Here is a 55,678-nt window from a genome sequence, read left to right as displayed (position 1 = left end):
GCCGGCGCCCGTCCCCCGGTCACCGGCCGCACGGGCCCGTTCCGCGGCCGGCGCCCGTCCCGGGCGGCCGGCCGTTCTCGCCCGCCGGCCCTCCCCGGCGGGAGTCGAGGGGGAGCCGACGGCGGTCGTGGGGTCAGGTCCGCTTGCGGAACCGGGCGACCGCCAGCGGGGCGAAGATCGCGGTGACGGCGGCCGACCAGACCAGCACGATCATCACCGGGTGGGCCACCGGGCCCTCGCCGTTGAGCAGGGAGCGGGAGGCGTCGGCCAGCGCCGACAGCGGGTTGACCTCGGTGAAGGACTTCAGCCAGCCCGGCATGGTGTCGGGCCTGGCGAAGATCGAGCTGCCGAACTGCATCGGCATCAGGACCAGCATGGCCACGCCCTGGACGGCCTGGGCGCTGCGCAGGGCCATGCCCAGCAGCATCGAGATCCAGACGATCGACATGCCGAACACCAGGGCCAGGCCGATGGTGGCCAGCACCTCCAGCGGTCCGGTCCGCACCTCGAAGCCGATGCACATCGCGAAGCCGATCAGGATCGCGAAGGAGAGCAGTCCGCGCAGGGTCTCGGCGACGATCTTGGACAGCAGGACCGAGGCCCGGCCGATCGGCAGGGTGCGGAAGCGGTCCATCACGCCGGTCTGGAAGTCGCTGTTGAGGCCGGTGCCGACGGCCATCGCGAGGGTGAGGCCGGTCTGTCCGAGCAGGCCGGGGATCAGGTACTGCTTGTAGTCGTCCTGGTTGCCGGCCATCGCGCCGCCGAAGACGTAGACGAACAGCACGGTGAAGATGATCGGCATCAGCACGGCGTCGAACATCGACTCCGGGTCGGCCTTGATCCGCATCAGGTTGCGCCGGGTCAGCGCGCCGACGTGGCGCAGGGTGCCGGACAGGCCGATCCGGGAGTCCTCCGCCGGCGGCCGGGCGTCCCGGGCCCGGGAGGGGGTGAGCGTGGCGGTGGTCATGCGACGGGCTCCTTGGCGAGGCTGGGGGCGGGCACCGCGGCGGAGGCGGGCTTGCCGGTGATGGCGAGGAAGACCTCGTCCAGGCTGGGCACCTTGGTGTCGATGCCGGCGACGGCGAAGCCGCGGGTGCCGAGCACCCCGATCACCGCGGTCAGCTGCTCCTCGCCGGTGATCGGCACCGCGAGCAGGCCGGTGTCGGCGGAGAAGGTGGCGTTGAGGATGCCGCTCTCGTGCAGGCAGCGGGCCATCTCCGGCAGCTCGGCCGGGTCGGTCGGGCGGACCTGGAGGGTCTGGCCGCCGACCTTGGCCTTGAGCTCGGAGACGGCGCCGTTGGCGATCACCCGGCCGCGGTCGATGACGGTCAGCTCGTTCGCGAGCTGCTCCGCCTCCTCCATGTACTGGGTGGTCAGCAGCACGGTGCTGCCCTCGGCGACCATGCGCTGCACCTCGTCCCAGACCTCGTTGCGGGTGCGCGGGTCCAGGCCGGTGGTGGGCTCGTCCAGGTAGAGCACCCGGGGGCGGCCCATCATGCTGGCGGCCAGGTCGAGGCGGCGGCGCATGCCGCCGGAGTAGGTCTTGGCGGTCCGCTTGGCGGCCTCGGTGAGCGAGAAGCGCTCCAGCAGTTCGGCGGCCCGGGCCCTGGCCTCCTTGCGGGGGAGGTCGAGCAGCCGGCCGATGAGGTAGAGGTTCTCGTACCCGGAGAGCAGCTCGTCCACGGAGGCGTACTGGCCGGTGAGGCCGATCGTGCGGCGCAGCTGCTTGGGCTGGCGCAGCACGTCGTAGCCGCCGACGAACGCGGTGCCGGCGTCCGGCTTGATCAGGGTGGAGAGGACGCGCACCAGGGTGGTCTTGCCGGCGCCGTTGGGGCCGAGCAGGGCGAGGACGGTGCCCTCCTCGACGGTGAGGTCGACCCCGTCGAGGGCCTTGGTCTCGCCGTAGTGCTTGACGATGCCGTGCACCTCCACGGCGTTCCGAGAGGTGCTTCCCCGGTCGTTCGGGGCTGTCGCGATTCGTGTCATGCCCCCAGGGTGTCCGTCCGCGCTGTCAGCTCCCTGTCGGCCGGCGCCGTGTGCTGTCAGGCCGCTGTCACCGGCCGCCGGAGGCGCTCCCCGGGCGCCGGACGCGGCCCCGGGTACGGCAGCGGCCGGGGGTACGACAGCGGCCCCCGGGGACGGCAGCGGCCCCGCTCCGAACCGGAACGGGGCCGCGAGGAGCGGGCGTCAGCGGAAGCTGTGCTCCGCCGCCGGGAAGGCGCCGGAGCGCACGTCCTCGGCGTACGCCCGGGCGGCGTCGCCGAGGACGGTCCGCAGGTCGGCGTACTGCTTGACGAACTTGGGCACCCGGCCGGCCGTCATGCCGGCCATGTCGGTCCAGACCAGCACCTGGGCGTCGGTGTCCGGTCCGCCGCCGATGCCGACGGTCGGGATCGCCAGCTGCTCGGTGGCCTGGGCGGCCAGCTCGGCCGGGACGGCCTCCAGCACCACGGCGAAGGCGCCCGCCTGCTGGACGGCCTTGGCGTCGCGCAGCAGCTGGTGCGCCGCCTCGTCGCCGCGGCCCTGGACGGGGTAGCCGCCGAGGGCGTGCACGGACTGCGGGGTGAGGCCGATGTGGGCCATCACCGGGACGCCGGCCTCGACCAGCAGCTCGATCGAGCGGGCGCTGCGCTCCCCGCCCTCCAGCTTGACCGCGCCGACCCCGGCCTCCTTCATCAGCCGGGCCGCGTTGTGCATGGCCTGCGCGGGGGACTCCTGGTACGAGCCGAACGGCAGGTCGGCGACGATCATGGCCCGTTCGGTGCCGCGGACGACGGCGGCGGAGAGCATCACCATCTGATCCATGGTCACCGGGACGGTGGTCTCGTAGCCGAGGTGGCAGTTGCCCGCCGAGTCGCCGACCAGCAGTACCGGGATGCCGGCCTCGTCGAACACGCCCGCGGTGAGGGCGTCGTAGGCGGTGAGCATCGACCACTTCTCGCCGCGCTGCTTGGCGGCGGCGAGGTCGCGGACGGTGACACGGCGGTTGGTGACCCCGCCGTAGAGGGTGGCGGTCGACGCCTGGTTCTGGGCAGGCGAAGGCGTAGAAGCGTTCATCGAGCGGACTCCTGAAGGGTTGTCGTCTCGTGGCGCCGTACGGCGTCCCCGGATCACCTCCATGCTTGCACGCCCCGGCGCCCGCGCAAAGAGGGGTGCGGGCGTCCCGGTGCGATCCAGGACACACCGGGCGCGCGGGTCACCCCCCGCCGGGGTGCGCGGGCGGCCGCCGAATTTGCCTGCTCTTTACGAAACGGATTCGTCTCGTATCGTATCGCCCGTTACTCTGGTGCGGGGGGTTACGAGACGTATGTGGCTCGGAATGCCCGCCAGTGTCACACCACCACGGACGGGAAACACCCATGACCACCGCAGCCGCGCCACCCCGCGTGCCGGAAGCCATCCACCGTCGGCGCTGGGCGATCCTCGGCACCCTGCTGCTCGCCCTGCTCGTCGTCGTGCTCGACAACTCGATCCTCAACGTCGCGATGAAGACCATCGCGACGCCCGCGCCGGTCGGACTCGGGGCCACCCAGAGCGACCTGGAATGGTCGATCAACTCCTACACCCTGGTCTTCGCCGGGCTGCTGTTCACCTCCGGCCTGCTCGGCGACCGGTTCGGCCGCAAGCGCGCGCTGCTGGCCGGCATGGTGGTCTTCGGCATCGCCTCGCTGCTGTCCGCGCTGGCCGCCTCGCCCGGTGAACTCATCGGCTACCGCGCCCTGATGGGTGTCGGCGGCGCGCTCGCGATGCCCGCCACGCTGGCGATCATCATGAACGTCTTCGAGCGCTCCGAGCAGCCCAAGGCGATCGGGATCTGGGCCGGCGCGGTCGGCCTGGCCATCGCCATCGGCCCGATCACCGGCGGCCTGCTGATCGAGCACTTCTGGTGGGGCTCGGTCTTCCTGATCAACGTCCCGATCGTGGTCGTCGCGGTGATCGCGATGGTGATCCTGGTCCCCGAGTCCAAGGACCCCAGCCCGGGCCGGATGGACCCGATCGGCGTGCTGCTGTCGATCGTCGGCCTGGTCGCGCTGATCTACGGCATCATCAAGGGCGGCGAGCTGGCCGACTTCACCGCGGTCGAGGCCTGGGCGCCGACCCTGGTCGGCGTGGTCGCGCTGGTCGCCTTCGTCTGGTTCGAGCGCCGCACCGCGTTCCCCGCGCTGGACGTCACCTGGTTCCGCAACAAGGTGTTCAGCGCGTCCGTGGTGGTCGTCGGCGTGATCTTCTTCGCGCTGATGGGCGTCTCGTTCTTCGGCGTCTTCTACATCCAGAGCGTGCGCGGCTACAGCGCCCTCCAGGCCGGTGTGCTGATGCTGCCGCTGGCCGCCGCTCAGCTGGTGTTCGCCCCGCGGGCCCGGCTGGTGGTCGACCGCTTCGGCGTCGCCGCCACCGCGACCTGCGGCATGCTGCTGGTCGCGGTCGGCTTCGTCGGCTACGTCGTGCTGACCGCCACCACCCCGATCTGGGTGCTGGTCGTGCTCGGCCTGGTGATGGGCGCCGGCATGGCACACGTCATGCCGCCGGTCACCGTCGCGATCATGGCCTCGCTGCCCCGGGAGAAGGCCGGCGCCGGCTCGGCCGTCAACAACACCTTCCGCCAGGTCGGCGGCTCGCTCGGGGTCGCCGTGCTCGGCGCGGTGCTCTCCACCGTCTACCGCGACGGGATGGCCGACACCCTGACCCACCTGCCCGAGGGCCTGCGCGACAAGGCCGGCGAGTCGCTGGAGGCCACCCTGGCCATCGCCGACCGCATCCCCGGCGGCCAGGCGCTGATCGCCCCGGCGAACGACGCCTTCGTCCACGCCATGCACGTGGTGGCCTCGCTCTCGGCGGGCGTCTCGGTGATCGGCGCCGTCGTCGCCTGGTTCCTGCTGCCGCGCCGCTCGGCCGCCCCCGCCGGCCCGGTCGGCCCGGCCCCCGAACAGCGCGGCCAGGAGCGCGAGGCCGCGGCCGCGGAGGCCTGACCAGCGGCCGGGCCCACCGTGACTGAGCGACAATGGCCCTGCCACCCGGGTGCGCCCCGGGCGGCAGGGCCTCGGTCCGGGGCGGGCCCCCGCCGCGGACCCACCGAGGGACACCCCACGGCGCCAGCGCCGCCGGGGAGAGCGAGGGAGAGACAGCGGGGATGAAGACGGACACGCCGACCGCCGACACCGGGCAGCACTGCGCGGAGGTACGCCGTGGCCGGCCCCGGAGCGAGGCCGCCGAGCAGGCCATCTTCACGGCCGTCGAGGACCTGATGGCCGGCGGTACCGCGCTGTCCGAGCTCACCATCGAGGGCATCGCCGCCGCCGGCGGCGTCGGCAAGGCCACCATCTACCGGCGCTGGTCCAACAAGGAGGCCCTGCTGGTCGACGTGGTCAGCCGGCTGGAGGAGCCGCTGCCGGAGCCCACCGGCGCCGGCGCCCGGGCCGACCTGATCGCCCTGGTCGACCACGTCCGCCGGCGCGGCCTGGCCAAGCGCACCCGCTGGGTGCTCAAGGCCGCCCTCGGCCAGATGCAGACCCTGCCCGAGCTGTACTCCGCGTACCGGGAGCGGGTGATCAAGCCGCGCCGGGAGGTCGGGCTCCGCCTGATCCGCCAGGCCGTCGCCGAGGGCGTGATCCGCGACGACCTCGACCTGGAACTGCTCAACGACCTCCTGATGGGGCCGATCCTCTACCGCAGCATCCTGTGGGACGACTCCGACCTGGAGGACCCGGACCTGGCCCGCAAGCTGGTCGACTCCGTGCTCGAAGGCCTCGCACCCCGCTGACCCCGCCCGACCCGCGCCCGAACGTGGCCTCGCTCACCAAACCGGGCCACGCCGGAACCCGCTCAGCGGGACCGACGTCTGTCCCGGCATAGGCTGAGCCGGACAATCGATCAAACCGGCACCGGTCCGGTGAGTGCCCGCCCGACGACGGGCCGGACACCGGAGCGGCGACGGCACGAGCGACGGGAGCCACTTCATGGCGCAGGCGGACAGGACCGAGCGGATCGCGGCCCCCGGGGGCGACGCCGACGGCCCGGCCCCCGCGGTGCGTCGCGGCGGCTTCCTCGGCCTGCGCCACTGGGGCCGGGACGCCCGCGGCAGCGGCACCTGGCGGCGCGGCCTGGTGGTCGCCGCGCTGGCCGTGCTCACCGCCGCGCTGCTCGCCTTCCACGCCGAGGTGCCCAACAGCGTCGGCAACCTCGGCAGCCTGCTGGAGACCTTCCTGCCCTGGCTGGGCCTGGCCGTCCCGGTGCTGCTGGTACCCGCGCTGCTGCGCCGCTCCGCCACCGCGCTGCTGGCCCTGCTGCTGCCCGTCGTGCTCTGGGTCAACCTGTTCGGCGGGCTGCTGTCCGACAAGAGCGGCGGCAAGGGCGACTGGACGGTGGTCAGCCACAACGTCGCCGCCGCCAACACCGACGTGCCGGGCACCGTCCGCACCCTGGTGGACTCCGGCGCCCAGATCGTCGCCCTGCAGGAGCTGGCCGGCCGGCAGCTGCGCTCGTACGAGACCGGGCTCGCCGGCGCCTACCCGTACCACACCGTGGAGGGCACGGTCGGGCTCTGGTCGAAGTACCCGATCGAGGACATCTCCCCGGTGGACCTGAAGATGGGCTGGACCAGGGCCTTCCGGGCCGAGGTCACCACCCCGCAGGGCCCGGTCGCCGTGTACGTGGCGCACCTGCCATCGGTGCGGCTGAAGGCCGAGGGCGGCTTCACCGTCAACCAGCGGGACCTCAGCGCGCAGGCGCTCGGCAACGCGATCCAGGCCGAGCCGCTGAAGAAGGTCCTGCTGCTCGGCGACCTCAACGGCACCATGAACGACCGCAGCCTGGCGCCGGTCACCTCGCAGATGCGCTCGGCCCAGGGCGCCGCCGGCGACGGCTTCGGCTTCAGCTGGCCGGCGGCCTTCCCGATGGCCCGGATCGACCAGATCATGAGCAAGGGCGGGCTCACGCCGGTGGACTCCCGCACCCTGTCCCGGGACGGCAGCGACCACCTCGCGGTGGCCGCCACCTACCGGTACTCGGCGTAGCGGTCAGCCGCGCCGCCAGCGGTTGGTGATCGGCAGGCGGCGGTCCCGGCCGAAGTTCTTGGCCGAGACCTTCGGGCCCGGCGGGTACTGGCGCCGCTTGTACTCGGCGCTGTCGACCAGCCGGACCACCCGGTCCACCACGGCCGGGTCGAAGCCGTCCGCCACGATCGAGTCCCGGCCCTCGTCGCCCTCGATGTAGCGGGCCAGCACGCCGTCCAGCAGGTCGTAGTCGGGCAGCGAGTCGGTGTCCACCTGGTCCGGCCGCAGCTCGGCGGACGGCGGCTTGGTGATGGTGTGCTCCGGGATCGGCGGCACCTCGCCGCGCCGCACGGCCTCCTCGTTGCGCCAGCGGGCCAGCCGGAACACCAGTGACTTGTAGACGTCCTTGATGGGTCCGTAGGCGCCCACCGAGTCGCCGTACAGCGTCGAGTAGCCGACCGCCAGCTCGCTCTTGTTGCCGGGCGCGAGCACGATGTGCCCCTCCTGGTTGGAGATCGCCATCAGCAGGGTGCCGCGCAGCCGGGACTGGAGGTTCTCCTCGGCGAGGCCGGTCAGCTCGGTCGCCGCCAGGTAGGCGTCGAACATCGGGGCGATGGAGACGGTCCGCAGGGGCAGTCCGGTGCGGCGGGCCAGCTCGGCCGCGTCGTCCCGGGAGTGCTGGGAGGAGTAGCGGCTGGGCATCGAGACGCCGTGCACGTTCCGCGCGCCCACCGCGTCCACCGCGATCGCGGCCACCACCGCCGAGTCGATGCCGCCGGAGAGGCCGATCAGCACGGACGAGAAGCCGTTCTTGGTCACGTACGCCCGGGTGCCGGAGACCAGCGCGGCCCAGATCTCGGCCTCGTCGGACCGCCGCGGCGCCACCCCTGCGGTGAGCCTCCCGGCGGGCGCGTCCTGCGGTTCGCCGCCCAGCTCGGTGCGGACCAGGTGCAGCCCGTCGCTCAGCAGCAGTCCGTCGGTGTCGTCCCCCGCGGCGGCCGGCAGGTCGAGGTCCAACACCAGCAGGTGCTCCTCGAACTGCGGGGAGCGGGCCAGGACTTCGCCGCCCGCGCCGACCACGATCGAGTCGCCGTCGAAGACCAGCTCGTCCTGGCCGCCGACCATGTTGACGTACGCCAGGGTGCAGCCCGCCTCGGCCGCCCGGCGGCGCACCAGCTCCAGCCGCTGGTCGTCCTTGTTCCGCTCGTACGGGGAGCCGTTGATCACCAGCAGCAGCCCGGCGCCGGCCTCGCGGGCGGCGGTGACCCGGCCGCCGTCCTGCCAGATGTCCTCGCAGACGGCCAGCGCGACGTCCACCCCGTGCAGCCGCAGCACCGGCAGCTGGTCGCCGGGGACGAACCAGCGGAACTCGTCGAACACGCCGTAGTTGGGCAGGTGGTGCTTGGCGAACCGGGTCACCACCTCGCCCCGGTGCAGCACCGCGGCGCAGTTCTGCGGAGAGCCGGCCGGACGGTTGAAGCGCGGCGAGGCGTGCTCGGAGCGCCCGAGGTAGCCGACCACCACCGGGACCTCGCCCAGCCCCTCCGCGGCCAGGCGGCCGGCCAGCTCGACCAGCGCGGCGCGGGAGGCCTCGATGAAGGAGTGGCGCAGGGCGAGGTCCTCCACCGGGTACCCGGTGAGGGCCATCTCGGGGAAGGCGACCAGCTGCGCGCCGGCCTCCGCGGCCCGCTTGGTCCAGCGCACCACCTCGGCGCCGTTGCGGGCGAGGTCACCGACCCAGGGGTCGATCTGGCTCAGGGCGAGACGGAGATTGGGCATGCCCCGAGTGTAATCGTCCAACTGACGCGATGTCCTGGGCGGGGGCCCGCGGCGGGGGTCGGCGCTGCCGGGCCGGGCGGGGATCGGCCATGATGGGGGCAACCGCTTTACGAGGTCTTTCCACGGCCTCCGGGGCGTAACACGAGCGTAAAGAGCAGAGGTGAGACTGTCCCCATGGGCAAGCAGCAGCAGTTCGTGCTTCGGACGCTCGAAGAGCGTGACATCCGGTTCGTCCGGCTGTGGTTCACCGACGTGCTCGGGTTCCTGAAGTCGGTCGCGGTGGCGCCGGCCGAGCTGGAGCAGGCCTTCGAGGAGGGCATCGGGTTCGACGGCTCGGCGATCGAGGGCTTCGCCCGGGTGTACGAGTCCGACATGATCGCCAAGCCGGACCCGACCACCTTCCAGATCCTGCCGTGGCGCTCGGAGACCCCGGGCACCGCCCGGATGTTCTGCGACATCCTGATGCCGGACGGATCGCCGTCCTACGCCGACCCCCGGTTCGTGCTCAAGCGCACCCTGGAGAAGGCCTCCGAGCAGGGATTCACCTTCTACACCCACCCGGAGATCGAGTTCTTCCTGCTGAAGAACCTGCCCGGCGACGGCACCCCGCCGATCCCCGCCGACCACTCCGGCTACTTCGACCACACCCCGCGCGGGGTGGGCCACGACTTCCGCCGACAGGCGATCACCATGCTGGAGTCGATGGGCATCTCGGTCGAGTTCTCGCACCACGAGGGCGCCCCCGGCCAGCAGGAGATCGACCTGCGCTACGCCGACGCGCTGTCCACCGCCGACAACATCATGACCTTCCGGCTGGTCATGAAGGAGGTCGCGCTGGAGCAGGGCGTGCACGCGAGCTTCATGCCCAAGCCGTTCTCCGAGCACCCCGGCAGCGGCATGCACACCCACGTCTCGCTGTTCGAGGGCGACCGCAACGCGTTCCACGAGTCCGGCGCCGAGTACCAGCTGTCCAAGGTCGGCCGGTCCTTCATCGCGGGCCTGCTGAAGCACGCCGCCGAGACCGCCGCCGTCACCAACCAGTGGGTGAACTCCTACAAGCGGATCTGGGGCGGCTCCCAGCGCACCGCCGGGGCCGGCGGCGAGGCGCCGTCCTACATCTGCTGGGGCCACAACAACCGCTCGGCGCTGATCCGGGTGCCGATGTACAAGCCGGGCAAGCAGGGCTCCACCCGGATCGAGGTCCGCTCCCTGGACACCGGCTGCAACCCGTACCTCGCCTACGCCGTCACCCTCGCGGCCGGCCTGAAGGGCATCGAGGAGGGCTACGAGCTCCCGCCCGGCGCCGACGACGACGTGTGGGCGCTGTCCGACTCCGAGCGCCGCGCCCTCGGCATCCAGCCGATGCCGCAGAACCTCGGCGAGGCCATCGACCTGATGCAGCGCAGCGAACTCGTCGCCGAGACCCTCGGCGAGCACGTCTTCGACTTCTTCCTGCGCAACAAGCGCCAGGAGTGGGAGGAGTACCGCTCCGAGGTCACCCCGTTCGAGCTGCGGAAGAACCTCCAGGTGCTGTGAGCGGGTGACGGCCGCTCAAACCCCCGTCGGCCCGCTGTCGCCCAGGAGGGCGGCAGCGGGCCCTCCTATGGAGTGGACCTGCGGCGGAATCGCCGCACCGGTGGCGGAATGTGATGCTTATGTGACGGAGGGTTGTGGTCCGACCGGCCTGCTCGTCCGTCCATCCTGAAAGAGGATCACATGATCTCCTCCGTCAGTCGCGCCTCCGCCACTCGTCTGCTCCTCCGCAGGACCTGCGTCGCGGGCGCCGCCGTCGCCGCCGTCGCCGGCCAGCTGCTGGCCGCCCCGACCATCGCCGACGCCCGTGGTTCGGGCACGCCCTCCGGGCCGGAGGCGGGTGTCCAGCACGCACAGCAAGCCCAGCCCGCACAGCGCGCGAAGCAGCGGGCCACCACGATCGCCGAGAACCAACTGCCCTTCACCACCCGCTTCGAGGGCGACTTCCACGGCTCCATCACCCGGATCAGCAACTCGCTGATGACCTGCGACGAGACCAAGGCGCCGCTCGACCCGGAGCAGCCGCCCTGCCTGGACGCCCGCAAGGGCCTCGGCCCCAGGCCGATCAACAACAAGTACGAGATGAAGTACATCAACATCGACCCGGGCTCGGTCGGCCCGCTCGGTGACGCGATCTACTCCGCCAGCTCCGCCGACCTCGGCCTGATCGACGGCTCCCGGGTCACGTACGCCCGGCTGTACTGGGGCGGCACCCGCGGCATCGACGACGTCGTGCTGCCGGAGAACCAGATCGACGAGGTGTACCTGAAGGTCCCGGGCGAGCCCGAGTACCGCAACATCGCCAACGACCAGCCCTCCATCGGCTACATCACCACCGACGTGGAGAGCAGCTACCAGGCCTCCGCCGACATCACCGACCTGGTCAGGCAGGCCGGCAACGGCACCTACACCGTCGCCAACATGGACTCGGTGGTGAAGCCGCACAGCTGGGGCGGCTGGACGATCGTGGTCGCCTACGAGAACGAGTGCAAGCCGTACCGGCACGTCCACCTGTGGGACGGCTTCCGGGTCGAGCTGCCCGACAGCCCGCCGCGCGAGTTCGACCTCACCGGGCTCCGGACCCCGGCCACCGGCCCGGTGGCGGGCAAGCTCGGCTTCGTGGTCTACGACGGCGACCTCAAGTGGACCGGCGACACCCTCGCCATCAAGTCCACCCAGGGCCCGCAGGCGACCTTCTCCGACCTCAACCACGCCTCCAACGACGCGTTCAACTCCACCATCGAGGAGCTGACCCCGGCCGACCAGTTCGTCCGCACCCCGTACAACCGCAACAACTTCGGCTACGACTCCAACCGCTGGGACATCTCGCCGTTCCTGCGCAACGGGGACAGCGACATCAAGGTGCTGTTCGACACCGACAAGGACGGCTACGACCTCGGCGTCTTCTACGCCTACGTCAACCTGGACGGCTCCACCGAGGGCTGATCCCCCGTCGCACCACGGCGCCGCTGCCGCCCCACCCGCACCGCGCGGGCCGGCAGCGGCGCCGTCGCGTCCCGGCCCCGGGCGGCGCCGCGCAGCAGCCGCTCGCAGGGGCGCTCCACCCAGCGGTACAGCACGCCCGCGGCGGCCAGCGAACCGCCGGCCAGCAGCAGCCAGACACCGAACGTCGCGGCCCCCGGCGCCGGGCGGCCATGGACGGACAGCCAGCAGCGGACGCCGATCTCGTGCACCAGGTACCAGGCGAACGACCACTCGCCTAGCCGGACGGCCGTGCGGCCCGCCAGCAGCCGGGGCGGGCACCCGGCGGCGTCGCACCGGGCGGCGGCCGCCAGCAGGGCCGCGAACAGCGGCGCGGGGAGCAACTGGGAGGCGCTGTACGGGCCGTACCAGAGGGCGTCCGGGACAGCGGCGTGCCAGGGGACCAGCAGCAGGTGCCAGAGCGCCACGGCGGCGGCCGCCGGCAGGAGCCCCGACCGCGCCGACCGCACCCGGGGGAGCGCGCCGTGCCGCACGGCCAGGCCGGTGACCACGCCGAGGACGAACTGCGGGGTCCGGGTCAGCGGTAGGTAGTCCAGCAGCCAGCCGCGCACCGTCGGGTCGGCGGGCAGCAGGGCGCCGGCCGCCCAGAGCACCGGGCCGAGCGCGGTGCACAGGGCCGCGAGCGGCAGCCAGGCGCGCCGGCGCGGGGCCAGCAGGCGCAGCAGCGGCGGGAACAGCAGATAGAACCAGGCCTCGGCGCCCAGCGACCAGGAGGCCGGGTTGCCGCCGTACACGGTGGGCAGCGCCCACGGGTGCACCAGCGCCAGCGACCAGAGCGCGGCCGCCACCGGAAGCACCGCGCCGATCGCCGCGTCCGTGTCCAGGGACAGCACGGTGGTCAGCAGGTGCAGCGGCCAGATCCGGGCGAAGCGGCGGCGGGCGAAGGTCAGGGCCCCGGCCGGGGCGGGCGAGGCCCCGTACGTCCAGGCCAGCACGAAGCCGGAGAGCACGAAGAAGAACGTCACGCCCGAACGGCCGTACCAGGCGAGCGGGCCGAGCACCGGAAGCGTGCCCACCTTGTGGGAGAGGTGGTAGAGCACCACCAGCAGGGCCGCCCAGAAGCGCAGCCCGGTGAGCGAGGGCAGGCGGGCGGGGCCGGTCGTGGGCATCGGCGCTCCGGGGGAGGGGGCGGGGCCGCGGGCAGAGCTGCGGCGCCCGGCTGAACGAGCGCGGCCGGGACGAGGTCACGCCTACGGCGGTCGAGGGGCCGGCCGTGTCCACCCGGCGGGCGCGTCCGGCGGCGGGCACCGGGGGCGCGTAGCCTGCTAGGGCCCGCGGCTCGGACCCGGCAGGGAATCCGGGGGCGGGCCCTGAGGACGCGGGTGCGAGGACGGTCCTCGGACGGACGGAGGGGTCGATGGCGGTCGAGGAGCAGCGGGCCGGGAGCCGGGTCAGCCGGCCGGAGAACCGGCTGGTCCGGCGCGGGTTCACCGACCCGGCGCGGGCGGTGCGGCTGCTGGAGGGCCCCGGGCTGGAGGGCCTGGCCGACGACCCGCTGCTGCTGGACGCGCTCGGCGCCACCGCCGACCCCGACCTCGCGCTGCTCGGCCTGGCCCGGCTGCTGGAGGCCGCCGACGAGGCCGACCGGCACACCCTGCGCGACACCCTCACCACCTCCAAGCCGCTGCGCGACCGGCTGCTCGGCGTGCTCGGCGTCTCCACCGCGCTCGGCGACCACCTGGCCCGGCACCCGCACGACTGGCACGTGCTGGTCACCTTCGAACTGCGCGACATGCACCCCGGCCCGGAGGACTTCCGCCGCGCCCTCGCCGAAGGCGTCCGGGACGACGCCCTCGGCCCCGCCAACGCGCTGCGCGTCGCCTACCGCCGCTGCCTGCTCGCCATCGCCGCCCGCGACCTCACCGGCACCACCGACCTCGCGCAGACCGCCGCCGAACTCGCCGACCTGGCCGGTGCCACCCTCCAGACCGCCCTGGACCTCGCCGCCGAGCAGGACCCGGAGGCCGCCGCGGCCTGCCGGCTCGCCGTGATCGGCATGGGCAAGTGCGGCGGCCGCGAGCTCAACTACGTCTCGGACGTGGACGTGGTCTTCGTCGCCGAGCCGCGCGAGGGCGTGGACGAGCCGGAGGCGATCAGGGCCGCGACCCGGCTGGCCGCCGCCCTCACCCGGCTGTGCGCGGACACCACCGGCGAGGGCACGATCTGGCCGGTGGACGCCAACCTGCGCCCCGAGGGGCGCAACGGCCCGCTGGTGCGCACCCTCGCCAGCCACCTCGCCTACTACCAGCGCTGGGCCAAGACCTGGGAGTTCCAGGCGCTGCTCAAGGCCCGCCCGGTCGCCGGGGACGCGGAACTCGGCGCCGCGTACGTCGAGGCGCTCGCCCCGATGGTCTGGCAGGCCGCCGCCCGGGAGAACTTCGTCGCCGACGTGCAGCAGATGCGCCGCCGGGTGGTCGACTCCATCCCGGCCACCGAGCTGGACCGCCAGCTCAAGCTCGGCCCGGGCGGGCTGCGCGACGTCGAGTTCTCCGTGCAGCTGCTCCAGCTGGTGCACGGCCGCACCGACCCGGCGCTGCGCAGCGGCAACACCCTGGAGGCGCTGGCCGCCCTCTCCCGGGGCGGGTACGTGGGCCGGGCGGACGCCGCCTCGCTGGACGCCGCGTACCGCTTCCTGCGCTCGCTGGAGCACCGCATCCAGCTGTACCGGCTGCGCCGCACCCACCTGATGCCCACCGCCGACGAGGACCTGCGCCGGCTGGCCCGCTCGCTGGCGGCGCTGATCAACGACGACACCCGCGCCGACCCGGTGGCCGCGCTGCAGCGCGAGTGGAAGCGGCACGCGATGGAGGTCCGGCGGCTGCACGAGAAGCTGTTCTACCGGCCGCTGCTGGACGCCGTCGCCGAACTGCCGCAGGGCGCCACCGGGCTGAGCCCGGACGCGGCCCGGGCCCGGCTGGAGGCGCTGGGCTACGCGGACCCGGCGGCCGCGCTGCGGCACCTCAGCGCGCTCGCCTCCGGGGTGAGCCGCAAGGCCGCCATCCAGCGGACCCTGCTGCCGGTGCTGCTCGGCTGGTTCGCCGAGTCCGCCGACCCGGACGCCGGGCTGCTCAACTTCCGCCAGGTCTCCGACGCGCTCGGCCGCACGCCCTGGTACCTGCGGCTGCTGCGGGACGAGAGCGCCGCCGCCGAGCAGCTGGCCCGGGTGCTGTCGGCCGGCCGGCTCGCCCCCGACCTGCTGCTGCGCGCCCCCGAGGCGGTGGCCATGCTGGGCGATCCGCGCGGCCTGGAGCCGCGCGGCCGGGCGGCGCTGCAGTCGGAGGTGCTGGCCGCCGTCGGCCGGGCCGGGTCCACCCACGCCGCGGTGGCCGCCGCCCGCTCGGTGCGCCGCCGGGAGCTGTTCCGCACCGCCGCGGCGGACGTGCTCGGGCGGCTCGGGGAGGACCCCGCCGAGGCGCTGGACACCGCGGGGGAGGCGCTCACCGCGCTCAACGCCGCCACCCTGGGCGGCGCGCTGCGCGCCTGCGTAGCCGGGTGGGAGGCCGAGCACGGGGACCTGCCGACCCGGATCTCGGTGATCGCGATGGGCCGCTTCGGCGGCCACGAACTGGGCTACGGCTCGGACGCGGACGTGCTCTTCGTCCACGAGCCGCTGCTCGGCTCGCTGGAGGAGGAGGCGGCCCGGGCCGCCCAGGCGGTCTGCCACGAGCTGCGCACCCAGCTGGGCGCGCCCTCCACCGAGCCGCCGCTGCTGGTCGACGCCGACCTGCGGCCGGAGGGCCGCAGCGGCCCGCTGGTGCGCACCCTGGCCTCGTACGCGGCCTACTACCGGCGCTGGTCGCACGCCTGGGAGAGCCAGGCGCTGCTGCGGGCCGAGCCGGTGGCCGGGGACGAGGAGCTGGGCGCGCGGTTCCGGCAGCTGATCGACCCGCTGCGCTACCCCGGCGGCGGGGTGCCGGAGCGGGACCTGGTGGAGATCCGCCGGATCAAGGCGCGGATCGAGGCCGAGCGGCTGCCGCGCGGGGCCGACCCGACCACCCACACCAAGATCGGCCGGGGCGGGCTGGCGGACGTCGAGTGGACGGTGCAGCTGCTGCAGCTCCGGCACGGGCACGAGCTGCCGGCCCTGCGCACCACCCGGACCAGGGCGGCACTGGCGGCCGCCGAGCGGGCCGGGCTGGTCGGGTCGGAGGACGCCGAGGTGCTGGACGCGGCCTGGGTGCTGGCCTCCCGGGTGCGGGCGGCGGTGATGCTGGTGCGCGGCCGGCCCGGGGACAGCTTCCCGGGGGAGGCCCGGGAGCTGGCCGGGGTGGCCCGCTACCTCGGGTACGGCTCCGGGCACAGCGGCGAGCTGCTGGACGACTACCGGCGGATCACCCGGCGGGCCCGGGTGGTGGTGGACCGGCTGTTCTACGGCTCCGGCTGACGGGCACGCGAAAGGGGCCCCGTGCGGGGCCCCTTCGACGTTCCGGGCGGCCGGCGTGGCGGGCCGGCGTGGCGGGCCGGCGCGGCGCCGCTAGCGGCGTGCGCTGCTGACCGCGGGCTCGCTCCACTGCTCGGGCACGGTGACCGGCTGCTCGGCCGCCGTCTCCCGGGCGGGCACCCTGGGCAGCTTGTAGACCCACTCGTGGTACAGCCAGCGGGCGGCGAGGAAGCCCACCGCCAGGCAGAGCTCGCCGCCGACGGCGTCCATCCAGAAGTGGTTGGCGGTGGAGACGATGACCACCAGGGTGGCGGCGGGGTACAGCAGGCCGAGCACCCGGACCCACGTCCGGCGGGCCAGGAAGAAGATCGCCAGGCCGCACCACATCGACCAGCCGATGTGCATCGAGGGCATGGCCGCGTACTGGTTGGAGACGTGCGCGGCGGGCCCGGAGGCCATCGAGCCCCAGGTGCCGTGGACCTTCACGGTGTCGATGAAGCCGCCGTCGGTCATCAGCCGGGGCGGGGCCAGCGGGAAGAAGTAGAAGCCGACCAGGGCGATCCCGGTGGTCACGAACAGCACGGTGCGGGCCGCGACGTAGCGCCCGGGGTGGCTGCGGTAGAGCCAGACCAGCACACCGATCGTGATCACGAAGTGCAGTGTCGCGTAGTAGTAGTTCATCCCGGTGATGAGCCACCCGACGCTGTCCACGGCGTGGTTGATCGAGCGCTCGACGGCGATGCCGAGGTGCTGCTCCAGGTCCCAGATCCAGCGCGTGTGCTTCTGGGCTATCGCTTCCTGTTCGGGAACCGCGTTGCGCACGATCGAGTAGATCCAGTAGCTGATCCCGATCAGCGCCAGTTCGAACCAGATCCGCGGTCTGGCCGGTGACCGGCGCTGGGCGCCGATGCGGCGGCGCAGGACGGCGGTACGGGACTGTGCGGCACGGGTGGCTCCATCGGGCAGGCGGCCGGGGAGGGCCTTCGCTGCTTCGGAACCGCCACCACTGGCCGCGTCGGCGCGCCCGGCGTCGCCTCGCTGGATCTCGGTCGGTTCCCCCATGGACGGCAAGTCTGCCAGACCGCTCGTAGCCGTCTGCTCATCCTCTGGAAGTGGATTCTTCACCGGCTGTCCCCCTTGAGGGCTAGGGGCCGGCTCCCACCGGGGTAGGGGGTGCTCTGGGGTTCGGTGCGTACCGGTGGGACGGACATGCGTCCCATTGTCACGCCCGTCGCTCCGAGGGAGTAATCGGGGTGGTCGGAGACGGTCGCCCACCTGGAAATTTCCCGGCACGAAACGGTTTCAGCATCTTGCTGAAACATATTGCAGGCCGCTAGCTTCCTGGGAAAATCGATCGCCCCTTCCCCTAAGGGAGCCCTCAGTGGCCGATGCCCCGCTCCGTCCCCGACGGAGCACCGCCCGACGAACCACCGGCCGCCGCAGACCGCCGGGCCGCACCGCCGTCCTGCTGGCCGCCGCACTGACCGCCGCCACCCTCGGCGGCGCCCCCGCGGCCCTCGCCGCCGCCCCGCCGGCCCCGCCCTCGGACGCCGCGCTGGCGGCCACCGCCGGGCGGCACGACCTCACCCGCGAACAGTTCTACTTCGTCCTGCCCGACCGCTTCGCCAACGGCGACGCCGCCAACGACGGCGGAGGCATCACCGGCGGGCGGCTGGAGAACGGCTTCGACCCCGCCGACAAGGGCTTCTACCACGGCGGCGACCTCGCCGGGCTGATCCAGCGGCTCGACTACATCCAGGACCTCGGCACCACCGCGATCTGGATGGCCCCGATCTTCAAGAACAAGCCCGTGCAGGGCAGCGGGGCCGACGCCTCGGCCGGGTACCACGGCTACTGGATCACCGACTTCACCCAGGTCGACCCGCACTTCGGCACCAACGAGCAGCTCAAGGAGCTGATAGCCAAGGCGCACGCCCGCGGCATCAAGGTCTTCTTCGACGTCATCACCAACCACACCGCCGACGTCGTCGACTACGCCGAGAAGCAGTACGGCTACCGCTCCGCCGGCGCCTACCCGACGCTCGACGCGGACGGGAACCCGGTGGACGAGACCGCCGTCGCCGACGCGGGAGCGCCCTGGCCGCGGACCACCAAGGACTCCTTCCCCTACACCCCGGTCTTCCGCACCCCGGCCGACGCCGGGGCCAAGACCCCGTCCTGGCTCAACGACCCGGCGCTCTACCACAACCGGGGCGACTCGACCTTCGTCGGCGAGTCCGCCACCGAGGGCGACTTCAGCGGCCTGGACGACCTCGACACCCAGAACCCCAAGGTGGTGAAGGGCTTCGAGAAGGTCTACCAGCAGTGGGTCAAGGACGCCGGCGTGGACGGCTTCCGGATCGACACCGTCAAGCACGTCAACATGGCCTTCTGGCAGCAGTGGGCGCCCGCGCTCAAGGACTTCGCCGCCAAGCAGGGCAACAAGAAGTTCTTCATGTTCGGCGAGGTCTACTCCGGGGACCCGGCGGTCACCTCGCCGTACGTCACCAAGGGCAGGCTCCAGGCCACCCTGGACTTCCCGTTCCAGGGCGCGGCCCGCTCCTACGTCTCCCAGGGCGGCTCGGCGCGCGGCCTCGCCGACGTCTACGGCCAGGACTACCGCTACACCGGCGCCGACACCGACGCGTACGAGCTGCCGACCTTCCTCGGCAACCACGACATGGGCCGCTTCGGCTCCTTCCTGCTCGCCGACAACCCGGGCGCCGACGACGCCACGCTGCTGAAGAAGGACCGGCTCGGCAACGAGCTGCAGTTCCTCACCCGCGGCCAGCCCGTCGTCTACTACGGCGACGAGCAGGGCTTCACCGGCGCGGGTGGCGACAAGGACGCCCGGCAGGACCTGTTCGCCTCGAAGACGGCCTCCTACAACGGTGACCGGGTGCTCGGCGGGCCCTCCGGCCCGGCCGACCGCTACGGGCAGGGCGGCGAGCTCTACCAGGGCATCGCCGGGCTGGCCCGGCTGCGCCGGGACAACCCGGCACTGGCCGACGGCGCCCAGGTCGAGCGGTACGCCGCCGACGGCGCGGGCGTGTACGCCTTCTCCCGGATCGACGCCGGGCAGCAGGTCGAGTACCTGGTCGCGGTCAACAACGCCGCCGAGGCGAAGACCGTCACCCTGGACACCTTCTCGGCGGGAACGGGCTTCGACCGGATCTACCCGTCCGCGGGGGACCGGATCACCAGCGGCGCCGACCGCAAGGCGACCGTCACCGTGCCGGCGCTGTCCTCCGTCGTGTTCAAGGCGGGCGCCCGGCTCGCGGCCGTCGGCCCGGCTCCGCAGCTCGCGGTGCAGCCGCCGGCGGACGGTTCGAGCGGACTCGTCACGGTCGGTGCGAAGGTCGACGGCGGTGGCTTCGACCGGGTGAGCTTCGCCGCCCAGATCGGCAACGGGCCCTGGCAGACCCTCGGCACGGCCGACAACGGCGTGTACAAGGTCACCCAGGACCTCGGCGCCGTCGCCCCCGGCACGGTGGTCCGCTACAAGGCCGTCGTGCGGGACTCCGGCGGCCACCTGCGCTCCGCCACCGCGAGCTTCACCACCGGCGCCCCCGCACCGAAGCCGGCGCCCACCGCGGGCTCCCGCCCGTACGCCGTCGTCCACTACAACCGGCCGGACGGCGACTACGACGGCTGGAACCTCTACGCCTGGGGCGACCTCGCCGACGGCGAGGCCACCCCGTGGCCGGCCGGGCACGCCTTCACCGGGCGGGACGCGTACGGCGCCTTCGCCTACGTGCGGCTGAAGCCCGGCGCCTCGGACGTCGGGTTCGTCGTGGAGAAGGACGGCGTCAAGGACGTCGACGCGGACCGGCACCTCGACGTCGGCAGCACCGGGGAGGTGTGGCTCAAGCAGGGCGACCCGGCGGTGCGCACCGCCGACCCCGGCCCGGGCAACACCCAGCCCGCGAACACCGCCGTCATCCACTACAACCGGGCCGACGGCGACTACGACGGCTGGGGACTGCACGACTGGACCGGCGCGGCCACCCCGACCGACTGGGGCAAGCCGCTGGCGCCGGTGCGCCGCGACGCCTTCGGCGCCGTCTTCGAGGTGCCGCTGGCCCCCGGGGCGACCAGCCTCAGCTACATCCTGCACAAGGGCAACGACAAGGACCTGCCCGCCGACCAGTCGCTGGACCTCGCCGTCAACGGCAAGGAGGTCTGGATCCTCGGCGGCCGCGAGGGCTACCTGCTGCCGCAGAACCCGGCCGCCTCCGCGCAGATCGACCTCGCCGGGGCCAAGGCGCAGTGGATCGACGCGAGGACCGTCGTCGTCCCGGCGAACTACGGCGCGGGCGACGAGGCCCTGGCCGGCGGCACCAGCGCCCAGCTGGTGTACGACCCGGCCGGCGGCATCAAGGCCGACAAGGGCGTGCTGACCAAGCCCGGCCAGTGGCTGCGGCTCACCCCGGTCAAGGGCGGGCCGACCGACGCCCAGAAGGCGAAGTACCCGCACCTGGCGGGCTACCGGGCCTTCACCGTGGACGGCCGGGACGCCGCCCGCGTCCCGGCCGCGCTGCGCGGCCAGCTGCTGTTCACCGAACACCTGCCCAACGGCGCCGTCCTGGCCGCCACCGGGGTGCAGATCCCGGGCGTGCTGGACGACCTGTACGCCGGGCGGACCGGCAAGGTGGACTTCGGACCGGCCCACTACAACGGCAAGGTGGCGCTGTCGCTGTGGGCGCCGACCGCGCAGGAGGTCTCCGTCCAGGTCTTCGACAGCGCCACCGGGGGCACCCCGAAGACGCTGCCGCTGAAGCTCGACGACGAGACCGGGGTGTGGGAAGTCGTCCGTGACAAGCGCGAGTTGGACGGCAAGTACTACCTGTACCAGGTGAAGGTCTGGGCGCCCTCGACCCAGCAGCCGGTGGTCAACACCGTCACCGACCCGTACTCGGTGGCGCTGTCCACCGACTCCGGGCGCAGCCTGGTCGCCGACCTCGACGCCAAGGAGCTCAAGCCCGCGGGCTGGGACGACCACGCCCGCCCGCAGGCCGTCCCGCCCGCGCAGCAGCAGATCCAGGAGCTGCACGTCCGGGACTTCTCGGTGGAGGACCCCACCGTCCCGGCCGCCGAGCGCGGCACCTACCTGGCGTTCACCGAGTCGAACTCGGCCGGCATGCGGCACCTGCGGGAGCTCGCCGATGCCGGGGTGACCACGATCCACCTGCTGCCGACCTTCGACATCGCCACCGTCCGGGAGAACCGGGCCGACCGGAAGCTGCCGGCCTGTGACCTCAAGTCCCTTCCCCCGGACGGCCCGAAGCAGCAGGAGTGCGTGGCGGCCGTCGCCGCCGACGACGCGTACAACTGGGGCTACGACCCGCTGCACTACAACGTGCCGGAGGGCTCCTACGCCACCGACCCCGGGGGGACGGCGCGCACCGTGCAGTTCCGGCGGATGGTGCAGGCGATGCACGCGGCCGGGCTGCGGGTGGTGCTCGACGTGGTCTACAACCACACCGCGGCCGCGGGCCAGGCCGAGCACTCGGTGCTGGACAAGGTGGTCCCCGGCTACTACCAGCGGCTCGACGCCGACGGCAAGGTGACGACGGACAGCTGCTGCGCCGACACCGCGCCCGAGCACGCCATGATGAACCGGCTGGTGGTCGACTCGGTGACGCTGTGGGCGCGCGAGTACAAGGTGGACGGCTTCCGCTTCGACCTGATGGGCCTGGACCCGAAGTCCACCATGCTGGACGTGCAGTCCGCGCTGCGGAGGATGACGCCGGACTCGGACGGCGTGGACGGGAAGAACGTCTTCCTGTACGGCGAGGGCTGGAACTTCGGTGCGGTCGCCGACAACGCCCGGTTCGAGCAGGCCACCCAGGCCAACATGGCCGGCACCGGCATCGCCACCTTCGACGACCGGATTCGGGACGCCGCCCGCGGCGGCAACTTCATGCTGAACTCCGCCCCGCAGCAGGGCTTCGCCTCGGGCCTGTACACCGACCCGAACGGCTCGGCCGCGAACGGCACCCCGGAGGAGCAGAAGGCCCGGCTGCTGCACGGGATGGACCAGCTGAAGGTCGGGCTGACCGGCAACCTGGCCGGCTACTCCTTCACCGACAGCTCCGGAAAGTCCGTCACCGGCGCCCAGGTCGACTACAACGGCGCCCCGACCGGGTACGCGGCGAAGCCCGGCGAGGCGGTGGAGTACGTGGACGCCCACGACAACACCGACCTCTTCGACGCCCTCGCGTACAAGCTGCCGACCGGCACCGCGCCCGCCGACCGGGCCCGGATGCAGGCGCTCGCGCTCTCGCTGACCGCGCTCACCCAGGGCGCGGGCTTCGCCCAGGCCGGCAGCGACCTGCTGCGCTCCAAGTCGCTCGACTCCAACTCCTACGACTCGGGGGACTGGTTCAACGCGATCCACTGGGACGCCGGCGACGGCAACGGCTGGGGCCGCGGCCTGCCGATGGCGAAGGACAACCAGGAGCAGTGGACGGCCGCGCGGTCCCTGCTGGCGAACCCGAAGCTGACGGTGGGCGCGGCCGACATCCGGGCGGCCTCGGCGCAGTACCAGGAGTTCCTGCGGATCAAGCGGTCTTCGCCGCTGTTCTCGCTGCCGAGCCTGGCCGCCGTCCAGCAGCGGCTCTCCTACCCGCTCTCCGGCACTGCCGGTGAGACGCCCGGGGTGATCACCCTGCACCTGGACGGCACCGGGCTGCCGGGGGCGGAGAAGGGCATCACGGTGGTCTTCAACGCCACCCCCGCGGCGCAGGCGCAGACCGTGCCGGCCCTGCGGGGCACCGGCCAGGCGCTGCACCCCGTCCAGGCGGGCGGGGCGGACCGGGTGGTGCAGCGGTCCGGCTTCGACGCCGCGACCGGCACCTTCACCGTGCCGGGCCGCACCGTGGCGGTGTTCGTCCAACACTGATTCGTACACTGCGACAACTCCCGGGCTCCGTACCACTGTTCAGGTGGTGCGGAGCCCGGCTCCGGTTCGGGGACGGCAAGGTTCCGTTCCGGACGCACAATGGCCGGAAACCGTTGATGGCACGGCCGGAACTGTGATGTGCCGGGTCTGCCTGGCGCTGGCGGCCGCTCTCCGCGGGGGAAAGCGGCCCTGAGTGCTGGTCATCGACCGTCGGCAGTGATCGAACTTTGTCCGGGGCATGAAAACCGTGTTCACGAGTTCGTCGCGGGGTAACACAACTGACGAACCGTCCTGCATACGGTTTCGGTAATGAATCGGCCAATCCGTGGCATGCATCTGTCATTAACCGCTCGGTAGCTGCCACGATTCCCCCGGCTGTAGACGAGGGGGCCCCACCCCCCGGTGCAGCTGTTCCAGTTCAGGTGCAGCGCGTCCCGACCCTGCAAACGAGTTGTGAGCAACGCATCCGCACTCCCGTCGCACCCGGCGGGGGCCCCCACTGCGCCGCAACCGCGGCCCAGGTTTCTCTCCACCGTGCGCGACCCGGCGCCGGTCGGAAAAGGAGTCCGCATGTCCCGTTACGCTCACGCCCGGAAGGCGGCGGTTGTCATGGCCGCCTCCACCGCGCTGCTGGTCACCGGCATACCGGTGATCGCCCAGGCGGCCACGCCGGACGCGCCGGCCGCCGTCGCGGCCCAGCAGGCGAGCCGCGCCCAGCTGATCTCCGTCGCGAACCAGCAGACCGCCTCCCTCGCCCAGACCCTGGGCCTGAGCGGCACCGAGAAGCTGGTCACCAGGGACGTCATCCAGGACGCGGACGGCACCCGCCACCTGCGGTACGAGCGCACCCTCGACGGACTGCCCGTCCTGGGTGGGGACCTGGTGGTGCACCAGGCGCCCACCGGTGCGACCAAGAGCGTTGACCGGGCCAGCACCGCCTCGCTGAGCGGTGTGAGCACCACGCCGAAGCTGGCCGCGCCGGCCGCGCAGAGCGCCGCGCTCGCCGCCGAGTCGGGCACCGCGGTCGACACCGCGCCGCGCCTGGTGGTCTGGGCCGGGGACAACAGCCCCCGGCTGGCCTGGGAGACCGTCGTCTCCTCCACCAAGTCGGACGGCACCCCGAGCAAGATGCACGTCGTCACCGACGCCACCAGCGGCCAGGTCATCCAGCAGTGGGACGGCATCGAGACCGGCTCCGGCAAGGGCGTCTTCGTCGGCAACGTCACCATCGGCACGACCCAGTCGGGCTCGACGTTCCAGATGAAGGACACCACCCGCGGTGGGATGTACACCACCAACCTGAACCACGGGTCCTCGGGCACCGGCACGCTGTACAGCAAGGCGACCGACACCTGGGGCGACGGCACCGTCAACAACGGCGAGTCCGCCGCGGTCGACGCCCACTTCGGTGTCGCGGCCACCTGGGACTACTACAAGAACACCTTCGGCCGCAACGGCATCCGCAACGACGGTGTCGGCGCCTACAGCCGCGTCCACTACGGCAACAACTACGTGAACGCGTTCTGGGACGACTCCTGCTTCTGCATGACGTACGGCGACGGCAGCAACAACACCGCGCCGCTCACCGAGCTGGACGTCGCGGGCCACGAGATGAGCCACGGCGTCACCGCGGCCACCGCCAACCTGACCTACTCGGGCGAGTCCGGCGGCCTCAACGAGGCCACCTCGGACATCTTCGGCACCATGGTCGAGTTCTCCGCCAACATCCCCACCGACAACCCCGATTACCTGATCGGTGAGTTGATCAACATCAACGGCGACGGCACCCCGCTGCGCTACATGGACAAGCCGTCCAAGGACGGTGCCTCGGCCGACTACTGGTCCTCCACCGTCGGCAACAAGGACGTCCACTACTCCTCCGGCGTCGCCAACCACTTCTTCTACCTGCTGTCCGAGGGCAGCGGCGCGAAGGTCATCAACGGCGTCAGCTACGACTCGCCGACCCAGGGCAACATCACGGTCACGGGCATCGGCCGGGACAAGGCCGCGGCCGTCTGGTACCGCGCGCTGACCACCTACATGACCTCCAGCACCAACTACGCCGCGGCGCGCATCGCGACGGAGAAGGCGGCCACCGACCTGTACGGCGCCGGCAGCGCCGAGCTGACCGCGGTCAGCACCGCCTGGGCGGGCGTCAACGTCGGCACCGCGCCCAGCGGCGGCGTCACCGTCACCAACCCGGGCAACCAGTCCACCGCCGTCGGCGGTGCGGTGAACCTCCAGGTCAGCGCCACCGGCGGCACCGCCCCGCTGACCTACACCGCGACCGGCCTGCCCACCGGCCTGTCGATCTCCTCCTCCGGCGCGATCACCGGTACCGCCTCCACCGCGGGCACCTACAACGTGACCGTCACGGCGAAGGACTCGGCCGGCAAGACCGGCAGCACCAGCTTCACCTGGACCGTCTCCACCGGTGGCGGCAGCTGCACCCCGGCGCAGCTGCTGGGCAACGCGGGCTTCGAGACCGGCACCGCCACCCCGTGGACGGCGTCCAGCGGCGTGGTGGACAACAGCTCTTCGCAGGCGGCCCACGGCGGCTCCTGGAAGGCGTGGATGAACGGCTACGGCTCGACCCACTCGGACTCGCTGTCGCAGACGGTGAGCATCCCGTCGGGCTGCAAGGCGACGCTGAGCTTCTGGCTGCACATCGACACCGCCGAGTCGGGCAGCACCGCGTACGACAAGCTGACCGTGTCGGTCAACGGCACCGCGCTGAAGACCTACTCCAACGTGGACGCCGCGGCCGGCTACCAGCAGCGCACCTTCGACCTGTCGGCCTACGCGGGCCAGACGGTCACCGTGAAGTTCGCCGGGACCGAGGACGCCTCGCTCCAGACCAGCTTCGTGATCGACGACACCTCCGTCCAGACCGGCTGAGCCCGGGCCGGCTCCTGAAGGGCCGGTGAACCAGGACAGGTGAGGGGCCCGGCGGCTACGGCCGCCGGGCCCTTGTCGTGCCGTCCGGGGTTCCGTCCGAGGTCTTGACGGCCCTCGCGGGCGCCTCTAGGTTCGGCGCTGCAAGTTTCGGCAAGTTGCAGAAACTTCCTGCAGGCTTCACCTCCGGCTGCCCCACCCCAGCCACCCCCTCAGGAGACGACGTGGTCACCACCGCCCCCACCCTCCCCCGGCCCTCGGCCGGGAGGACCCCCAGGCGCGCCCGCGCGGCCGGTGCGCTCGCCGCCTCGGCGGCGCTCGCGCTCTCGCTCGGCACCTCCCTGGGCGCCCCCGCCGCCCAGGCCGCCCCGCCGGCCAACAACGGCAAGGACGTCACCGCCACCCTCTTCGAGTGGCGCTTCGACTCCGTCGCCCAGGCCTGCACCTCCACCCTCGGCCCCAAGGGCTACGGCTTCGTCGAGGTCTCCCCGCCGCAGGAGCACATCCAGGGCGCGCAGTGGTGGACCTCCTACCAGCCGGTCAGCTACCGGATCGCCGGACGGCTCGGCGACCGCACGTCCTTCAAGAACATGGTCGCCGCCTGCCACGCGGCCGGCGTCAAGGTGATCGCCGACACGGTGGTCAACCACATGTCGGCGGGCTCCGGCACCGGCACCGGCGGTACCGCGTACACCAAGTACACCTACCCCGGCACGTACCAGGACCAGGACTTCCACACCTGCCGCCAGCCGATCACCAACTACCAGGACCGCGGCAACGTCCAGAACTGCGAGCTGGAGAACCTCTCCGACCTGAACACCGGCAGCGCGTACGTCCAGACCACCATCGCGCACTACCTGGACGACCTCGCCTCGCTCGGCGTCGACGGCTACCGGATCGACGCCGCCAAGCACATCGCCGCCGCCGACCTCGCGGCGATCAAGGCCCGGATGGCCAACCCGGCGGCCTACTGGGTCCAGGAGGTCATCTACGGCGCCGGCGAGCCGGTCCAGCCCACCGAGTACACCGGCACCGGCGACGTGGACGAGTTCCGGGTCGGCACGGACCTCAAGCGGATGTTCACCACCGACAAGCTCGCCAACCTCAGCGGCTGGGGCGCCTCCTGGGGCTACCTGCCGAGCGGTCAGGCGCGCGCCTTCGTCGACAACTGGGACACCGAGCGCAACGGATCCACCCTCAACTACACCTACGGCAACACCTACACGCTCGCCAACGTCTTCCTGCTGGCCTCGCCGTACGGCGCCCCCGACATCCACTCCGGCTACACCTTCGCCAACAAGGACGACGGCCCGCCGAACGGCGGCACCGTCAACGCCTGCTACCAGGACGGCTGGAACTGCACCCACGCCTGGCGGCAGGTCGCCAACATGGTCGGCTTCCGCAACGCGGTGGCGGGCACCGGAGTGACCGACTGGTGGTCCAACGGCGGCAACGCGATCGCCTTCGGACGCGGCAACAAGGGCTACGTCGCGATCAACCACGAGGGCGGCGCGATCACCCGGACCTTCCAGACCGGGCTGCCGGCCGGCACCTACTGCGACGTCCAGCACGGCGACCCGCAGTCCGGCGGCGGCTGCACCGGCCCGACGTACCAGGTGGGCGCCAACGGGCAGTTCACCGCGACGGTCGGTGCCGGCGACGCGGTCGCGCTGTACGTCCAGTCCGGCGCGAGCGTCTCCGGCGCCTCCTTCAACGTCAACGCGACCACCTCGGTCGGGCAGAACGTCTACGTGGTCGGCGACGCCGCGGCGCTCGGCGCCTGGGACCCGGCGAAGGCCCTGCCGCTCTCCTCGGCGGGCTACCCGGTCTGGTCGCTGGCGCTGTCGCTGCCGGCCGGCACGTCCTTCCAGTACAAGTACGTCCGCAAGGACGCGAGCGGCGCGGTCACCTGGGAGTCCGGCGCCAACCGGACGGCGACGGTGCCCTCGGGCGGGACCGTCGCGCTGAACGACACCTGGCGGCCGTGAGCCGCGGGTCCCGGTCCGCCCCGGATCCCCGTCGGCCCGCTCCGGCGGGGATCCCCCGCGAGGGCGGCCGGGAGGCGGGCGGCGCGGCCGTCCGTCACCCCCGCCCGATGTACGGCATGGCCGTCGCCAACACGGTGGCGAACTGCACATTGGCCTCCAACGGCAGCCCGGCCATGTGCCGCACGGTGCGCGCCACGTCGGCCACGTCCATGGTCGGCTCGGGGGCGATCCGGCCGTCCGCCTGACGCACGCCCGCGCCCATCGCCGACGTCATGTCGGTCGCCGCGTTGCCGATGTCGATCTGCCCGCAGGCGATCCGGTACGGGCGGCCGTCCAGCGACAGCGACTTGGTCAGGCCGGTGACGGCGTGCTTGGTCGCGGTGTAGGCGATCGAGTGCGGGCGCGGGACGTGCGCGGAGATCGAACCGTTGTTGATGATCCGGCCGCCCTGCGGGTCCTGCGCCTTCATCTGCCGGAACGCGGCCCGGGCGCAGAGGAAGGCGCCGGTCAGGTTGAGGTCGACGACGGCCCGCCAGTCCTCGACCGACAGCTCCTCCAGCGGGACGGCCGGGCCGAAGACGCCGGCGTTGTTGAACAGCAGGTCCACCCGGCCGTGACGCCCGGCGGCCGCGGCGAACAGCGCGTCCACCGCCTCCGGGTCGGTGACGTCGGCCGGCACCACGTCGGCCGGGGCGGCGCAGAGCCGGGCGGTCTCCCGCAGCGGTCCGGGCCGCCGGCCGGCCAGCACCGTCCGCCAGCCGTCCGCGGCCAGTTCGACCGCCACGGCGCGGCCGACGCCGCTCCCGGCTCCGGTGACGACGGCGATCCGCTGGTTCATGGCACCCTCCTCGATGACTGTTCCCGGTCGGCCCTGGGCGTGCCCTGGAGATCGTCGCGGACCGGCGACCCGCCGTCACTGGTCAAAGCCACCGAAATCGGGACGGCTCGGCGAGAGCCCGGCGGTCACCCCCGCCATCCGACCCCCGCCGACCGGGGGGAGTGGTGAAGGCCTTGACCTGATCGCGAACAAACATTGGATTTCCGGTGGCCACCGCGCAACCGGGCCACCCGGGCCCACGTCATAAGATCGCAGGAAGGCGCACCCCCGCGAGGGGCGGCGCGCCATCGCTCCGGGGGACGCGCCAGCGCTGTGCCCCCGGTCTGTCCGGCCCCACCGGGGGGCCGCCGCCCGGTCAGACGGACCGGGCGCGACATCGGTCGGAGAGTCCTCACCGTGCTTAGGCAGTCGTCCCGTTCCCGCGCCGTCCTGTCCGGCGCCGCCGTGCTCGCCCTGGCCGCCTCGCTCGCGGCCTGCGGGAGTTCCGGCGGTGGGAAGGGGGACAGTGCCAAGAACGCCACCCCGGCCGGCGGCAGCAGCTCGGCGGGCAGCCCGAGCGCCGGCGGCACCAGCCCGGCCGCGACCGGCACCGCCACCGCGGCCTCCTCCGGCAAGGTGCTGATGCCCACCGGGCCCGCCGCCGCCCTCAACAAGGTCCGGGACACCGGCGCCGGCCCGATCATGATGACCAAGGTGACCGGCGCCAAGTCCGGCGTCACCGGCCAGGTCTGGGTCTGGCTGCCGCCCGAGTACAACGACCCCAAGTTCGCCAAGACCGGCTTCCCGGTGCTGACCCTGTTCGCGGGCGGCCAGAGCAACGGCTACAACACCTGGACCGACAACCAGCTGCCGATCCAGGAGGAGAACGAGCGGCTGGTCAAGGAGGGCAAGTCCCACCCGTTCATCATGATCATGCCGGTGCAGAACTTCAACAGCGACGAGAAGAACGCGCTGGACTGCTCCGACATCCCGGGCCAGCCCAAGATGGCCACCTGGATGGCCGAGGACCTCCCGGACTTCGTCCGCGCCAACTTCCGCACCGTGAAGGGCCGCGACGGCTGGGGCGTGATGGGGGCCTCCACCGGCGGCTTCTGCAGTGCCAAGCTCGCCCTCCAGTACCCGCAGGTCTACAAGGCCGCGGTGCCGATCGACGGCTACTTCATCCCGGACTCGGGGCTGTGGAAGGGCCACGACGCGGAGCGGGCCGCCAACAACCCGGACGTGCTGGTCGCCCAGGGCAAGGCCGACGTGAGCATGCTGGTGACCGCGGGCGGCGCCAACCCGTACGAGACCAAGGTGGTCAAGACCTGGGTGGACAAGGCGGTCCCGCCGGTGACCCTCCAGTACCACGAGCAGCCCGGTGGCAAGCACCTGACCTCGGACTTCAAGAAGATGATCCCGGACACCCTGGTGTGGCTCTCCGCCCACCTGGCGGGGCCGGCGGCCGACTGAGGGCCCGCTCTTCGGCTGCCCGCGCTGCCCGCACGGCCCGCACGGCCCGCCTGTGCCGCTCGGACTGCTCGGACTGCCGCACTGCCGCACTGCTCTCACCCGTACCGCCGGTGCCGGGACGCGTTCGCGCTCCCGACGCCGGCGGTCCTGCTTTCCGGCGGCGCCGAGCAGGTTGCGCCGCCCGTCCGCAGGCCCGTGACCTGCGCGTCAATCGGACATTGATTCGCTTCTGATCGACTGCGAGCACCTTGGCTGGGGCGGTCCTCCACCGGCCGCCACCACCCGCCGTGCCCCAAGCCGTGAAGAGAGTGCCATGCCGATCCACCTGGTGCCCCAGCCCGTCCCCACCGTGCCCGCGCAGGGCGAGTCCGGAGCCGCCTCGCTGGGCGCGGACGCGTACGGACGGGCCGCGGCCGACGAGCCGGCCGTCCTGCGGTTCTCCGGGCTCCGCCTGGTGCACGCCGCGCTGCGCCGGGACCTCGCCCGGCTGCCCAACGCGCTGCGGCTGCTCCAGCCCGACGAGGACGACAAGGGCGAGGCCCTGCTGCGGCACTGGAACTTCATCACCGCGATGCTCACCTGCCACCACGAGCAGCAGGACACCCGGCTGTGGCCGATCGTGCGCCGCTTCGCGCCCGAGCTGCGGCTGCTGCTCAACTGGCTGGAGGACGACCACCACAACCTGGACCACTCCTTCACCCGGGTCACCACGCTGGTGCGGATCGCCAGCCGGGACACCGGCAGCGCCTGGCCGGTCGCGTACGCGATGGAGGACCTCGCGGCCCGGCTGGAGACCCACCTGCGGATCGAGGAGCGGCAGTTGCTGCCCCGGATGGAGCGGGTGATCGCCGACGGCTCCCGGCTCGGCGGGCTGGGCGAGCTGCTGGACCTGCTGCGCCTGGCCGACGGCCCCGGCACGGCGGACGCGCTGGCCTGGCTCCTGGAGGGCGTGGAGCCCGAACTGGTCGAGCGGCTGCTGGCCGAGTGCGACGACGACGTGGCCCGCAACTGGCCGCACTGGCACGCGACCTACCAGCGTTGCACCTCGCCGCTGTGGGGCCCGCCGGACGCTCCGGCCGCCGGCGCCGGCGCCGGCCTCGGCCTCGACGGACTGGGGCGCATCGCGGACTGACTCCGGGGCTCTTCGCGGGCCCTTGATCTACGCGCGTGGCATGAGCCGGAGGCAGGGGACCGCGGCATATGCCGAGCCGGTCCCCAGTGCGGGGGAGATCTCAACTCCCCATGCCCCCTAGGGGATTCGACCCATCGCTCTCGGGGTCGGGCCGCCCCGGCCGCTCCGGGCCGCACCAGGGAAGGCGTCACGCCGACGGCTGATGGCGGGCCGTGCCCGCCGCACTACCGTCGACCGCATGACCACAGCGCGCAGCACACCCGGCCCGCACCGCACCCGCCCCGGGACCCGCCTCCGACGCGGCCCCGCGTTCCTCGTCGCCGGCGCCGTCCTGGTGCTCGGCGCCGGACTGACCGCCTGCGAGGGCGGCGTGGCCCTCTGCCTGGACGACCGCAAGTGCACCGTCGGCATCAAGACCGACAAGGCCGACGGCACCAAGACCGTCAAGGTCTTCGGCGGCGACAACCCGATGAGGATGACCGTCGGCCACATCGGCGACAACTCGGCCGAGGTGACCGTCGGTGACGACAGGAAGACCGCCACCAAGGACTCCGAGACCTCCGTCGGCGGCGTCAGGATCACCCTGCGCAAGACCAACAAGGACGACCACTACGCCGAAGTGCACATCGAGCGGGACTGACCGCCCCGGGCACGACGAAGCGCTCCCCGGGCACGACGAAGCGCTCCCCGGCCACGACGAAGCGCCCGGCCACGACGAAGCGCTCCCCGGCGCCTACCCCGGCAGGCGGTTGAGCCACTCCATCGGGGCGACCCGGATCGCCGTGTGCGGCGAGCCGTCCCATTCCGCCGGAAGCCCGACCGCCTCCAGTGCGGCGACCACCGCCCGCCCGACCTCCACCGTCCGGCGCTCCGACACCTCGGCCGTCTCCTCCCCGGCGCGGAACCCGCCGTAGCGCAGCATCAGCCCCCGCCCGGCGGCCGCCGCCTCGGTGTCCTGCTGATGGAAGAAGACGAAGCCGACCGAGTCCGTCCCGGCCTCGCCGCCGATCTCCGCGTAGCCGCAGCCCGCGCAGCAGGTGAAGTCCATCGCCGCGACGATGCCCCGGTCCTCCAGCGCGTCGAAGGCGTCCGCCAGCCGGTCCACGTCGGTGGTCTCCGGCCAGGCCGCCTGCTCGGCCAGTCGCTCGGTCCACAGCGGGGCGAGGATCCGCTCCGCCTCCTCCTGCGTCAGCCCCCGGTCGTCGAGGTGCTCGACCAGGGACTCGGCCATCTCGTCCGGCTCCTGGAAGCCGCACCGGATCAACTCGCGGGCCCGCTCCTGGGCTTCGCGCAGCACGTCGGGGGTGGGAACCGTCTCCTCGGTCATGCCCGCATCCTCGCACCCGCCGCCGACAACGCCCGGGCCTCCGGTGCGACGCCCGGGCCTCCGGTGCGACGCCCGGGCCTCCGGTGCGACGCCCGGGCCTCCGGCGCCGCCGTCCCGATACCGCCCTGCTACCGTCCGCCGGTGACTTCTCTGCTGCAACCACCGCTGATCGCCCGGCTGCTGGCCGCCGAGCGCATCCTGATCGCCGGAGCCGGCGGCGGCTTCGACGTGTACGCGGGGCTGCCGATCGCCCTCGCCCTGCGGGCCGCGGGCAAGGAGGTGCACCTGGCCAACCTCTCCTTCACCCACCTCTACGGCCTGCCCCTCGACGTCTGGGCGGAGCCCGACGTGGCCCGGATCGGGCCGGACACCGCCGCCCCCGAGGGCTACTTCCCGGAGCGCACCCTGGCCCGCTGGCTGAACCGGCACCGCATGCCCGACACCGTGTGGGCCTTCCCGACGGTGGGCGTGCAGCCGCTGCGCGAGGCCTACCGCGCGCTGGTCGCCCGCCTGGGCGTGGACGCGATCCTGCTGGTCGACGGCGGCACCGACATCCTGATGCGCGGCGACGAGGCCGGACTCGGCACCCCCGAGGAGGACATGGCGAGCCTGGGCGCGGTGGCCGGCCTGTCCGAGGTGCCCGAGCGGCTGGTCGCCTGCCTCGGCTTCGGTATCGACGCCTACCACGGCGTCAACCACTCCCTGGTGCTGGAGAACCTCGCCGCGATCGACCGGGCCGGCGGCTACCTCGGCGCCTTCTCCATCCCGCGCGACAGCCGGGAGGGCGTGCTCTACCTGGACGCCGTCGAGCACGCCAGGGCCGCCTTCCCGGACCACCCCAGCATCGTCAACGGCTCGGTGGCGGCGGCGCTGCGCGGCGAGTTCGGCGACGTCCGCTTCACCGAGCGCACCAAGGACGAGCAGCTCTTCGTCAATCCGCTGATGACGCTCTACTTCGGCGTCACGGTCGAGACGCTGGCCGCCGGGAACCGGTACCTGGACCGGCTGGAGCACACCGTGCTGACCCGCCAGATCGCCACCGTGATCGCCGAGTTCCAGGACGAGCTGCCCCGCCGGCGGCCGCCCCGGCAGTTCCCGCACTGATCCGGAGCGCGGGCGCGGAACGCCGATCAGAACGCGGCGAGCCGGAACTCCAGGTTCCCGAACCGCACCTGGTCGCCCGGGCCGACCCGTACGCCGCCCGCTATCCGGCGCCCGTTCACATGGGTGCCGTTGGTCGAGCCGAGGTCGTACAGCACCCAGCCGCCCTGCTCGTGCCGCAGTTCGGCGTGGCGCCGGGACACCGAGGCGTCGTGCAGCCGCAGTCCCGAACCGGGGATCCGGCCGATCGTCAACTGCCCGGCCCCGGCCAGCGGCAGGCTCAGCCCCGGCAGCCGCTCGGTGCGCCAGGCCCGGCCCAGCCGGTCGCCGAAGGCGGACGCCCGCCCGACCGTGCGCAGCACGAAGCGCTCGACCGGCCCGCCGGTGGGCAGCCCGGCCACCGCCGCGTCCAACTCGCCGCGGCTGGTGGCCTGCAGGACGATGTCCATCCGGCCGAGGAAGGTGTCGTGCGAGAGCCGCCCGCTGCCCGCGCCGTCCCGCAGCACCCCGAGCGCCTGGTCCCGCTCGGCGTCGGAGGGTCGGACCGCGCCGGTCGGACCGGCCGCGCCGGTGGGGAGCTCAGGAGTCGTCATGGCCAAATTGTCGGCGCGGCCGACTCGGGCTGTCCAGATCACGCCGTGCACGGGCGCGGGGTTCGTACGTCACGGCAGTCCAGACGCCCTTTCCGGCCGGGCGGTTCCGCGTGTTCCGGGCCGCCCGGGCGGGGTGCTCCGGCCGTGCCGCCCGGCCCGTTCCGGGGCGCCGTACGGGCCGTCAGGCCTTGCGGGCGGCGGCCAGGATCTTCTCCGTGGTGTGCAGGAACCGGGAGGTGACCGTGCCCCGGTAGGCCCTGCCGAACATGTCCTTGGTGACCCACTTGCCGTCCCGGAGGTGGATCACCACGTACGCGGCCCCCGGGTCGGCACCGAGCACCTCGACGTCGCCCTTCGGCGAGCGGTATGGGAAGGTGAATTCGCCCGGCAGCGGCTCGGAGAGGAAGGCGACGACCAGCCGGACGTCCGGCGTCACCTCGACGCCCCGGAAGGGCTCGGCGGCGAGCAGGCCGGCCACCTCGTCCACCGTCCGCAGCAGCGCCGGCACCGGGTACCCGAGCGCCTGCTCCAGGTGCTCCTCGATCCGCGCGGTCAGCGCCGCGCGGTCCGGCTCGTCGGTGGTGAAGAAGACGTTGCCGCTCTGGATGTAGGAGCGGACGTTCCCCAGGCCGAGCTCGGTGAACAGCGCCCGCAGCGGCTCCATCCGCACCGTCCGGCCGCCGACGTTGACGGCCCGCAGGAAGGCGATGTACGTGGTCGTGGTGGTCACCCGGTCAGTGTGGCACCGGCCACTGACAGCGGCCCGGCGCCCCTGCTCCGCGGGACCGCCCCGCCCGGCCGCCCGCCTTCGCGTCCGCCGTCCTGCCCCGCCCGCTTTCGCGTCCCGGCCCCCGCCCGTCCGGTCGTCCGCGCACGGCGGCCGTCGGTGCCGGGTGCCAGACTGGCGCCATGGCTACCTGGCAGGATTTCGAGCACGAGGCCCCCGATCTGGCGCCCCTGGTCCGGGCCCGGTTCGAGGCGAACAAGCACCACGTCATGGCGACGCTGCGCAAGGACGGATCGCCCCGGGTGAGCGGCACGGAGGTCGAGTTCGTCGGCGCCGACCTGTGGATCGGGTCGATGTACGGCGCGGTCAAGGCGCGTGACCTCCAGCGCGACGCCCGCTTCGCACTGCACGCGCACCCGGGGGACGAGACCATGGCCGGCGGGGACTCCAAGGTCTCCGGCAGGGCGGTGGAGGTCACCGACGAGACCGAACTCGCCGCCTTCGCCGCCGATCTGCCCGAGGCGCCGCCCGGCCCGTTCCACGCGTTCCGGCTGGAGCTCGACCAGGTGGTGCACACCTCCGTGGAGGGCGACCACCTGCTCGTGCACAACTGGCACCCGGGTCGGCCGGTGGAGCGGATCCAGGTCCACTGACCGGCCGATCCGGCCGCAAGGCCCCTACGGCAGGACGGACTTGAGGGCCTCGGGGGTGCGGGCCACGACGGCGTGCCCGTCGTCCGCGGTGATGATCGGGCGCTGGATCAGGATCGGGTGCTCGGCCATCGCCGCGATCCAGCGGTCGCGCTCACCCGCCTCCCGGGGCCAGCCCTTCATCCCCAGGTCCTTCGCGACCTGCTCGTCGGTGCGGGTGATGTCCCACGGCTCCAGGCCCAGACGCTCCAGCACCTGTACCAGCTCGGCCGCGGTGGGCGGCTGCTCCAGGTAGCGCCGCACGGTGTACTCGACTCCGGCGCCGTCCAGCTCGCCGAGTGCGGCCCGGCACTTGCCGCACCGCGGGTTGATCCAGATCTCCATGCCGGTCACCCTACCGAGCCGTCCGCGCCCGCCCCGCCCCGCCGCGCGCATCGGCCCGCCCCGCCCCGCCGCGCGATTCCGGTGGGTACGGGAACTCCGCCGCGCCCGACGGCGGTTGACCGGACAGGAAGCGTGATCTCGGGAGGGGAGCACCGGATGGACGGCGCGGCGATCATCGAACAGCTGATGACCACGGAGGTCAGGACCGATCCGTACCCGCTGTACGCCAGGGCCCGCGAGCTGGGCCCGGTGGTCCCGGCCGGGGACGGCATGTTCGTGGTGAGCGGCTACGCGGCGGTCAACAAGGTGCTGCGCACGCCCGCCTTCGGGGTGGCGACCGCCGAGATGATGGCCGGACTGGCCCCCGAGTACGCCGTGCACTCCTCGCTGGCCCTGTTCGGCCGCTCGATCCTCCAGCGCAACGCCCCCGACCAGCCCCGGGTCCGCTCGCTGATCGCCTCGGTGTTCACCGCCCGCCGGGTCGCCGCGCTGCGCCCGGCCGTGGAGACGGCGGTCGACCGGCTGCTGGACGGCATGGCCGAGCAGGGCGCCGACGGCTCGCCGGTGGACTTCATGGACGCCTTCGCCTTCCGGCTGCCGGTCGGGGTGATCTGCGAGCTGCTCGGCGTCCCCGAACAGGACCGCTACCGCTTCCGCGACCTCGCCTCCGACCTGACCGTCGCGCTGGAGATCATCCAGGACCTGGACGAGCTGGCCGCCGCCGACGAGGCCGCCGACGAGCTGGCCCGCTACTTCACCGAGCTGGCCGCCGAGCGACTGGCCCGGCCGCAGGACGACCTGGTCACCGACCTGGCCCGGATCGCCGCCGCGGACGACGAGCGGCTCTCCGCCGAGGAGCTGCTGGCCAACCTGGTGCTGCTGCTGGTGGCCGGCTTCGAGACCACCACCAACCTGCTCGGCAACGGCCTGGCCCTGCTGTTCCGCCACCCCGAGGCGGCCGCCGGGCTGCGCAGCGGCGCGATCACCCCGGCCGGGTTCACCGACGAGGTGCTGCGCTTCGACTCCCCGGTGCAGGCCACCGGCCGGGTCGCGCTGGAGAAGGGCCTGAGTGTCGAGGGCCTGCCGATCCCGCCCGGCCACGCGGTGACCCTGCTGATCGGCTCGGCCAACCACGACCCCGCCCGGTACGAGCACCCCGAGGTGTTCGACCCGACCCGGACCGACAGCCAGCCGCTCAGCTTCGGCGGCGGCACCCACTTCTGCCTGGGTTCCCAGCTGGCCCGGCTGGAGGCCGAGGTCGCGGTGCCCGCCCTGCTCGACCGGTTCCCCCGGCTCGCCCCGGGCGGCGTCCCGACCCGGCGCGACCGCCTGGTGCTGCGCGGCTACGAGACCCTGCCGGTGACCGTCCGGTGACCGTCGGGTGACGCGCGGTCCCCGGGGCCGGGGATTTGGCTCCTCCGGCCCCGGGGACCGGGACGTTCGGCCGTTCGTGGCTGGGCCGTTCGTGGGAGAGCATGGAGGGACGAAAGCGGCCAATCCGGACCGATCACCCGGAACGGCCACCTGCCAGGAGGTCCCACCGTGCGCACAGCACCCCGCCCGCCGCGCCCCGCGGCGCTGGAGCCCAGGGTTCCGCGCTGGGTGCCCTGGCTGCCGGTGCTCCTGCTGGTGCTGGACCTGGTCGCCGAGGCCGTCGTCCCGGACGCCGTCGCCGCCGGCTTCCTGCTCACCGCACTGCCCGTGGTGGCCGCCTTCAGCTACGGCCCGGTGCTGACCGCCGTCACGACGGCCGGCTCCCTGGCGCTCCAGCTCGGCCTGGCGCTGCGCGCGGACCACGTCAACGAGCAGCACCACGTCTGGGTCTACATCGCCACCCTGCTCTCCGGCGTCATGGGCACCGCGCTGTCCTGGCAGCGCACCCGGCAGAACCGCAACCTGCTCCAGGCCCGTACGGTCGCCGAGACCCTGCAGCGCACGGTGCTGCGTCCGGTGCCCGAGCGGGCCGGCGGGCTGCGGGTGGCCGGCCTCTACCGCCCGGCCCAGGCCGACGTGCTGGTCGGCGGCGACCTGTACGAGGTCTGCGACACCCGCTTCGGCGTGCGGGTGCTGCTCGGCGACGTCCGGGGCAAGGGCCTGGGCGCGGTCCGCACCGTCGCCGACGTCCTCGGCGCGTTCCGGGCGGCCGCGTACGACACCCCCGGGCTGGTCGAACTCGCCGACCAGCTGGACCGCGCGGTGCTGCGCGACGCCGCCGACCGCGGCGACGACGAGCTGTTCGTCACCGCCGTCCTGCTCCAGTACCGGCCCGGCTCGGACTGCGTGGAGATCGTCAACCGCGGTCACACCACCCCGCTGCTCCTCGGCGGGGGCGGCATCACCCCGGTGTCCTGCGCCGACGAGCTCCCGCTCGGCCTCGGCCACCTCGGCCCCGCCGACGAGCGCAGCAAGGCGGTCGCCGTGGCGCTGCCCCCGGGCCACACCGTCCTGCTCTACACCGACGGCGTCAGCGAGGCCCGCGACACCGCCGGCGCCTTCTACCCGCTGGCCCCCCGCCTCGCCGCCCTCGGCACCACCGCCCCCGACCGGGTGGTCTCCTTCCTGGCCCAGGACGTCCACCGGTACGCCGGCCTGCTCGCCGACGACCTCGCCGTCCTCGCCCTCACTCCGGACGTCCCGTAGGCCCGGACCACTCCCAGAGGTTCGCGAACAGCTCCGCCTGCTCCCGGGCGTCGTCCAGGGCGTGGTGTGTATGAGGGAGGTCCGGCAGCAGCTCCGGCGGCATCGACCGCTTGCCGATCCCGGCGAACGGCACCCCGGCCCGCGCCGCGTACAGCGTCTTCAGATCCAGGCAGCCGGAGTGGCCGAACGGGCTGGAGCCGGTGAACCGCACCAGGTACCAGTAGAGGAACTGCCAGTCGTACACCGCCGGGTAGCCCACCATCACCGGCCGGTACCGCTGCCCGCCCGGCCCGCGCCGCACCCCCTCCACCCAGCGGCCGAACTCCCGCATCGCCGCCGCCGGATCGGCCCCGTCCGCCTGCAGCGCCGCCCGGTCCAGCCCCGACACCGCCAGCGCCTCCGGGACGTACTCCGCGCTGATCGGCCGCAGCTCCCGGTAGAACGCCGCCGCCCCCGCCGGCGGCCGCCGGAACCCCTCCCCGTCGTGCCGGCCGGCCACCACGGCCCCGAAGCTCAGCATCGAGTACGGCCCCGGGATCGGCCCGTCCGACTCCACGTCCACCGACACGTACACCGTCGGGGTGACCTTCTCCCTGTGTCCCATGGCCCCATCCAACTCGGCCCGGCAACCGCTTTTCCCGCCCTCGTCCTTCCCGTCGCCCGCTGTTCGCCGCCCGTCGCCCCGGTCACCCGGACGGGCCCGCCGGGATGCCCCCGGGCGCGGGAGTGCGCAGGCTGCTGGCAACGACCGGGCCCGACCGGGCCCGGGGCGGACACGCCCTGGCGCGCGGCACGGGAGGACGAGATCGACAGGACACGGACGGCGGACCACGCCGGGGGAGCGGGCGCGACGCTGCTCGCCCGCTGCGCCCTGCTGACGGTCGCGGGGGCCGTCGGGGTGCTGCTGTTCGCGCTGGGGGAGGGCGGGCTGCTGGTGCTCGCGGCCGGGCTGCTCGGACTGGTCGTCTGGGCCGCCGGCGTCTGGTGGTTCCTGGCCTACCGGGGCGCGGTCCGGCTGTTCGGGCTGCTCGTCGCGATCGCGGCGCCGGTCGCGGTGCTGGTGTTCTTCGCCCACCACCGGCTGTGGCTGACGGCCCTGCTCCTCGTCCTGGTCTGGGGCATCGCGCTGGCCCTCGCCCGTGCCGCGCTGCGCCGGGCCCGTCCGGAGCCGCCGATGCGCGGGCGTGCCGCGACCCGGCCGCTGCGACCGGTCCTGATCATGAACCCGAAGTCCGGCGGCGGGAAGGTCGGCCGCTTCGGGCTCGTCGAGCGGGCGGAGGGATTCGGCGCCCGGGTGGTCCTGCTCGACCCCGCCGCCCCCGCCGACGTCGCCGAGCTGGCCCGCACGGCCGTGGCCGAGGGCGCGGACCTGCTCGGCGTGGCGGGCGGCGACGGCACCCAGGCGCTGGTCGCGGCCGTCGCCGCCGAGCACGGCCTGCCGTTCCTGGTGATCTCCGCCGGCACCCGCAACCACTTCGCCATGGACCTCGGCCTCGACCGCGACGACCCCTCCCGCTGCCTGGACGCGCTGACCGACGGCGAGGAACTGCGGGTCGACCTCGGCGAGGTCGCGGGCCGGGCCTTCGTCAACACCGTCTCCTTCGGGGTGTACGCCGACGTCGTGGAGCGCCCCGAGTACCGCGACGCCAAGGCCGGCACCGCGCTCAGCCTGCTGCCGGACCTGCTGGTCGGCGAGGGCGTACGGCGGGTCGACGTGAGGGCCGACGCCACCGTGCTCACCGCCCAGCAGGCGCTGCTGGTCAGCAACAACCCGTACGGCTCGACCGACGACCTCGGCATCGGCGGCCGCCGACCCCGGATCGACAGCGGCCTCCTCGGTGTCCTCGGCATCCGGGTGGAGGGTGCGGCCCAGGCCGCCGACCTGGCCGTACGCGGCACGCAGTCCACCGGGCTGACCGCGCTGACCGCACGGCGGGTGGAGGTGACCGCGGAGGAGGACGAGATCCCGGTGGCGGTCGACGGCGAGACGCTGCGGATGCCCGTCCCGGTCGTGTGCACGCTGCGCCCGCGGGCCCTGCGGGTCCTGGTGCCGCGCGACCGCCCCGGCGTCCCCGCCCCCGTGCCGTCCGTGAACTGGCGCCGGCTGGCCGCCCTCGCGTTCGGCCGCTCCGACCCCGGCACCGGCGACAGCTCCGGTTCCGGCTCCGGTCACAGCTCCGACCACAGCTCCGACCCGACTGCGGAGGGGCCGACCCGTGACTGACCACCCGGACCACGACGCCACCCCTCCCGTCCCACCGCCCGTCCCGCCTCCCGCATCGCCGTCCGTACCGCCGTCCGTACTCACCGACCTGCGGGCGCTCGACGGAGCCGTCTACGCGGCCGTCGCCGCCACCTCCACCCCGACGCTCGACTCCGCGCTGCGCCGGCTCTCCAGGGCCGCCGACCACTCGAAGATCTCGTTGGCCGTCTCCGCCCTGCTCGCTCTGCGGCCCGGCCGCCCCCGACAGGCGGCGGTGGCCGGGGTCGGCGCGGTGGCGCTGGCCTCGGTGGCGGCGAACCTGGTCGGCAAACAGCTGGTCCACCGCCCCCGGCCCGACCGGGAGCTGGCGAGGGTGACCGTCGGCCGGCAGGTGGCGATGCCGGAGTCGGCCTCCTTCCCGTCCGGGCACACGGCCTCGGCGACGGCCTTCGCCACTGCCGTCGGCGTGCTGCTGCCACCGCTGGCGCTGCCGCTCGGCGCGCTGGCGACCGCGGTCGGCTACTCCCGGGTCCACACCGGCGTGCACTACCCGGGGGATGTCGCGGCGGGCGCGCTGCTCGGCTTCGCGGCCGCCGTGGCGTCCCTGGCCGTCGTCCGGACCGTGCCGCCGAGCCTCCCCGAGTGAGCGGGCCTCCGGGCCTGCACCGGGCAATTGAACGTGTGTGCGCTATCTTCTGCCGTGAGCATTTTCCCCCGGCAACGATCAGGTTCCTCGGGCCGCCGCAAGTCCGCCAAGGGCGGCCGACTCGCGGTCCTGGACGGATTGCGCATCCTGGCCGCGCTGATGGTGGTCTTCCACCACTACGTCGGCTACGGCGGCGGTACCAAGCCCGAGGACAGTGCCTGGGGCAAGCCGGTCGATCAGGTGTTCCACCGCGCCTCCTTTCTCGGCGCCTATCTGTGGACCGGCATCTGCCTGTTCTTCGTGATCAGCGGCTTCGTGATCTGCATGAGCAGCTGGGGCCGCCCGGTGGGCGACTTCGTCCGCTCCCGGGTCATCCGGCTCTACCCCGCGTACTGGTTCGCCGTCCTGCTCACCACCGCGGTCGTCACGGTGTGGCCGCTCGTGCGCCAGCCGCTCCCCTCGGAGCAGGTGCTCGCCAACCTGACGATGTTCCAGGAGGGCCTGGGCATCAAGGACGTCGACGCCGTCTACTGGACGCTCTGGATCGAGCTGCGCTTCTACCTGCTGTTCGCCATCGTGGTCTGGCGGGGCGTGACCTACCGGCGGATCGTGGCCTTCTGCTCGATCTGGACGGTCGCCGGCATCGTCGCGGCGAGCACCAAGTGGCCGGTGCTCGACTTCTTCGCGATGTCGCAGGTCTCCTCGTTCTTCGTCGCCGGCCTCGCGCTCTACCTGGTCCACCGGTACGGTCCCAACCTCATGCTCTTCGGCATCGTCGGCATCAGCTGGATCCTCTCGGTGCTCTACACCATCCAGCACCAGAAGGACGTGAACCCCTACCTCGGCCGCGTCGACCTGCCGACCTGGCCCGCCGTCCTGCTGACCAGCCTCTCCTACCTCGTCATGATCGTGGTCGCCCTGGGCTGGGGCTCCCGGATCCAGTGGCGCTGGCTCACCTTCGCCGGCGCCCTCACCTACCCCCTCTACCTCCTCCACGAGACCATGGGCTGGACCGCCCTGCGCGCCCTCCACGAGCGCGACGTCAAGCCCTGGACGGCGGTCGCCGTCGTCACCGCCGGCATGCTCGTCGCCTCCTGGCTGGCCCACCGCCTCATCGAGAAGCCCCTGACGCCCCGCCTCAAGACCGGCATGACCAGGAGCATCGACGAGCTCCGCGCCGCCGAACCCCTCCCCCCGCAGCCCGCCCCACCGCCGACCCGGGCCCCCGGTGCCCTGGAAACCGTCACCACCCCCTGGGCCACCGCCTTCACCCCCAGGGACACCCGCCCGCCGCAGCGGCACACCCCCGACTCCTACTGACCCACCCCACCCCCGCGGCTGAAAGCAGTACGCACCGGGCGGCCGGCCCGACCTCCGTCGGACCGCCCGCCCGGCGCGTGCTGTCAGCCCCGCAGCCCTCTACAGGTCGTAGTAGAGCTCGAACTCGTGCGGGTGGGGGCGGAGGGCGATCGGGGCGATCTCGTTGGTGCGCTTGTAGTCGATCCAGGTCTCGATGAGGTCCGGGGTGAAGACGTTGCCGGCGAGGAGGTACTCGTGGTCGGCTTCCAGGGCCTCCAGGACGGCGGGGAGGGAGGAGGGCACCTGGGGGACGTTGGCGTGCTCCTCGGGGGCCAGCTCGTAGAGGTCCTTGTCGACCGGCTCCAGCGGCTCGATCTTGTTGCGGATGCCGTCGAGGCCGGCCATCAGCATGGCGGCGAAGGCCAGGTAGGGGTTGGAGGCCGGGTCCGGCGCGCGGAACTCGATGCGCTTGGCCTTGGCGTTGGAGCCGGTGATCGGGATGCGGATCGCGGCGGAGCGGTTGCGCTGCGAGTAGACCAGGTTGACCGGCGCCTCGAAGCCCGGCACCAGGCGGTGGTAGGAGTTCACCGAGGGGTTGGTGAAGGCCAGCAGCGAGGGGGCGTGCCGCAGCAGCCCGCCGATGTAGTAGCGGGCGGTGTCGGAGAGCCCGGCGTAGCCCTGCTCGTCGTAGAAGAGCGGGGTGCCCTCGCTCCACAGCGACTGGTGGACGTGCATGCCCGAGCCGTTGTCGCCGAAGATCGGCTTCGGCATGAAGGTGGCGGTCTTGCCGTTCCGCCAGGCGACGTTCTTGATGATGTACTTGAACAGCATCAGGTCGTCGGCGGCGTGCAGCAGGGTGTTGAACTTGTAGTTGATCTCGGCCTGGCCGGCCGTGCCGACCTCGTGGTGCTGGCGCTCGACCTCCAGTCCGGCCTTGGCGAGCTCCAGCGACATCTCGGCGCGCAGGTCGGCGAAGTGGTCGACCGGCGGGACGGGGAAGTACCCGCCCTTGTACTTGACCTTGTAGCCGCGTACGTCGCCCTCGGCGGCGCCGCTGTTCCAGGCGCCGGCCTCCGAGTCGATGTGGTAGAAGGACGCGTTGGCGCTGGTGTCGAAGCGGACCGAGTCGAAGACGTAGAACTCGGCCTCGGGCCCGAAGAACGCGGTGTCGGCGATGCCGGAGGAGGCGAGGTAGGCCTCGGCCTTCCTGGCGACGTTGCGCGGGTCGCGGCTGTACGCCTCGCCGGTGACCGGGTCCTGGATGAAGAAGTTGATGTTGAGGTGCTTCTCGGCCCGGAAGGGGTCGAGGCGGGCCGTGGCGAGGTCCGGCACCAGGGCCATGTCGGACTCGTGGATGGCCTGGAAGCCGCGGATCGACGAGCCGTCGAACATCAGGATCTCGGACGGGTCGAAGGTCGCCGCAGGTACGGAGAAGTGCTGCAGGACGCCCGGCAGGTCACAGAAGCGGACGTCGACGAACTTCACGTCGTTGTCCTGGATGAACTGCTTCACTTCGGCGGCGTTGTTGAACATCCATCCTCCTCGGCGTGCGAATTGGGCTCACCATAGGAATGGGTCGTTTCCATTCGGTGACCCGCTCGTTTCCTAGATGTTAACCACGGCTGCCGGGCGGCTGGCAAAGACGTACGGGACGGTACAAATCACCCTGCCCGACTGGGCGTCCTCCCGCAAGTGGTCTGGACCACTTGGAAAGCGCCGGAACGACGATTCACCCGGTCGGGGGTGATGCCCCGACCGGAGGGGAGCCGGTGGCGGCGTACGCCGTCAGCCCGGTTAGTGTGGATTCGTGGACACCAGAGAAGCGTTGGGATCGTGGATCGACGGCCCCCGGGCGGCCGCCGAGAAGATGGGCGCCGACTTCGGCCACCGCGGCGAGCGCCTCGGGCTGCCCAAGGAGGGCCCCGGCTCGATCGCCGGCCCCGGCCGCCGGATCGGCGCCCTGTTCGTGGACGGCTGGCTGGTCGCCCTGATCTCGTACGGGCTGATCGCCCGAGGCGACCAGGCCGAGGCCAACCTGTGGACCAGCCCGCTGTTCTTCCTGGTCGCGGCCCTGCTGCTGGCCACCACCGGCACGACGGTCGGCAAGCGGCTGTTCGGCCTGCGGGTGGTCCGGCTGGACGGCAGCCGCGCGACCATCCCGCAGGTCCTGCTGCGCACCCTGCTGCTCTGCCTGGTGGTGCCGCCGCTGGTCTGGGACCGCGACACCCGCGGCCTGCACGACAAGGCGGTCGGCACCGTCGAGGTCCGGATCTAGCCTCCGGCCGGGATCCGGCCTCCGGCCCCGGCCCTGGTCGAGGCCAGGATGCACCCCCGACGCCGTACGAACGTCGGAACGGCCCCGCCGCGGAGCTTCCGCGGCGGGGCCGTTCTCGTGTCGTCAGGGGCGGGGGAGGATCAGCGGGCCTGGCCGCCCTTGGGCATCCGGGCGCCCTTCGGCATCGGACCCTTGGGGATCGGCGCCTTGGAGAGCAGGTCGCCCAGCGCGCGCAGGCGGTCGTTGGTCTCGGTGACCTGGGCGGCGGTGATGGCGCGGGGCAGGCGCATCAGGTGGATCTGGAGCTTCTTCAGCGGGATCTCGTCCTCGCCGTTGCCCACCACGATGTCGTGCACCGGCACGTCGCCGACCACGCGGGCCATCTTCTTCTTCTCGGAGGCCAGCAGCTGGCGGACCCGGTTCGGGTTGCCCTCGCCGATCAGCGCGATGCCGGCCCGGCCCACGGCGCGGTAGACCGCGTCCTGGTTACGGGTGACCGCCACCGGGGTGCTGTTGGAGCTCCAGCCGCGCCGGATGTTGTTCAGCACCGCGGCGACTGCCCCCGGCTGCCCCTCCATCTGACCGAACGCGGCCCGCTCGGCCCGGCGCCCGAAGACGATCGCCATGGCCAGCACGGCCACGATGAAGCCCAGGATGCCCAGGTAGACGGGATGCTCGATCGCGAAGCCGATGGCGAGGAACACGCCGAAGGTCAGCAGGCCGACGCCGGCGATGATCAGGCCGATCTTGGTGTCGACCTTCTTGGTCATGGTGTACGCCAGACGGATCTGCTTCAGTCGCCCGGGGTTCTCGGATGTTTCCCTCGCCATAACGCTCATGGTACGTGGCACGGGTACGGGATATCCAAGCCCGGGTACCCGTTCGCCCCAACCGTGACCCGTGTGCCCGTACGCCGTCGCACAGAGCGACGCCGGGGGGCCCTGTGACGTCGAAGCGTTATCGCCGATGGCGACGCCGATGCGTTACCGCCGGAGCACTACCGCCGACGCCGATGCGTCAGCGCCGGAGCACTACCGCCGGACCGGCCGCGGCTGTGCCGTCCGGGCCGCCGCGTCGTCGTGCCGGCGGTCCGCCGCGTACCGGCGGTTCTCGCACACCGCCGCCCACGCGTTGCGGCGGGCGTGCCGCTGGCCGGGAGCGAGCAGGACGCTCTCGGCGAACCGCAGCGCCACCCCCACCGACCGGATCCGCATCTGAACCCGCATGCCGAACAGCTCCTCTCGTGGCTGAGAAGAATCGAACGCTCACCAGGCGTCCAGAGTCCCCACCCCGTGTTACCAGCCCGTGACCAGCCAGTCAAAGCGTGGTGAAAACCGGAAGGGCGGAGCCGAAGCTCCGCCCTTCCCGTGGCTCGAACCGATCGGTGGACCGGGAGGCCGCCGTCGGACCGCCGTCACACGCGTGATCGGACCGCGATCAGACCGCGGCCTGCGCGCGCCGCTCCAGCGCCTGCCGGTACAGCCGGCCGGCCCGGTACGACGAACGCACCAGCGGGCCCGACATGACGCCGGCGAAGCCCAGCTCCTCGGCCTCCTCCTGGAGCTCGACGAACTCCTGCGGCTTCACCCAGCGCTCGACCGGGTGGTGGCGCAGCGAGGGGCGCAGGTACTGGGTGATGGTGATCAGCTCGCAGCCGGCGCCGACCAGGTCGGCCAGCGCCTGGCTGACCTCCTCGCGGGTCTCGCCCATGCCCAGGATCAGGTTGGACTTGGTCACCAGTCCGGCCGCACGCGCCTGGGTGATGACGTCCAGCGAGCGCTCGTAGCGGAACGCCGGGCGGATCCGCTTGAAGATCCGCGGCACCGTCTCGACGTTGTGCGCGAGCACCTCGGGGCGGGAGGAGAAGACCTCGGCCAGCTGCTCGGGCACCGCGTTGAAGTCGGGGATGAGCAGCTCGACGCCGGTGCGGCCGGCCGCGCGGGCGGCGGTCATCGCGTGCACCTGGCGCACGGTCTCGGCGTACAGCCAGGCGCCGCCGTCCTCCAGGTCGTCACGGGCGACGCCGGTGATGGTGGCGTAGTTGAGGTCCATCGTGACGATGGACTCGGCGACCCGGCGCGGCTCGTCGCGGTCGAACTCGGCGGGCTTGCCGGTGTCGATCTGGCAGAAGTCGCAGCGGCGGGTGCACTGGTCACCGCCGATGAGGAAGGTCGCCTCGCGGTCCTCCCAGCACTCGAAGATGTTGGGGCAGCCGGCCTCCTGGCAGACCGTGTGCAGCCCCTCCTTCTTCACCAGCGACTGGAGGGCGTTGTACTCCGGGCCCATCTTCGCGCGGGTCTTGATCCACTCGGGCTTCCGCTCGATGGGGGTCTCGCTGTTGCGGACCTCCAGGCGGAGCAGCTTCCTGCCGTCGGGCGCGACAGCGGACACGTGCGACTCCTAGAACTAGACGGGGTACCCCCAGGGTACGCCTGTGGTTGTACGGCCTTCGCCGGGCCTGCCGCCCTGCAATCGCAGGGCAACATGGCTACCGGTCGGTAGATTCCCAGCGGCCGCCGGCAGTTTCGGCGGCCGTCGGCGGAAGGTGCGTCGGCGCTGCCGGGCGGGTCAGTGGCCGAGGACCGGTTCCGGCAGCTCGGCGAGGACGTCCGCCAGGTGCCGTTCGACCACCGGCGCGGCCTCGGCGGCGGACAGTCCGCGCTGCAGCTCGCCGGTGAGCGAGGCGACGCCCGCGTCCCTGATGCCGCACGGCACGATCTTGTCGAACCAGGTCATGTCCGGGTCGCAGTTGAGCGCGAAGCCGTGCATGGTCACCCCGCGGGCGACCCGCACGCCGATCGCGGCGAGCTTGCGGTCGTCACCGCGCTGGCCGGCGTTGGAGGGCGCGTACTCGGGGCCGGCCAGGCGCGGGTCGATGCCCAGCGGCAGGCCCATCCGCAGGGTCAGCCTGCCGATGTCCACCACCTGCGCCGGATCCACCACGGCGTCCGGGATGGACTCGCCCAGCACCCAGACGCCGCTGCGGCCCTCGACCCGGGTGGACCCGATGCCGAACTCGCCGGCGGTGCGGATCAGCGCCTCCTCCAGCCGGCGGACGTAGGCGATGACGTCGATCGGGTCGGGCAGCTTGACGATCGGGTAGCCGACCAGCTGGCCGGGGCCGTGCCAGGTGATCTCGCCGCCCCGGTTGACCTCGACCACCGGGGTGCCGTCCAGCGGCAGGTCGGCGGGGTTGGTGCGCTTGCCCATGGTGTACACCGACTGGTGCTCCAGGAGCAGCACGGTGTCGGGGATCTCGTCCGCGACCCGCAGCGCGTGCAGCCGCTGCTGCTCCTCCCAGGCCTCCTGGTAGGGCACGGTGCGCTCACCTATGCCCATGCGAACAAAACGCACGTTCTCGCTCACCGTTGCCGCTCCTTGCCGGGCGTTCGAGACCAACCTCGCCACTGTACGCCCAGCCCGGTCGAACCCCCTCGGCCGCCCATGAGCAGCGGTCCTGCCGGGTCCGGCCGTCCTGCCGGGGTCAGTTGCCCCGCCCCCGGGCAGCGGTCCGGCCCGGGGGCGGCAGCCCGGCCCGGGAGCGGCAGCCCGGCCCGGGAGCGGCAGCCCTCCCCGGGCGAGCCGTCGGCCTGTTCGGGCTCAGCCGCCCGCGAGCAGCTGCAGCCGCAGCGCGAGCTGGAGCTCCAGCGACCGCTCCGGCTGGTTCCAGTCCCGTCCGAGCAGCGCCTCGACCCGGTCCAGCCGCTGGACCACGGTGTTCACGTGGACGTGCAGCTCATCCTTGGCCCGGGTCAGGCTGCCGCCGCAGTCGAAGTAGGTGCGCAGGGTGCGGACCAGCTCGGTGCCGCGCCGGGCGTCGTACGCCAGGAGCGGGCCGAGCGTCGAGCCGACGAAGCCGTCCACGTCGTGGCCGTCGCCGAGCAGCACGCCGAGGAAGCCGAGCGCCCGGGCCGAGGCGCCCTCCCCGGCGCGGCCGAGCACCCGCAGCGCCCGGAGGCAGCGCACGCCCTCGCCGTAGGACGCGGCCAGCGCGGACGGCCCGGCGGCCGGCCGGCCGGCGCCGACGGTGACCGGGAACCCGGCCAGCCGGGCCAGCCGTTCGGCGGCCTGCCGGGCGGTCTCCTCGGGGTCGTCGGTGCTGCCGCTCTCGACGGGCGCCAGCAGTACCACCGTCTCGGCGTGCTCGGCGCTGACGCCCCGGGAGCCGAACAGGTAGCGCCGGGCCGCACCGGCCAGCCGTGCCCGGTCGTCGGCCTTCCCGTCGGCGGGCTCCGCGACCAGCACGAGGTGCGGCCGGGCGAGGTCGACGCCGAGCCGGCGGCCGCGCGCGGTGAGCCCGCCCGGGTCCCGTTCGGGGGCGGTCAGCAGGTCGGTGAGCAGTTCGCCGCGGACCCGGTTCTCGGTCTCGGCGACCGAGCGGCGCAGCAGCAGGAGCAGCGCGGTGACCACGCTGGCCCGCTCGAACAGCCGCCGGTCGGCGTCGTCGAGGTCGGGCCGGCCACGCAGCACCATGGTGCCGAGCGCGTCGTGTCCGGCCAGCACCGCGCAGACCCACTGCTCGCCGTGCCGTACGGACCGGCCCTCGGCGCGGGAGGCGGCGACCGCCTCGGCCAGTTCGGCGGCGGGTGCGGAGCGTCCGGCCAGCGGTTCGCCCTCGGCGTCCAGGACCGCTATCTCCCCGCCCAGCAGGGCGGCCACGGCGGCGGCGACGTCCGGCACCTCGGCGCCGCGCAGCACCAGGTCGGTGAGCCGGTCGTGCGCCTGCTCGGCGCGCTGCACGGCGGAGGAGTGGGCCCGGACCAGCTCGTTGGCGGCGTTCAGCTCGGCGAGCGCGGCCCGGGTGTCGGCCAGTGACTTGGCGGTGTCCAGGGCGATCGCGGCGTGCGCGGCCAGCGAGCAGAGCAGCGCGACCTCGTCGGGGGAGAAGGCGCGCGGCGTGCGGTCGGCGGCGAAGAGGACACCGATGACCTGACCGCCGAGCAGCAGCGGCACCCCGATGATCGCCACCAGGCCCTCGTCCAGCACACCGGCGTCGATCGTGCCGGTGTGGTGGAAGCGTTCGTCGGTGCGGTAGTCGGGGGTGGCGTACGGGCGGGCGGTCTGGGCGACCAGCCCGCCCAGGCCGTCGCCGAGGCTGAGCCGCAGGGTCTGGAACAGGACGGAGACCGAGCCGTCGGTGACCCGCATGTAGGTGTCGCCGGCGCCCTCGTCCGGCAGGGTCAGGTACGCGGTGTCGGTGCCGAGCAGCATCCGGGCCCGGCGGACGATCGCCTGGAGCACGGTGTCCAGGTCCCGGGAGGCGGCGAGGTCCCCGGCGGTGTCGAACAGGGCTGTCAACTCGGCTTCGCGCCGCCGGTGTTGACGCAGGGTGCGGTGGACGCGCAGGGCCTGCCAGGTGGCGTCGTCGATCTCGGCGAGGACGGCGGCCGGCGCCCCGCGGCGGCGGGCGTCGGCCAGCACGTCGGCGAAGTCCTCGGTGGCGGCTCCGGAGGCGAGCAGGTCGAGCAGCCGCCGCAGCGCGGGCGCGGCGCTTTCGTGAGGGTGGTTCATGGTGCGTGCTGCCAATCGGCGTCGGTTCCGTCGGTTCCGAGAAACCGTGATCGTATCGGCTCGCTCCTCAGGCGACGGCGGGCTTTTCGGCCGATGCGGCGTCCGGCTCCCGGCCGTCCCGGCCGTCCCGGTTGTCCCGTCCCTCGACGTCCATGAGGTCCTGACCCCTGGTCTCCCGGCCGCACAGCACCGCCAGCACGGTGATCGCCGCCGCGATGGCGACGTACACCGCGATGGGCGTGGAGCTGCCGTAGTCCTTGAGCAGCGCGGTGGCGATCAGCGGCGCCGGGGCGCCGGCCGCCACCGAGGAGAACTGGGCGCCGATCGAGGCGCCCGAGTACCGCATCCGGGTCGCGAACAGCTCGGAGAAGAAGGCCGCCTGGGGCGCGTACATGGCGCTGTGGAAGACCAGGCCGACGGTCACGGCGGTGACCAGCGAGCCGAAGGACTTCGTGTCGACCATCCCGAAGAACACGAAGGCCCAGGCGCCCACCCCGACCGCGCCCACCAGGTACACCGGCCTGCGCCCGACCCGGTCGGACAGCGCGCCGAACAGCGGGATCAGCGTGAACTGGATCGCGGAGGCGATCAGGACGGCGTTCAGCGCGGTCTGCTTGGAGAAGTGGGCGTGGGTGACGGCGTAGGTGAGCACGAACGTGGTCATCACGTAGTAGGAGATGTTCTCCGCCATCCGCGCGCCCATGGCCACCAGCACCTCCCGCCAGTGGTCGCGCAACACCTCCACCAGCGGCAGCCGTTCGGCCGTGCTCCGCTCCTCCTGGCGCTTGTGCTGCGCCGCCAGCGCCTCCTTGAACAGCGGCGACTCGTCCACCGCGAGCCGGATCCACATCCCGACCACGACCAGCACAGCCGACAGCAGGAACGGCACCCGCCAGCCCCACGCCAGGAACGCCGCGTCCGACTGCACCGCCGTCATCAGCGACAGCACCCCGGCCGCCAGCAGGTTCCCGGCCGGCGCCCCGCCCTGCGGCCAGGACGCCCAGAACCCCCGCCGCCGCTGGTCCCCGTGCTCCGACACCAGCAGCACGGCGCCACCCCACTCGCCGCCGAGCGCGAAGCCCTGCACCAGCCGCAGCACCGTCAGCAGCACCGGCGCCGCGACCCCGATCGAGTCGTACGTCGGCAGCAGCCCGATCGCCGTGGTCGACCCGCCCATCAGCAGCAGGCTCACCACCAGCAGCTTCTTCCGTCCCACCCGGTCCCCGAAGTGACCGAACACCAGCGCCCCGAGCGGCCGTGCCGCGAACCCGATCGCGTAGGTCAGGAAGGACAGCAGCGTCCCGGTCAGCGGATCGCTGTGCGGGAAGAACAGCTTCCCGAACACCAGCGCCGCCGCCGTTCCGTACAAGAAGTAGTCGTACCACTCGATGGTCGTGCCGATCAGGCTCGCAGCCACCACTCTCGGGAGTGAACTGCTCGCCGCCGTACCTCGTGCGGAGGTGCTCATGGCCACCACTTCCAGAACCAGGGGGGAGACGATGTCGCCACAAGGTAGGAAGCACCCGACCCCGGGACTATGTGGACGGCCCACACAGTCCCGGGGTCGAATGTGCCTTCCTGCCCTATGAGAGGGGAGGCCTGATCGCCGGGCGCTCCCCGCTCAGTGGGCGGTCCAGCCGCCGTCGACGGGGAGGCTGGCGCCGGTGATGTAGGAGGCGGTGGGGGAGCAGAGCCAGAGGGCGAGTTGGGCGACCTCCTCGGGTTCGATGAGGCGCTTCACGGCGGTGCGGTCGAGCATGATCCGCTCGACCACCTCGTCCTCGGGGATGCCGTGGGCGAGCGCCTGGGCGGCGATCTGCTTCTCCACCAGGGGAGTCCGGACGTAGCCCGGGTTGATGCAGTTGCTGGTGACGCCGTACGGCGCGCCCTCCAGGGCGACGGTCTTGCTGAGGCCCTCCAGCGCGTGCTTCGCGGTGACGTACGCGGACTTGAAGGCGCTGGCGCGCAGGCCGTGGACGGAGGAGACGTTGACGACCCGGCCCCACTCCTGCTCGTACATGTGGGGCAGGGTGCGGCGCAGGATGCGGAACGGGGCCTCGACCATGACGCGCTGGATGAGCGTGAAGCGGTCGGGCGGGAACTCGTGCACGGGCGCGACGTGTTGGAGGCCGGCGTTGTTGACGACGATGTCGGCGTCGTCCGGCAGGGCGTCCACGGCCCCGGGGTCGGCGAGGTCGGCGACGATCGCGCGGCCGCCGATCCGCTCGGCGAGTTCCTCGGCCGGGCCGGCCGCGAGGTCGACGACGTAGACCCGGGCGCCGGCCTCGGCGAAGGCCTCGGCGCAGGCCCGGCCGATGCCCGAGGCGGCCCCGGTGACCATGGCCGTGCGGCCGGCGAGCGGGCGGGCAGTAGAGGTGTCCATGGCCGAGAACGGTAGGAATCCGGCGGCCCCGCTCCCATGTGGCGGAACGCCACAGCAGTCCGCTGAGCTGTGGTGTCGTTCGCCATGACACCGGAGCGGGGTCCGAACGGCGGATCGACCCTCGGAGAGGCCCTCGGGGAAGCCCCCGGAACGGCCGGTGGTTCGACCCCGGACGACCAAACCCGAGAGGGCCCCGCTTCCCCACAATGGGCGCGGTTGCTTCACCCGTTCGGTGGATTGCTCGGTCAGATCCACCCATAGCGCCCGAATGCTCGCTACATTCACGCCGATTCCCGACAGGGGGCGCCGCCCCGGGCCGCCGAAGTGCTGGTGAGGCCCGGTGCGACGTCCGAGAGGTGTTGACAGACATGCCCCAACGGCCTGCAACCGACAGCCCGGCGTACGGACCGCTCGACCCGCTCGGCCAGCACCGAGGGACGGTCGGCCGGACCCTTCCGGACGCCCCCGACGCCCTGACTGCCGACACGCTGACCGCCGACGCCCCGGACGCCGACGACCGGCGGCTGCCGGTGCAGGCCACACCCGACCGGCACGAGAACCCCGCCGCGCCCGTGCCCGGCCCTCCCCGCGGCCCCGGCCACTCCGGCCCGGCCCCGCAGAACGGCCAGCTCGCGGCGCTGATCGAGGAGGCCGGCTTCTCGCACGCGGGCCTCGCCCGCCGGGTCGACCAGCTCGGCCTGGAGCACGGCCTGGACCTGCGCTACGACAAGACCTCGGTCACCCGCTGGCTGCGCGGCCAGCAGCCGCGCGGGGCCACCCCGGCGCTGATCGCCGAGGTCTTCACCCGCCGCCTCGGCCGCCGCCTCACCGCCCAGGACCTCGGCCTGGACGCCTGCGCCCCGGTCTACGCCGGCCTGGAGTTCGCCGAGACGCCGCAGGAGGCGGTGGACATCGTGGCGAGCATGTGGCGCAAGGACAACGGCCCGCAGTCCGAGCTGCGCCGGATCGCCTTCACCCCGGCCGGCCTGGTCGTCCCCAGCCGGGACTGGCTGATCGGCCGCACCGACGAGCGGGTCGCCCGGGACGGCTCCACCCTGACCCGCTCGGACGCCGCCGCCGGCCCGCCGTCCGGCAGCGCCACCTCCGCGGCCATCACCGGCGCCCCGGCGCCGGGCGCGCCCGGCGCGTCCCCCGGAAGCCCGGCGCGCGGCCCCGCCCCCGGCGTCCCCGGGGCCCCCACCGCCCGCAGCACGGCCGGGACCACCGGCACCGCCCCCACCATCGGCCGGGTGCCGATCCAGAGCCGCCGGCCGCCGGTCGCCGTCGAACCGCCGTACACCGACCCGGCCCGCGAGTCCCGCCCCACCCTGCGGGTCGGCCGCGGCGACATCGCCGCCATCCGCGCCGTCGGCGACCTCTTCCGCGCGCTCGACCACGCCTACGGCGGCGGCCACGCCCGCCAGGCGCTGGTCCGCTACCTGGAGAGCGAGGCCGAGCCGATGCTGCGCGGCCGCTACGGGGAACAGATCGGCCGGGCCCTGTTCGGCGCGGTCGCCGACCTCACCAGGCTGGCCGGCTGGACGTCCTTCGACATCGCCGCGCACGGCCTCGCCCAGCGCTACTTCGTCCAGGCGCTGCGCCTCTCCCAGGCCGCCGGGGACCGCGCGCTCGGCGGCTACGTGCTGGTGACGATGAGCCAGCAGGCCGTCCACCTGGGCCACGGCCGGGAGGCGGTCCAGCTCGCCCGGGTCGCCCAGCAGGGCGTGGGCACCGCCGTGCCGCCGGTCGTCCAGTCGCTGATGCACGCCGCCGAGGCGCGCGGGCACGGGCTGCTGGGTGACGTCCGGTCCTGCACCACCGCCCTGGTGCGCGCCGAGCGCTCCCTGGCGGCGGCCCGGACGGGCGACGAACTGCCCTCCTGGGCGCGGTACTTCGACGAGGCCCAGCTCTCCGACGAGTTCGCCCACTGCTACCGCGACCTCCAGCAGTGGCGGACGGCCGCGCAGCACGCCGAGAAGTCGCTGCGGCTGCGTTCGCCCGCCTACGCCCGCAGCCGGATCTTCTGCCGTCTGGTGCTGGCCACCGCCCGGCTCGGCATGGGGGACCTCGACGAGGCCTGCACCATGGCCACCGACGCGCTGCGGGCGGCGGGGGAGATGCGCTCGGCCCGCTCGCTGGAGTACGTCCGGGACTTCCACCGCCGCCTCACCCCCTACCGCGGCAGCCCGGTGGCCCGCGCCTTCGAGGAGACGGCCCGGCAGGCGGGGGTGATCTGACCGAAGGACGGGTGGGGCCCGCCCCACGCACCCGGCGCACGGAGATCCGGGCCCAGCGGCCCCGGCCCGGACCTCCGGCCGTTCCGCGGCGGCCGTCACCGGCGCGGAGCGGCCCGCGGACGGCCGGGAACGGCCGGGAACGGCGGCAGGAACACGGGCACCGGCCACGCGGTGCCCGCCGTTCCGGCAGGGCGCCGCGACGCCCGCCGGGGCCGTGGAGGCTGCCGCTGGCGCTCGCCCTGCCCGCGCCATGGCCGGGGGGCGGGCGGGGGCGGGGGCGGGCGCGGGTGTGGGTGCGGGCGAGGACG

Annotated in this window: 41 protein-coding genes; 21 read left to right on the top strand and 20 right to left on the bottom strand. The window is 73.1% G+C overall.

The genetic code is table 11. From position 1 onward, the window contains the following. Nucleotides 1-133 precede the first annotated feature (133 nt). The 3 genes from ACWGKU_RS13520 to panB all read right to left on the bottom strand — a co-directional run bounded on the left by ACWGKU_RS13520 (nucleotide 134) and on the right by panB (nucleotide 3,057). Entirely contained in the window at nucleotides 134-967 is an 834-nt protein-coding gene (locus ACWGKU_RS13520; protein ID WP_452178349.1) for an ABC transporter permease, read from the bottom strand. Beyond that, on the bottom strand, nucleotides 964-1,986 hold the full coding sequence (locus tag ACWGKU_RS13515; RefSeq protein WP_452178350.1) for an ATP-binding cassette domain-containing protein: 1,023 nt from the start codon (nucleotides 1,984-1,986) through the stop codon (nucleotides 964-966). The genes ACWGKU_RS13520 and ACWGKU_RS13515 overlap by 4 nt, the downstream gene beginning before the upstream one ends. Nucleotides 1,987-2,187: 201 nt before the next feature. After that, a complete protein-coding gene (panB, locus tag ACWGKU_RS13510) occupies nucleotides 2,188-3,057 on the bottom strand; it encodes a 3-methyl-2-oxobutanoate hydroxymethyltransferase (RefSeq protein WP_359896934.1) in 870 nt (289 codons plus the stop codon). 302 nt (nucleotides 3,058-3,359) lie between these two features. Between panB and ACWGKU_RS13505 the strand changes: the two genes are divergently transcribed. The 3 genes from ACWGKU_RS13505 (at nucleotide 3,360) to ACWGKU_RS13495 (ending at nucleotide 7,010) form a co-directional block, all read left to right on the top strand. Next, nucleotides 3,360-4,967, top strand: a complete 1,608-nt coding sequence (locus ACWGKU_RS13505) for an MFS transporter (RefSeq protein WP_452178351.1) — start codon at nucleotides 3,360-3,362, stop codon at nucleotides 4,965-4,967. Nucleotides 4,968-5,128: 161 nt separating this feature from the next. After that, nucleotides 5,129-5,758: a TetR/AcrR family transcriptional regulator gene (locus ACWGKU_RS13500; protein ID WP_401049286.1), complete on the top strand. Its 630-nt coding sequence runs from the start codon at nucleotides 5,129-5,131 to the stop codon at nucleotides 5,756-5,758. Nucleotides 5,759-5,954: 196 nt separating this feature from the next. Beyond that, the gene (locus ACWGKU_RS13495; RefSeq protein WP_452178352.1) at nucleotides 5,955-7,010 is read left to right on the top strand and encodes an endonuclease/exonuclease/phosphatase family protein; all 1,056 of its coding nucleotides are present in this window, start codon (nucleotides 5,955-5,957) and stop codon (nucleotides 7,008-7,010) included. Nucleotides 7,011-7,013: 3 nt separating this feature from the next. Here ACWGKU_RS13495 and ACWGKU_RS13490 read toward each other — a convergent pair whose 3' ends face one another. Next, a complete protein-coding gene (locus ACWGKU_RS13490; RefSeq protein WP_452178353.1) occupies nucleotides 7,014-8,768 on the bottom strand; it encodes an NAD+ synthase in 1,755 nt (584 codons plus the stop codon). 174 nt (nucleotides 8,769-8,942) lie between these two features. Between ACWGKU_RS13490 and glnA (ACWGKU_RS13485) the strand changes: the two genes are divergently transcribed. Next, nucleotides 8,943-10,304, top strand: a complete 1,362-nt coding sequence (glnA, locus tag ACWGKU_RS13485) for a type I glutamate--ammonia ligase (RefSeq protein ID WP_359896944.1) — start codon at nucleotides 8,943-8,945, stop codon at nucleotides 10,302-10,304. A 180-nt stretch (nucleotides 10,305-10,484) separates the two neighbouring features. Beyond that, a complete protein-coding gene (locus tag ACWGKU_RS13480) occupies nucleotides 10,485-11,747 on the top strand; it encodes a hypothetical protein (RefSeq protein WP_401049292.1) in 1,263 nt (420 codons plus the stop codon). Here the strand turns inward: ACWGKU_RS13480 and ACWGKU_RS13475 are convergent. Next, entirely contained in the window at nucleotides 11,714-12,913 is a 1,200-nt protein-coding gene (locus tag ACWGKU_RS13475) for an acyltransferase family protein (protein ID WP_452178354.1), read from the bottom strand. The genes ACWGKU_RS13480 and ACWGKU_RS13475 overlap by 34 nt on opposite strands. Before the next feature lie 248 nt (nucleotides 12,914-13,161). On the opposite strand from ACWGKU_RS13475, the gene ACWGKU_RS13470 reads away from it, so the two are divergent. Further along, nucleotides 13,162-16,188, top strand: coding sequence for a bifunctional [glutamine synthetase] adenylyltransferase/[glutamine synthetase]-adenylyl-L-tyrosine phosphorylase (locus ACWGKU_RS13470; RefSeq protein WP_452178355.1), 3,027 nt, complete (start codon nucleotides 13,162-13,164; stop codon nucleotides 16,186-16,188). A gap of 90 nt (nucleotides 16,189-16,278) precedes the next feature. Here ACWGKU_RS13470 and ACWGKU_RS13465 read toward each other — a convergent pair whose 3' ends face one another. Then, nucleotides 16,279-17,247 (bottom strand): phosphatase PAP2 family protein, encoded by a 969-nt coding sequence (locus ACWGKU_RS13465; protein WP_401053879.1) that lies wholly within the window; start codon nucleotides 17,245-17,247, stop codon nucleotides 16,279-16,281. Nucleotides 17,248-17,566: 319 nt separating this feature from the next. Between ACWGKU_RS13465 and pulA the strand changes: the two genes are divergently transcribed. From pulA to ACWGKU_RS13450, 3 genes are all read left to right on the top strand, one after another. Continuing rightward, entirely contained in the window at nucleotides 17,567-23,089 is a 5,523-nt protein-coding gene (pulA, locus tag ACWGKU_RS13460; protein ID WP_452178356.1) for a pullulanase-type alpha-1,6-glucosidase, read from the top strand. Nucleotides 23,090-23,659: 570 nt separating this feature from the next. Further along, nucleotides 23,660-25,987: a M4 family metallopeptidase gene (locus tag ACWGKU_RS13455; RefSeq protein WP_452178357.1), complete on the top strand. Its 2,328-nt coding sequence runs from the start codon at nucleotides 23,660-23,662 to the stop codon at nucleotides 25,985-25,987. Nucleotides 25,988-26,208: 221 nt separating this feature from the next. Continuing rightward, nucleotides 26,209-27,972 (top strand): carbohydrate-binding module family 20 domain-containing protein, encoded by a 1,764-nt coding sequence (locus ACWGKU_RS13450; RefSeq protein ID WP_452178358.1) that lies wholly within the window; start codon nucleotides 26,209-26,211, stop codon nucleotides 27,970-27,972. 94 nt (nucleotides 27,973-28,066) lie between these two features. Here ACWGKU_RS13450 and ACWGKU_RS13445 read toward each other — a convergent pair whose 3' ends face one another. After that, on the bottom strand, nucleotides 28,067-28,810 hold the full coding sequence (locus ACWGKU_RS13445) for an SDR family oxidoreductase (RefSeq protein WP_452178359.1): 744 nt from the start codon (nucleotides 28,808-28,810) through the stop codon (nucleotides 28,067-28,069). 396 nt (nucleotides 28,811-29,206) lie between these two features. Here ACWGKU_RS13445 and ACWGKU_RS13440 point away from each other — a divergent pair, with 396 nt between their 5' ends. From ACWGKU_RS13440 to ACWGKU_RS13430, 3 genes are all read left to right on the top strand, one after another. Continuing rightward, the gene (locus ACWGKU_RS13440) at nucleotides 29,207-30,262 is read left to right on the top strand and encodes an alpha/beta hydrolase (protein ID WP_452178360.1); all 1,056 of its coding nucleotides are present in this window, start codon (nucleotides 29,207-29,209) and stop codon (nucleotides 30,260-30,262) included. A gap of 313 nt (nucleotides 30,263-30,575) precedes the next feature. Continuing rightward, entirely contained in the window at nucleotides 30,576-31,394 is an 819-nt protein-coding gene (locus tag ACWGKU_RS13435; RefSeq protein ID WP_452178361.1) for a hemerythrin domain-containing protein, read from the top strand. 238 nt (nucleotides 31,395-31,632) lie between these two features. After that, nucleotides 31,633-32,034 carry a hypothetical protein gene (locus ACWGKU_RS13430; protein WP_452178362.1) on the top strand — a complete coding sequence of 134 codons (402 nt, stop codon included), beginning with the start codon at nucleotides 31,633-31,635 and terminating at the stop codon, nucleotides 32,032-32,034. Between the two features lie 93 nt (nucleotides 32,035-32,127). Here the strand turns inward: ACWGKU_RS13430 and ACWGKU_RS13425 are convergent, their stop codons facing one another. Beyond that, nucleotides 32,128-32,721: a DUF6891 domain-containing protein gene (locus ACWGKU_RS13425; RefSeq protein WP_387689314.1), complete on the bottom strand. Its 594-nt coding sequence runs from the start codon at nucleotides 32,719-32,721 to the stop codon at nucleotides 32,128-32,130. 141 nt (nucleotides 32,722-32,862) lie between these two features. Here ACWGKU_RS13425 and ACWGKU_RS13420 point away from each other — a divergent pair, with 141 nt between their 5' ends. Further along, nucleotides 32,863-33,825 (top strand): DUF1152 domain-containing protein, encoded by a 963-nt coding sequence (locus tag ACWGKU_RS13420; protein ID WP_452178363.1) that lies wholly within the window; start codon nucleotides 32,863-32,865, stop codon nucleotides 33,823-33,825. A 26-nt stretch (nucleotides 33,826-33,851) separates the two neighbouring features. On the opposite strand, the gene ACWGKU_RS13415 is transcribed toward ACWGKU_RS13420, so the two are convergent. Then, the gene (locus tag ACWGKU_RS13415; RefSeq protein WP_452178364.1) at nucleotides 33,852-34,415 is read right to left on the bottom strand and encodes an FHA domain-containing protein; all 564 of its coding nucleotides are present in this window, start codon (nucleotides 34,413-34,415) and stop codon (nucleotides 33,852-33,854) included. 181 nt (nucleotides 34,416-34,596) lie between these two features. Continuing rightward, complete coding sequence (locus ACWGKU_RS13410) at nucleotides 34,597-35,145, bottom strand: DUF1697 domain-containing protein (RefSeq protein ID WP_401053453.1); 549 nt, start codon at nucleotides 35,143-35,145, stop codon at nucleotides 34,597-34,599. Between the two features lie 179 nt (nucleotides 35,146-35,324). On the opposite strand from ACWGKU_RS13410, the gene ACWGKU_RS13405 reads away from it, so the two are divergent. Beyond that, a complete protein-coding gene (locus ACWGKU_RS13405; protein ID WP_359896970.1) occupies nucleotides 35,325-35,795 on the top strand; it encodes a pyridoxamine 5'-phosphate oxidase family protein in 471 nt (156 codons plus the stop codon). Nucleotides 35,796-35,819: 24 nt separating this feature from the next. On the opposite strand, the gene ACWGKU_RS13400 is transcribed toward ACWGKU_RS13405, so the two are convergent. Then, nucleotides 35,820-36,176 (bottom strand): arsenate reductase family protein, encoded by a 357-nt coding sequence (locus tag ACWGKU_RS13400; protein WP_401053451.1) that lies wholly within the window; start codon nucleotides 36,174-36,176, stop codon nucleotides 35,820-35,822. Nucleotides 36,177-36,308: 132 nt separating this feature from the next. Here ACWGKU_RS13400 and ACWGKU_RS13395 point away from each other — a divergent pair, with 132 nt between their 5' ends. Continuing rightward, nucleotides 36,309-37,550, top strand: a complete 1,242-nt coding sequence (locus tag ACWGKU_RS13395; RefSeq protein ID WP_452178365.1) for a cytochrome P450 — start codon at nucleotides 36,309-36,311, stop codon at nucleotides 37,548-37,550. Nucleotides 37,551-37,718: 168 nt separating this feature from the next. Continuing rightward, nucleotides 37,719-38,816 (top strand): PP2C family protein-serine/threonine phosphatase, encoded by a 1,098-nt coding sequence (locus ACWGKU_RS13390; protein WP_359896975.1) that lies wholly within the window; start codon nucleotides 37,719-37,721, stop codon nucleotides 38,814-38,816. Here the strand turns inward: ACWGKU_RS13390 and ACWGKU_RS13385 are convergent. Next, nucleotides 38,797-39,420, bottom strand: coding sequence for a 3'-5' exonuclease (locus ACWGKU_RS13385; RefSeq protein ID WP_380540287.1), 624 nt, complete (start codon nucleotides 39,418-39,420; stop codon nucleotides 38,797-38,799). The two genes, ACWGKU_RS13390 and ACWGKU_RS13385, sit on opposite strands and share 20 nt — an antisense overlap. 201 nt (nucleotides 39,421-39,621) lie before the next feature. On the opposite strand from ACWGKU_RS13385, the gene ACWGKU_RS13380 reads away from it, so the two are divergent. The 3 genes from ACWGKU_RS13380 to ACWGKU_RS13370 are packed head-to-tail and all read left to right on the top strand — an operon-like array spanning nucleotide 39,622 to nucleotide 42,985. After that, the gene (locus tag ACWGKU_RS13380) at nucleotides 39,622-41,040 is read left to right on the top strand and encodes a diacylglycerol/lipid kinase family protein (RefSeq protein ID WP_452178373.1); all 1,419 of its coding nucleotides are present in this window, start codon (nucleotides 39,622-39,624) and stop codon (nucleotides 41,038-41,040) included. Next, nucleotides 41,033-41,665 (top strand): phosphatase PAP2 family protein, encoded by a 633-nt coding sequence (locus tag ACWGKU_RS13375; protein ID WP_401054590.1) that lies wholly within the window; start codon nucleotides 41,033-41,035, stop codon nucleotides 41,663-41,665. Before ACWGKU_RS13380 ends, ACWGKU_RS13375 begins: the two co-directional genes overlap by 8 nt. Nucleotides 41,666-41,719: 54 nt before the next feature. Next, on the top strand, nucleotides 41,720-42,985 hold the full coding sequence (locus tag ACWGKU_RS13370) for an acyltransferase family protein (RefSeq protein ID WP_452178366.1): 1,266 nt from the start codon (nucleotides 41,720-41,722) through the stop codon (nucleotides 42,983-42,985). Nucleotides 42,986-43,084: 99 nt separating this feature from the next. On the opposite strand, the gene glnA (ACWGKU_RS13365) is transcribed toward ACWGKU_RS13370, so the two are convergent. Further along, nucleotides 43,085-44,497 carry a type I glutamate--ammonia ligase gene (glnA, locus tag ACWGKU_RS13365; protein ID WP_359896989.1) on the bottom strand — a complete coding sequence of 471 codons (1,413 nt, stop codon included), beginning with the start codon at nucleotides 44,495-44,497 and terminating at the stop codon, nucleotides 43,085-43,087. Between the two features lie 274 nt (nucleotides 44,498-44,771). Between glnA (ACWGKU_RS13365) and ACWGKU_RS13360 the strand changes: the two genes are divergently transcribed. Further along, the gene (locus ACWGKU_RS13360) at nucleotides 44,772-45,239 is read left to right on the top strand and encodes an RDD family protein (protein WP_401055512.1); all 468 of its coding nucleotides are present in this window, start codon (nucleotides 44,772-44,774) and stop codon (nucleotides 45,237-45,239) included. 140 nt (nucleotides 45,240-45,379) lie between these two features. Here the strand turns inward: ACWGKU_RS13360 and ACWGKU_RS13355 are convergent, their stop codons facing one another. From ACWGKU_RS13355 to ACWGKU_RS13325, 7 genes are all read right to left on the bottom strand, one after another. After that, nucleotides 45,380-46,078 (bottom strand): DUF4191 domain-containing protein, encoded by a 699-nt coding sequence (locus ACWGKU_RS13355; RefSeq protein ID WP_401054496.1) that lies wholly within the window; start codon nucleotides 46,076-46,078, stop codon nucleotides 45,380-45,382. A gap of 192 nt (nucleotides 46,079-46,270) precedes the next feature. Continuing rightward, the gene (locus ACWGKU_RS13350) at nucleotides 46,271-46,465 is read right to left on the bottom strand and encodes a hypothetical protein (protein ID WP_359896994.1); all 195 of its coding nucleotides are present in this window, start codon (nucleotides 46,463-46,465) and stop codon (nucleotides 46,271-46,273) included. Between the two features lie 211 nt (nucleotides 46,466-46,676). After that, the gene (gene lipA / locus ACWGKU_RS13345) at nucleotides 46,677-47,630 is read right to left on the bottom strand and encodes a lipoyl synthase (protein WP_452178367.1); all 954 of its coding nucleotides are present in this window, start codon (nucleotides 47,628-47,630) and stop codon (nucleotides 46,677-46,679) included. A gap of 177 nt (nucleotides 47,631-47,807) precedes the next feature. Continuing rightward, nucleotides 47,808-48,578 (bottom strand): lipoyl(octanoyl) transferase LipB, encoded by a 771-nt coding sequence (lipB, locus tag ACWGKU_RS13340; protein ID WP_401054495.1) that lies wholly within the window; start codon nucleotides 48,576-48,578, stop codon nucleotides 47,808-47,810. Between the two features lie 261 nt (nucleotides 48,579-48,839). Further along, nucleotides 48,840-50,750 carry a helix-turn-helix domain-containing protein gene (locus ACWGKU_RS13335; RefSeq protein WP_452178368.1) on the bottom strand — a complete coding sequence of 637 codons (1,911 nt, stop codon included), beginning with the start codon at nucleotides 50,748-50,750 and terminating at the stop codon, nucleotides 48,840-48,842. Nucleotides 50,751-50,817: 67 nt separating this feature from the next. Continuing rightward, complete coding sequence (locus ACWGKU_RS13330) at nucleotides 50,818-52,218, bottom strand: MFS transporter (protein ID WP_452178369.1); 1,401 nt, start codon at nucleotides 52,216-52,218, stop codon at nucleotides 50,818-50,820. A gap of 153 nt (nucleotides 52,219-52,371) precedes the next feature. Continuing rightward, nucleotides 52,372-53,133, bottom strand: coding sequence for a 3-hydroxybutyrate dehydrogenase (locus ACWGKU_RS13325; RefSeq protein WP_401055666.1), 762 nt, complete (start codon nucleotides 53,131-53,133; stop codon nucleotides 52,372-52,374). A 368-nt stretch (nucleotides 53,134-53,501) separates the two neighbouring features. On the opposite strand from ACWGKU_RS13325, the gene ACWGKU_RS13320 reads away from it, so the two are divergent. Then, on the top strand, nucleotides 53,502-55,370 hold the full coding sequence (locus ACWGKU_RS13320) for a regulator (protein WP_452178370.1): 1,869 nt from the start codon (nucleotides 53,502-53,504) through the stop codon (nucleotides 55,368-55,370). Nucleotides 55,371-55,678: the final 308 nt, after the last annotated feature.

The sequence above is a fragment of the Kitasatospora sp. NPDC054768 genome, from assembly GCF_053612025.1.
This window is presented reverse-complemented; position numbering and strand designations above follow the sequence as displayed.

Bases quoted from the DNA above. Each gene is read 5' to 3' on its own strand.
- ACWGKU_RS13520 (WP_452178349.1), bottom strand. From the start codon at position 967: ATGACCACCGCCACGCTCACCCCCTCCCGGGCCCGGGACGCCCGGCCG.
- ACWGKU_RS13515 (WP_452178350.1), bottom strand. From the start codon at position 1,986: ATGACACGAATCGCGACAGCCCCGAACGACCGGGGAAGCACCTCTCGG.
- panB (WP_359896934.1), bottom strand. From the start codon at position 3,057: ATGAACGCTTCTACGCCTTCGCCTGCCCAGAACCAGGCGTCGACCGCC.
- ACWGKU_RS13505 (WP_452178351.1), top strand. From the start codon at position 3,360: ATGACCACCGCAGCCGCGCCACCCCGCGTGCCGGAAGCCATCCACCGT.
- ACWGKU_RS13500 (WP_401049286.1), top strand. From the start codon at position 5,129: ATGAAGACGGACACGCCGACCGCCGACACCGGGCAGCACTGCGCGGAG.
- ACWGKU_RS13495 (WP_452178352.1), top strand. From the start codon at position 5,955: ATGGCGCAGGCGGACAGGACCGAGCGGATCGCGGCCCCCGGGGGCGAC.
- ACWGKU_RS13490 (WP_452178353.1), bottom strand. From the start codon at position 8,768: ATGCCCAATCTCCGTCTCGCCCTGAGCCAGATCGACCCCTGGGTCGGT.
- glnA (WP_359896944.1), top strand. From the start codon at position 8,943: ATGGGCAAGCAGCAGCAGTTCGTGCTTCGGACGCTCGAAGAGCGTGAC.
- ACWGKU_RS13480 (WP_401049292.1), top strand. From the start codon at position 10,485: ATGATCTCCTCCGTCAGTCGCGCCTCCGCCACTCGTCTGCTCCTCCGC.
- ACWGKU_RS13475 (WP_452178354.1), bottom strand. From the start codon at position 12,913: ATGCCCACGACCGGCCCCGCCCGCCTGCCCTCGCTCACCGGGCTGCGC.
- ACWGKU_RS13470 (WP_452178355.1), top strand. From the start codon at position 13,162: ATGGCGGTCGAGGAGCAGCGGGCCGGGAGCCGGGTCAGCCGGCCGGAG.
- ACWGKU_RS13465 (WP_401053879.1), bottom strand. From the start codon at position 17,247: ATGGGGGAACCGACCGAGATCCAGCGAGGCGACGCCGGGCGCGCCGAC.
- ACWGKU_RS13455 (WP_452178357.1), top strand. From the start codon at position 23,660: ATGTCCCGTTACGCTCACGCCCGGAAGGCGGCGGTTGTCATGGCCGCC.
- ACWGKU_RS13445 (WP_452178359.1), bottom strand. From the start codon at position 28,810: ATGAACCAGCGGATCGCCGTCGTCACCGGAGCCGGGAGCGGCGTCGGC.
- ACWGKU_RS13435 (WP_452178361.1), top strand. From the start codon at position 30,576: ATGCCGATCCACCTGGTGCCCCAGCCCGTCCCCACCGTGCCCGCGCAG.
- ACWGKU_RS13430 (WP_452178362.1), top strand. From the start codon at position 31,633: ATGACCACAGCGCGCAGCACACCCGGCCCGCACCGCACCCGCCCCGGG.
- ACWGKU_RS13425 (WP_387689314.1), bottom strand. From the start codon at position 32,721: ATGACCGAGGAGACGGTTCCCACCCCCGACGTGCTGCGCGAAGCCCAG.
- ACWGKU_RS13415 (WP_452178364.1), bottom strand. From the start codon at position 34,415: ATGACGACTCCTGAGCTCCCCACCGGCGCGGCCGGTCCGACCGGCGCG.
- ACWGKU_RS13405 (WP_359896970.1), top strand. From the start codon at position 35,325: ATGGCTACCTGGCAGGATTTCGAGCACGAGGCCCCCGATCTGGCGCCC.
- ACWGKU_RS13400 (WP_401053451.1), bottom strand. From the start codon at position 36,176: ATGGAGATCTGGATCAACCCGCGGTGCGGCAAGTGCCGGGCCGCACTC.
- ACWGKU_RS13385 (WP_380540287.1), bottom strand. From the start codon at position 39,420: ATGGGACACAGGGAGAAGGTCACCCCGACGGTGTACGTGTCGGTGGAC.
- glnA (WP_359896989.1), bottom strand. From the start codon at position 44,497: ATGTTCAACAACGCCGCCGAAGTGAAGCAGTTCATCCAGGACAACGAC.
- ACWGKU_RS13355 (WP_401054496.1), bottom strand. From the start codon at position 46,078: ATGAGCGTTATGGCGAGGGAAACATCCGAGAACCCCGGGCGACTGAAG.
- ACWGKU_RS13350 (WP_359896994.1), bottom strand. From the start codon at position 46,465: ATGCGGGTTCAGATGCGGATCCGGTCGGTGGGGGTGGCGCTGCGGTTC.
- lipB (WP_401054495.1), bottom strand. From the start codon at position 48,578: ATGGGCATAGGTGAGCGCACCGTGCCCTACCAGGAGGCCTGGGAGGAG.
- ACWGKU_RS13335 (WP_452178368.1), bottom strand. From the start codon at position 50,750: ATGAACCACCCTCACGAAAGCGCCGCGCCCGCGCTGCGGCGGCTGCTC.
- ACWGKU_RS13330 (WP_452178369.1), bottom strand. From the start codon at position 52,218: ATGAGCACCTCCGCACGAGGTACGGCGGCGAGCAGTTCACTCCCGAGA.
- ACWGKU_RS13325 (WP_401055666.1), bottom strand. From the start codon at position 53,133: ATGGACACCTCTACTGCCCGCCCGCTCGCCGGCCGCACGGCCATGGTC.
- ACWGKU_RS13320 (WP_452178370.1), top strand. From the start codon at position 53,502: ATGCCCCAACGGCCTGCAACCGACAGCCCGGCGTACGGACCGCTCGAC.